The following is a 57671-nucleotide window of genomic DNA, read 5'->3' on the forward strand; positions in this document are numbered from 1 at the left end:
GTACTGGCTGGATGCCATCTCGTTCGTCGAGGGGGCGGCCGCCGGTGACGGCTTGAGCACGGACGCGGTGGACGCGCGCTTCTGGGAGGCGGTGGAGCGCGAGGACCTGGAAGCGCTGGCGCGGACGTTGGAGGTGGCGGACGAGGAGCAGCAGTCGTCGTTGACGGCGCTGCTTCCGGCGCTGTCGTCCTGGCGCCGTCAGCGGCGTGAGCAGAACACGGTGGACGGTTGGCGTTACCAGGCGGTCTGGAAGCCCCTGGCATCCGCGTCCGAGACCACGCTCTCGGGCACCTGGCTCGTGGCCGTTCCGGAAGGCCGTGGTGACGATGTTTTGGTCGCCACCGTGCTGGATGGGCTGGCCGGGCGCGGAGCGCGTCTGGTCCGCGTGGCCGTCGGGGCGGCGGATGACCGTGAGGTGATTACGGAGCGGCTGCGCGTGGCCCTCGATGGCGCGGCGGTGGAGCCGTCGGGCGTGGCGGGTGTGTTCTCGCTGCTGGGGCTGGACGAGTCGGCCCATGAGTCCTTCGGGGTGGTCCCGGCCGGGCTGGCGGCGACGGTGGGCCTGGTTCAGGCGCTGGGCGATGCGGACGTGGTGGCTCCGCTGTGGTGCGGCACCCGGGGCGCGGTGTCGGTGGGGCGGTCCGACCGGCTGGTCAGCCCGGTGCAGTCCATGGTGTGGGGCCTGGGCCGGATCCTGGAGGCGGAGTACCCGCAGCGCTGGGGCGGCGTCGTGGACCTGCCCGAGTCCATGGACGGCCGTGCGGTGGCCCGTCTGGCCGGAGTGCTGGCGGGTGCGGGGACCGAGACCGAGGACCAGGTCGCGGTGCGCGGGTCCGGCGTCTTCGCCAAGCGGCTGGTGCGGGCCTCCGCGCCCGAGGCCACGACCGCGGATGGCTGGCATCCGAGCGGTTCGGTGCTGGTGACCGGTGGTACGGGTGCGCTGGGTGGCCATGTGGCGCGGTGGCTGGCGCGTACGGGTGCCGAACACCTGGTGCTGACGAGCCGCAGTGGTATGGAGGCCGAGGGCGCCGTCGAGTTGAAGGCGGAGTTGGAGGGGCTCGGCGCCCGGGTGACGGTGGCGGCGTGTGACGCGGCGGACCGTGCGGCGCTGGCGGCGGTGCTGGACGCGATTCCGCGGGAGTTCCCGCTGACGGCCGTGGTGCACACGGCCGGGGTGCTGGACGACGGTGTGGTGGACGCCCTCACGGTGCGGCGGGCGGCCGGAGTGCTGCGTCCGAAGGTGGACGCGGCGCGGAATCTGCATGAGCTGACCGCCGGGATGGAGCTGTCGGCGTTCGTGCTGTTCTCCTCGGCGGCGGGCACGTTGGGCGGTCCGGGCCAGGGGAGTTACGCGGCGGGTAACGCCTATCTCGACGCCCTGGCGCTGCAGCGGCGCGCGGACGGCCTTCCGGCCACGTCCATCGCCTGGGGCGCCTGGGCCGGAGGCGGCCTCGTCACGGATGAGGTCGGCGAGCAGATGAGCCGGTCGGGGATCCTGGCCATGCCCCCCGAGCTGGCGATTTCAGCCCTGCAGCAGGCATTGGACCACGACGAGACGTTCCTCGCGGTGGCGGACATCGACTGGGCACGCTTCGAAGCGGACTCCGCCGACACTCCCCTCTTCCGCCAGTTGCGGAGCGCGCAGAGCGCGACCACGGCGAAGCAGCCCACGGCGGGTGGTTCCGCCCCCGGGCGGGCGGAACTTCACAACCAGCTGGAAGCCATGTCCCGGGAGAAGCGCGAAGTGGCGCTGCGGGATCTGGTGCGCGCCCAAGCCGCCGATGTCCTCGCTCACGACAGCGCGGACGCCGTCGCGTCGGACCGTGCCTTCCGTGACCTCGGCTTCGACTCGCTGACCGCTGTTGAACTGCGCAACCGGATCGGCGCGGCGACCGGGCTGCGGCTGCCGGTCAGCCTGGTCTTCGACTACCCCACGCCCGCGGTGCTGGCACGGTTCCTGAACGGCGAGATGTTCGGCACCGAGGAGGGCGGCACCACCGAGACGGCGCCGGCCCGCTCGGACGCGTTCGACGAGCCCATCGCGATCGTGGCGATGAGCTGCCGGTTCCCGGGCGGTGTGCGGACCCCGGAGCAGCTGTGGGACGTGGTGAACGCCGGAGTCGACACGATCTCCGGGTTCCCCGACGACCGTGGCTGGGACCTCGAGGGACTGTACGACCCCGACCCCGACAAACCGGGCAAGACCTACGCCCGCACCGGCGGATTCCTCGACAACGTCTCCGACTTCGACCCGGACTTCTTCGGTATCTCGCGGCGTGAGGCCCTGGCCATGGACCCCCAGCAGCGGCTGCTGCTGGAGACGTCCTGGGAGGCCTTCGAACGGGCCGGCATCGATCCGGCGACGTTGCGCGGCAGCCAGGCGGGCGTCTTCATCGGCTCGAACTACCAGGACTACAGCGGCCGGGCCATCAGCGCGCCGGACGGCGTGCAGGGCTATCTCGGACTCGGCAGCGCGTCGAGCGTCGCCTCCGGCCGCCTCTCCTACACCTTCGGCTTCGAGGGCCCGGCCATGACGGTGGACACCGCGTGCTCGTCGTCGCTGGTCGCCCTGCACCTGGCCTGCCAGTCGCTGCGCCAGGGCGAGTGCGACATGGCGCTGGCCGGCGGTGTGACGGTCATGGCCACGCCGGGCACGTTCGTCGAGTTCAGCACCCAGCGGGTGCTGTCGCCGGACGGACGGTGCAAGGCGTTCTCCGCCGAGGCCGATGGCACGGGCTGGTCCGAGGGCGTGGGCCTGCTGCTGGTGGAGAAGCTGTCGGACGCCCGGCGCAACGGCCACCAGGTGCTGGCCGTCGTCCGGGGCTCGGCGATCAACCAGGACGGCGCGTCCAACGGTCTGACGGCGCCGAACGGACCGTCGCAGCAGCGGGTGATCGGCAAGGCGCTGGAGAGCGCGGGCCTGTCGGCCGCCGATGTGGACGCGGTGGAGGCCCATGGCACGGGCACCTCGCTCGGTGACCCGATCGAGGCGCAGGCGCTGCTGGCCACCTACGGCCAGGGGCGGCCCGAGGACGAGCCGCTGTGGCTGGGGTCCATCAAGTCGAACATCGGGCACACCCAGGCCGCCGCCGGTGTGGCCGGGGTCATCAAGATGGTAATGGCCATGCGGGAGGGCGTGCTGCCGAAGACGCTCCACGCGGCCGAGCCCTCGCCGCACATCGACTGGACCAGCGGCGCGGTGTCCCTCCTGACCGAGGCGACCCCGTGGCCGGACATGGACCGCCCGCGCCGGGCGGCCGTGTCGTCCTTCGGGATCAGCGGCACCAACGCGCACACGATCATCGAGGCGGCTGACGCGGTCCAGGCACCGTCGCCCGGGACGGGCGGCGAGGCCACCGGTTCGCCGGTCGGCATCGCGGTGGTTCCGTGGCTGCTCTCCGGCGGCAGCCCTGACGCGCTGAGCGCTCAGGCCGGGCGGCTGCGCGAGTTCGACGGTGTGGGTACCGCGCACGCCGATGACCTCGCCGACATCGGCTATTCGCTGGCGACGACCCGTTCCGCCCTGCCCTACCGCGCGGTTGTGGTCGCCGAGGAGCCGGCGCAGTTCCGGTCCGGACTCGACGCGCTGGCGGAGGGCAGGAACGCGGCCACGCTGATCCAGGGCGTGGCGCGGACCGAGCACAAGACGGCGTTCCTGTTCTCGGGCCAGGGCGCGCAGCGTCTGGGCATGGGCCGGGAGCTGTACGACGCCTTCCCGGTGTTCGCCCAGGCGCTGGACGAGGTGTGCGCGCATCTCGACGTGCTGCTCGACCGTCCGCTCACCGAGGTGATGTTCGCGGCCGAGGGCAGCGCGGACGCCGAGCTGCTGGATCAGACGGCGTTCACCCAGCCGGCGCTGTTCGCCATCGAGGTGGCGCTGTTCCGGCTGCTGGAGCACTGGGGTGTCACCCCGGATGTGCTGATCGGCCACTCCATCGGCGAGGTCGCCGCCGCCCATGTGGCGGGGGTGTTCTCGCTGGAGGACGCGTGCTCGCTGGTGGCGGCCCGTGGCCGGCTGATGCAGGCGCTGCCGGAGGGCGGCGCGATGGTGGCCGTCCAGGCGCCCGAGGAGGAGATCGTCGCCTCGCTTACCGGCCGCGAGGCCGAGGTGAGCATCGCCGCGATCAACGGCCCGACCTCCGTGGTCATCGCGGGCGACGAGGCCGCGGTGCTGGAGATCGCCGGACAGTGGGAGCGAGAGGGGCGCAAGACGCGCCGCCTGCGGGTCAGCCACGCCTTCCACTCCCCGCGCATGGACGGGGTGCTCGGTGACTTCCGTAAGGTCGTCGAGGGGCTGTCGTTCGCCCCGCCGACCCTCTCCCTGGTCTCCAACGTCACCGGCACCTCGGCCGACGCGGACGAGGTGTGCTCGCCGGAGTACTGGGTGCGCCATGTGCGGGAGGCGGTGCGGTTCGCGGACGGCGTTCGGGCCCTGGAGCAGCTGGGCGTGACGTCGTTCGTGGAGGTGGGCCCGGACGGTGTGCTCACCGCGATGGCCCAGGACTGCCTGACGGCCGAGGAATCCGTCGGCGGGCCCGCTCCTTCCCTGGTGCCCGTGTTGCGCAAGGACCGGCCCGAGATCCAGTCGCTGACCATGGCGCTGGCCGAACTCCATGTCCAAGGCCTCACGGTGAAGTGGGACGCGGTGTTCGCCGGGCGTGGCGCCCGGCGGGTGGAGCTGCCCACCTACGCGTTCCAGCGGCAGCGCTACTGGCTCGAAACGGCGCCGGCCGCCGACGGGGATGTGACCTCGGCGGGGCTGGACTCGCCCGACCACCCGCTCCTCGGCGCCGCCGTCGCCCTGGCCGACACCGACTCCTACCTGTTCACCGGCCGCCTGTCCGTCGCCACTCAGCCGTGGCTGGCCGACCACGTATTCGCGGAGACCGTTCTCTTCCCGGGCACGGCCTTCGTGGAAGTGGCCCTGCGCGCGGCGGAGCAGGTGGGCTATGAGCGGCTGGACGAGCTGACCATCGAGACGCCGCTGGTCCTGCCCGAACGGGGCGCGGCCCAGATCCAGCTCACCGTGGGCGAGCCGGACGAGTCCGGAGCCCGTTCGCTCAACCTGTACTCCAGGCCCGAGGAGGCCCAGCCGGACGACGCCTGGACACGCCACACGACCGGCCTGCTCACCAGGGACCCGGCCACCACGGCACCGGAGTCCGTGGCCGCCGACTTCGCCGTGTGGCCACCCGCGGAGGCGAAGCCGATCGACGTCGCCGGTGTCTACGACCGCTTCATCGACGTCGGCTTCGCCTATGGTCCGGCCTTCCAGGGGCTGCGAGCCGCCTGGCGCCGTGGTGACGAGATCTTCGCCGAGATCGACCTGCCCGAGACCCAGGAAGCCGAGGCCGCTCGGTACGGTCTGCACCCGGCGCTGCTCGACGCCTCGCTGCACACCGTCGCGTTCAACCCCTCCGGCACCGACGGCAGCACCCTTCCGTTCTCGTGGAACGGGGTGGCCCTCCACACCGCTGGCGCGTCCACGCTGCGCGTGCGGCTTGCGAGCGCCGGCGGGGACACGGTCTCGCTGCACGCCACCGACACCTCCGGTGCGCTGGTCGTCTCGGTGGACTCCCTCGTCCTGCGGCCCGTGGCCCCGGAGCAGGTGAACTCCGCTCAGCCGTACGAGTCGCTGTACCAGGTCGAGTGGGTGCCCGTGGAGACCTCCCGCACCCCGGAGACGAGCGGCGTCGCGGCCGGGCGCTGGGCGCTCGTCGGACCCGACGAGGCCGAGGTGACCGGCGTTCTCGGATCGGCCGGTGTCACCGCGGACACCTACCCGGACCTCACGGCCCTGGCCGAGGCCATCGACGCGGGCGCGACCGCGCCCGACGTCGTCCTGGCCGCCACCGTGTCCCGCAGCCGCCGGACGCAGCACCTGGCGGAGGCGGTACGGGAAGCCGGCCACCACGCCCTCGATCTGCTCAAGGGCTGGCTGGCCGACGACCGATTCGGCGCCTCCCGACTGGTGTTCCTCACCCGGGGAGCCATCGCCGCGGGCGATGACACCGATGTGGCCGACCCCGCCGGCGCGGCCGTCTGGGGCCTGGTGCGCTCGGCCCAGTCCGAGAACCCCGACCGGTTCGTCCTGGCCGACCTGGACGGTCAGGACGAGTCACGCCGGATCCTCCCGGCGGCGCTCACCGCCGGGGAACCGCAGATCGTGGTCCGCGACGGCACGGTCCTGGCCGGCCGGCTGGCCCGGGTCCCGGCTCGCGGCGCCGCGCCCGAGCGGGATGACGCGTCCGAGCAGGGCGCGGCCACGACCGGCAGCATCTGGGACCCGCGGGGCACCGTCCTGGTCACCGGAGCGGCGTCCGGCCTCGGGGGCCTGGTCGCCCGGCACCTCGTCGGCGAGCACGGCGTGCGCCACCTCGTGCTGGCCAGCCGCCGCGGCCTCGCCGCGGACGGCGCGGCCGAACTGCGGGACGAGCTGGCGGACCTCGGCGCCCACGCCACGGTCGCCGCCTGCGACACCGCCGACCGCGACTCCCTCGCCGGGCTGCTGGCCTCCCTGCCGGAGGAGCACCCGCTCACCGCCGTGATTCACACCGCCGGTGTGCTGGACGACGGCGTCGTCGAGGCACTCACGCCCGAGCGTGTCGACCGCGTGCTGCGGCCCAAGGTCGACGCGGTGCTCAACCTGCACGAGCTGACCGCCGGGCTCGACCTGTCCGCGTTCGTGCTCTTCTCCTCGCTCTCCGGGACGCTCGGCGGGCCGGGCCAGGCCAACTACGCCGCCGCCAACGCGTTCCTGGACGCGTTCGCGCACCGGCGCCGGGCCGAGGGCCTTCCCGCCCAGTCACTCGCCTGGGGGCTGTGGGAGGAGCGCAGCGGTATGACAGGCAAGCTGGACGAGGCCAATATGCGGCGCATCGCACGGGACGGCGTCACCCCGATGGCCTCCGAGGAGGCCCTGGCCCTGTTCGACACCGCTTGCGGCATCGACGCGGCCACCCTGGTCCCGGCACGGCTCGACGCCTCGGCGTGGCGAGCCCAGGACGGGCCGATCCCGGCCCTGCTGCGGGGCATCATCCGGACCACGGCCCGGCGCGGCCCCGCGAGGGCGTCCACGGGCGGTTCCGCCGCCGGCTCCGTCGAACTGCGTCGCCGTATCGGCTCGATGAAGCCCGCCGCCCGGCAGCAGGCGCTCCTGGAACTGGTGACCGAGCACGCGGCCATGGCGCTGGGCCATGACGACGCTCGCATGATCGCTCCGGACCGCGGATTCCTCGACCTCGGCTTCGACTCGCTGACCGCGGTCGGACTGCGCAACCAACTGGGCACCGTGACCGGCCTTCGACTGCCCGCCACCCTGCTGTTCGACTACACGACGTCCAGGGCGCTGGCCGGGTATCTGGCGGAAGAACTCGTCGCGGAGGAGCCGGACGCATCGGTGGTGCTGCCGGTCCTGTCCGAGCTGGAGAAGCTGGAGAGCTCCTTCGCCGAGGTGGTGGCGGACGAAGCCGCGAGGACACGCCTCACAGCGCGCTTGCAGCAGGTGCTGGCGAAGCTGACCGCGGGGCAGCAGACACAGACGACGAACGGTGCGGTCGCCGCCGCCGACAAGTTCGAGTCGGCGACCGACGACGAGATCTTCGACTTCCTCGACGAGGAGCTCGGAACGTCGTGACCGACACGCAGGCCGGCCCTGGAAGTTACCGGTCGAAGGCTTTCAACCCCCTGTCTTGGGGTTCTCAGAGGAGTGACAAGAGGCAGTGAGCGACACCAAACTGCGCGATTACCTCAAGCGCGCGACGGCCAGTCTGCACGAGACTCGTCAAGAGCTGCGGGAACTCAAGGACAGGGACACGGAACCCATCGCGATCGTCGGCATGGGGTGCCGTTATCCCGGTGGCGTGGAGTCGCCGGAAGACCTGTGGGAACTGGTCGCCTCGGGCACTGACGCCATCTCCACCTTCCCCGTGGACCGGGGATGGGACGAGGACCTGTACGACCCGGACCCGGAGAAGCCGGGCAAGAGCTACACACGTGAGGGCGGGTTCCTGCACGACGCGAACGGCTTCGACGCGTCGTTCTTCGGCATGAGCCCGCGGGAGGCGCTGGCGACCGATCCGCAGCAGCGGCTGTTGCTGGAGATCTCGTGGGAGGCGCTGGAGCGGGCGGGCATCGACCCGGTGTCCGCGCGCTCCAGCCGCACCGGTGTGTTCGTCGGTGTGATGTACAACGACTACGGATCCCGCATCCGGTCGATACCGGAGGGCCTCGAAGGCCACCTGGGCAACGGCAGCGCCGGAAGCATCGCGTCCGGCCGCATCTCCTACACCTTCGGCTTCGAGGGCCCCGCGGTGACCGTGGACACGGCCTGCTCCTCGTCGCTGGTGGCGCTGCACATGGCCGTGCAGGCGCTCCGCAAGGGCGAGTGCTCGCTGGCGCTCGCCGGCGGTGTGGCCATGATGGCGACTCCGGAGGTGTTCATCGAGTTCAGCCGGTTGCGTGGACTCGCCGCGGACGGACGCTGCAAGTCGTTCTCGAACGCGGCCGACGGCACCGCATGGTCCGAGGGCGCCGGTGTGCTGCTGCTGGAGCGGCTGTCCGACGCCCGCCGCAACGGGCACCAGGTGCTGGCCGTGGTACGGGGCGCCGCCGTGAACCAGGACGGGGCGAGCAGCCGGTTGACCGCGCCGAACGGACCCTCGCAGCAGCGGGTGATCCGCGACGCCCTGCGGAGCGCCGGCTTGTCGGCCGCCGATGTGGACGCGGTGGAGGCGCACGGCACGGGTACGTCGCTGGGTGACCCGATCGAGGCGCAGGCGCTGCTGGCCACCTACGGCAAGGAGCGCCCCGGGGCGGACCGGCCGTTGTGGCTGGGGTCGTTGAAGTCGAACGTGGGGCACACGCAGGCGGCCGCCGGCGTGGGTGGCGTCATCAAGATGGTGATGGCCATGCGGCACGGTGTGCTGCCGAAGACCCTGCACGTGGAGGAGCCGTCGGAGCATGTGGACTGGTCGGCGGGGGCGGTTTCGCTGCTGACCGAGCCGACCCCGTGGCCCGAGACCGGGGCGCCGCGCAGGGTCGGTGTGTCGTCGTTCGGTGTGAGCGGGACGAACGCGCACACCATCCTGGAGCAGGCTCCGGAGGACGAGGCGGCAGAGGTCGCCGAGGCCGAGGTGGTCGAGGGCCCGGTGGCGTGGGTGGTGTCGGGCCGCGGCACGGCCGGCCTGCAGGCGCAGGCCGGGCGGTTGCGGGAGTTTGTGGCGGCCCGTCCGGAGCTGGGTGTTTCGGATGTGGCGCTGTCGCTGGCGACGACCAGGTCCTCGTTCTCGCATCGTGGGGTGGTGACGGGCGCTGACCGTGCGGAGCTCCTGGCGCGGCTGGGCGCGTTGGCCGGGGACGAGATCGCCTCGGGTGTGACGCGTGGTGTGGCGGATGTCCGGGGTCGTTCGGTGTTCGTGTTCCCCGGTCAGGGGGCGCAGTGGGTGGGTATGGCGGTGGGCTTGCTGGAGTCCTCGCCGGTGTTCGCGGAGGCGATAGCAGAGTGTGAGTCGGCCCTGTCGGCGTATGTGGACTGGTCGTTGACGGATGTGTTGCGCGGGGTTGAGGGTGCTCCCGGTTTTGACCGGGTGGATGTGGTGCAGCCGGTGTTGTTCGCGGTGATGGTGTCGCTGGCGAAGTTGTGGCGTTCGGTGGGTGTGGAGCCGGATGCGGTGATGGGTCATAGCCAGGGTGAGATCGCGGCGGCGTGTGTGGCGGGTGCGTTGTCGCTGGAGGATGCCGCGAAGGTGGTGACCTTGCGGTCGCAGGCGATCGCGGCGGGGCTCGCGGGTCGTGGTGGCATGGTGTCGGTCGGGTTGTCGGCGGAGGCGGCCAGGGAGCGTATCGCCGCCTGGGATGGTGCGATATCCGTCGCCGCGGTGAACGGTCCGGGTTCTGTTGTGGTGTCGGGTGACCCGGGTGCGCTGGATGAGATGGTCGCGCGGTTGGAGGGTGAGGAGGTGCGGGTTCGCCGGGTTCCGGTGGACTACGCTTCGCACTCGGCGCATGTGGAGGCGATTCACGAGGAGCTGCTGAAGGTTCTGGCGGATTTGGAGCCGCGTTCGTCGGAGGTGCCGTTCTACTCGACGGTGACCGGTGAGCTGGTGGACACCGCCGGTTTGGACGCGGAGTACTGGTACCGCAACCTGCGGCAGACCGTCGAGCTGGAGGCCACCACCCGCGCACTCCTCGACAGCGGGCATGGTGTCTTCATCGAGGCGAGCCCGCATCCCGTGCTGATGCTGCCGTTGCAGCAGACCGTGGAGTCCGCCGGGGCGCGGGCGGTCGTCGTCGGCACGCTGCGGCGTGACGAGGGCGGGCTGGAGCGGTTCCTGACCTCCGCCGCCGAACTCCACGTCAGCGGGGCCGATGTCGACTGGCGGAAGGCGTTCGAGGGCCGTGGCGCCCGCCGGGTCGACTTGCCGACCTACGCCTTCCAGCGCCAGCGGTACTGGCTGGACGCGCCGGTTGACGAGCTGTCCGCCGGCGGCGAGGAGCCGACCGCGGACAGCGTGGACGCGCGGTTCTGGGAGGCCGTCGAGCGCGAGGACCTTGAGACGCTGGTCCGCACGCTGGAGGTGGTGGACGAGGAGCAGCAGTCGTCCTTGACCGCGTTGCTTCCGGCGCTGTCGTCGTGGCGCCGTCAGCAGCGTGAGCGGAGCACGGTGGACGGCTGGCGCTACAGCGCCGCCTGGAAACCCGTGGCATCCGCCGCTCGGACCGCGCTCACCGGCACCTGGCTGGTCGTCGTCCCCAAGGTCTGTGGTGACGACGCCCTGCTCGCCTCCGTGGTGGATGGTGTGGCCGGGCGTGGCGCCCAGGTGGTTCGTGTCGTTGTCGATGCGGCCGATGACCGTGAGGCGATGACGGAACGGCTGCGCGAGGCGCTCGACGAGGCGGGAGGGGACCCGGCGGGGGTGTCGGGTGTGTTCTCGTTGCTGGGGCTGGACGAGTCGGCGCACGGATCGTTCGGGGTGGTCCCGGCCGGGCTGGCGGCGACGGTGGGTCTGGTCCAGGGGCTGGGCGACGCCGGTGTGGTGGCCCCGCTGTGGTGCGGGACGCGGGGCGCGGTGTCGGTGGGACCCTCGGAACGGCTGGTGAGCCCGACCCAGGCGATGGTCTGGGGGCTGGGGCGGATCGTGGAAGTGGAGTATCCCCAGCGGTGGGGCGGTCTGGTCGACCTGCCCGAGACCATGGACGGCCGTGCGGTGGACCGTCTGGCCGGTGTACTGGCCGGTGCGGAGGCCGAGAACCAGGTCGCGATACGTGGTTCGGGGGTCTTCGCCATGCGGCTGGTGCGGGCCGCGGCGCCGGAGAGCACGACCGGGGACGGCTGGCGTCCGACTGGCTCGGTGCTGGTGACCGGTGGTACGGGTGCGCTGGGTGGCCATGTGGCGCGGTGGCTGGCGCGTACGGGTGCCGAACACCTGGTGCTGACCAGCCGTCGGGGTATGGAGGCCGAGGGTGCCGTCGAGTTGAAGGCGGAGCTGGAGGCCCTGGGCGCCCGGGTGACGGTGGCGGCGTGTGACGCGGCGGACCGTGCTGCGCTGGCGGCGGTGCTGGAGGGGATTCCCGCGCAGTCGCCGTTGAGCGCGGTGGTGCATACGGCTGCGGTGCTGGATGACGGTGTGATCGACGCGCTGACGGTGGAGCGGGCGGCCGGGGTGCTGCGTCCCAAGGTGGACGCGGCACTCAATCTGCATGAGCTGACCGCCGGGATGGAGCTGTCGGCGTTCGTCCTGTTCTCCTCGGCGGCGGGCACGATAGGCGGCCCGGGGCAGGGGAGTTACGCGGCGGGTAACGCGTTCCTGGACGCGCTGGCAGCGCGGCGGCGCGCGGACGGCCTCCCGGCGACCTCCATCGCCTGGGGCGCCTGGGCCGGAAGTGGCCTGGTGATCGACGGGGATCTCGACGAGTACATGGACCGCAGCGGTGTCGCCCTGATGGACCCGGACTTGGCGATCTCCGCGCTTCAGCGCGTTCTTGACCTGGACGAGACCTACGCCCTGGTGATCGATGCCGCATGGGAGCGCTTCGGGGACGAGCTGGGTGGAGCCCAGCCGACGCCACTGCTGACCGAGCTGGTGAAGAGGCGGCAGCCGAACGCGTCGTCCGAGCCCTTGGACGCGGCACCGGCCGAGGCCGCGGCTGAGCTGCGTGCGAATCTGCAAGAGCTCTCCTCGGCGAAGCGGCAGCGTTCCCTCCGCAAGCTGGCCCGGCAGCACGTCGCCGCGGTCCTGGGCCATGCCACTCCCGACGCCATCGAGAACGATCAGTCGTTCAGGGAACTCGGCTTCGACTCACTGATGGCCGTTCAGCTGCGGAACCAATTGAGTTCGATCACCGGCCTGGAACTGCCGACCACATTGGCATTCGACTACCCGAACCTCACCGTACTGGCCGAGCATCTGGAGACGAATATGTTTCCGGAAGCCGATGAGACTGAGCTGAAGGACCCGGCGGAGGACCGGATTCGCGAGGCGTTGGCCTCTGTTCCGCTCGCGCGGTTCCGCGAAGCCGGACTGATGGAGGCCCTGCTGGAAATAGCCCAGATCTCGGAAAGCGGTTCCGAGCCGGAGCCCCAAGAAGAATTGAACAGCGCGGTCGACGCGATGGATGTCGACGACCTCGTCCAGAGGGCACTGGGCAGCGCAGACCTCTGATTTTTTTGGAAATTTGGAGCAACTGATGGCTACGTCCTCCGAGAGAGTCGTCGAAGCGCTGCGCGCTTCCCTGCGGGAAAACGACCGCCTCAAGCTACAGAATCAGCGCCTGGTCGAGGCATCGCGAGAGCCCATCGCCATTGTCGGGATGAGCTGTCGTTTTCCTGGGGGCGTGCGGACTCCGGAGCAACTGTGGCAGCTCCTCGTCGATGGCGCCGACGTCATCTCCGGATTTCCGACGAATCGCGGCTGGGATGTCGAGGGGCTGTACCACCCGGACCCGGACAACCCGGGGACGAGTTACGCCCGCGAGGGCGGTTTCCTTTACGACGCCGACGAGTTCGACCCGCAGTTCTTTGGAATATCTCCCCGTGAGGCCGTGGCGACCGACCCGCAGCAGCGGTTGGTGCTGGAAGCGTCCTGGGAGGCGTTCGAGCGGACCGGCATTGATCCGTCGTCGCTGCGCGGGAAGCCGGTCGGAGTTTTCGTCGGCACGAACGGTCAGGACTACTCGAGCCATCTCTATGAGACAGGTGCGCTCGAGGGCTATCTGACGGGCAGCGCGGTCAGCGTGATGTCGGGGCGTATTTCCTACACCTTCGGTCTCGAGGGCCCCGCGGTGTCGGTGGACACGGCGTGTTCGGCGTCGCTGGTGGCGCTGCACATGGCCATGCAGGCGCTGCGTCAGGGCGAGTGTGAACTGGCGCTGGCCGGTGGTGTGTCGGTGATGACGACACCGAGTCTGTTCGTGGATTTCAGCCGTCAGCGTGGACTGGCCCCCGACGGTCGGTGCAAGGCGTTCTCCGACGGGGCCGATGGCACCGGGTGGGGCGAGGGTGTCGGCATGCTGCTCGTGGAGCGGCTGTCGGACGCGCGGAAGAACGGCCACCCGGTGCTGGCGGTGGTGCGTGGCAGCGCCATCAACCAGGACGGTGCGTCGAACGGTCTGACGGCGCCGAACGGTCCGTCGCAGCGGCGGGTCATCCGGCAGGCGCTGGCCAACGCGGGGCTGTCGACGGCTGATGTGGACGCGGTGGAGGCGCACGGTACGGGTACGACGCTGGGTGACCCGATCGAGGCGCAGGCGCTGCTGGCGACGTACGGCCAGGGCCGGCCGGAGGGCCGCCCGCTGTGGCTGGGCGCGCTGAAGTCGAACATCGGTCATACGCAGGCCGCCGCGGGTGTGGCGGGTGTGATCAAGATGGTGATGGCGATGCGGCACGGCGTGCTGCCGAAGACCCTGCATGTGGACGAGCCGTCGCGGCAGGTGGACTGGTCGGCGGGTGAGGTGCGGCTGCTGACCGAGGCCACCGCGTGGCCGGAGACGGACCGACCGCGCCGGGCGGGCATCTCCTCGTTCGGGGTGAGTGGCACCAACGCGCACACCATCATCGAGCAGGCTCCGGAAGCCGACCGTGATGGACAAGATGGACAACCCGGGACGATGGCCCCCGGGGCGGAGCGGGCCAAGCGGTCCGTTGCCCTGCCGTGGCTGCTGTCCGGCAAGAGCGCGGAGGCGCTCGCCGCCCAGGCCGGCCGGCTCCACACCCAGCTGAGCGCCCAACCGGATTCGGCGCTGACGGACGTCGGCTTCTCCCTGGCCACGACCCGATCGGCTTTCGAGCACCGCGCCGCCCTGGTCGCCGGGGACCGGGACGAGTTCCTCCGCGGCCTGAAGGCTCTGGCCACCGGCGAGAACGTGGCTCAGGCCATTCAGGGCACGGCACGGGTGGAGGACACCCTCGCGTTCCTGTTCTCGGGTCAGGGCGCGCAGCGCCTGGGCATGGGGCGGGAGCTGTACGAGGCGTTTCCGGTGTTCGCCCAGGCGCTGGACGAGGTGTGTGCGCACCTGGACGTGGTGCTGGAGCGTCCGCTGAAGGACGTGATGTTCGCGGCGGAGGGCAGTGCCGATGCCGGGCTGCTGGACCAGACGGCGTTCACCCAGCCCGCGCTGTTCGCCATCGAGGTGGCGCTGTTCCGGCTGCTGGAGCACTTCGGCGTCACCCCGGATGTCCTCATCGGCCACTCGGTGGGTGAGATCGCGGCGGCGCATGTGGCGGGGGTGTTCTCGCTGGCGGACGCGTGCGCGCTGATCGCGGCCCGTGGCCGGCTGATGCAGGCGCTGCCCGAGGGCGGCGCCATGGTGGCGGTGCAGGCGTCGGAGGAGGAGATCGCGGCGTCGCTGGCCGGGCGTGCGGCCGAGGTGAGCATCGCGGCCGTCAACGGCCCGACCTCCGTGGTCATCGCCGGTGACGAGGCCGCTGTGCTGGAGATCGCCGCCCAGTGGGCGGAGCAGGGTCGTAAGACCCGTCGGCTGAAGGTCAGCCACGCGTTCCACTCGCCCCGCATGGACGCGATGCTGGACGACTTCCGCAAGGTCGTCGAGGGGCTTTCGTTCGCCGCGCCCTCCATCGATCTGGTCTCCAATGTGACCGGCGGGGTGGCCTCGGACGCCGAGGTGTGTTCGCCGGAGTACTGGGTGCGGCATGTGCGGGCGGCCGTGCGCTTCCTGGACGGAGTGCGGGCGCTCGAGGGCCAGGGCGTGACTACCCTCCTGGAGGTGGGTCCCGACGGTGTGCTCTCCGCGATGGCGCAGGACTGCCTGTCGGAACGGTCCGAGGCCGCCTCGGCGCCCGTGATCGTGCCGGGGCTGCGCAAGGACCGCTCGGAGGTCGTGGCCCTCACCACGGCGCTGGCCAGGTTGCACGTTCACGGGTCCGTCGTCGAGTGGACCTCGGCCTTCGACGGTCTCGGGGCCCGCAGGGTCGACCTGCCGACCTACGCCTTCCAGCGTCGGCGCTACTGGGCCGAGAAGTCCGACGAGGCCGGTGCCGATCTCGGCATCCGCCACGAGGTGGATGCTCGGTTCTGGCAGGCCGTGGAGCGGGAGGACCTCGAATCGCTCGCGAGGACGCTGGACTTCGAGGACGAGGCGTCGCTGGGCGCGGTGCTGCCCGCCCTGTCGGCGTACTGGCGCAGCAGCCGCGATCAGTCGACGATCGACGGCTGGCGCTACCGGGTGTCGTGGAAGCCGCTTCCGGACGTGGCCGAAGGGTCGTTGTCGGGGACGTGGCTGGTGGTGGTTCCGGCGTCCCGTGCCGAGGACGAGCTGGTCCCGGGGGTCGTCGCCGGGCTCGAGCGGCATGGTGCGGGTGTGGTGTCGCTCGTGCTGGACGAGCGGGACCTGGACGGAGGCGTGCTGGCGGGGCGGCTGCGTGAGGTCGTCGGGCAGACGCCCGAGCTGGGTGGTGTGCTGTCGCTGCTCGCCCTGGACGAGGAGCCGAACTCGGAGTACCCGGCGCTGTCGGGTGGTTATGCGCAGAGCCTGGTGCTGGCGCAGGCGATGGTCGAGGCGGATGTTCCGGCCCGGTTGTGGTGCGGTACGCGTGGCGCGGTGTCGGTGGGGCGCTGGGATCGGCTGACCGGCGCGGCGCAGTCGCAGATCTGGGGTCTGGGACGGGTCGTGGCGCTGGAGCACTCCGCGGTGTGGGGCGGTCTGGTGGATCTGCCCGAGTCGCTGGATGAGCGCGGTGCGGCCCGGTTGGCCGGTGTGCTGTCCGCCGGGGACGGTGAGGACCAGCTCGCGGTCCGTGGCTCGGGGGTGTTCGCCAGGCGTCTGGTGAGGGCTGACGCGGGTGTGGGCGCGGAGCGGCCGTGGCGGGCGCGTGGCACGGTGCTGGTGACCGGCGGCACCGGTGCGCTGGGCGGCCAGGTGGCCGGTTGGCTGGCGCGCGGCGGTGCCGGGCATCTGGTGCTGACCAGCCGACGCGGCCTCGACGCGCCGGGCGCTGCCGAACTCCGCGATGAGCTGGAGGCGCTGGGCGCGCGGGTGACCGTGGTGGCGTGTGATGCGGCGGACCGTGACGCGCTGGCCGCTGTCCTCGCCGACATCCCGGAGGAGTTTCCGCTCAGCGCGGTGTTCCACGCGGCGGGTGTCGAGCAGGCGGCCGAGCTTCTGGGGATGAGCCTGGCGGACGCGGCGGCGGTGGTGTCCGGGAAGGCCGCCGGTGCCGCGCACCTGGATGAGCTGCTGGGCGACCGGGAGCTGGACGCGTTCGTGGTCTTCTCGTCGATCGCCGGTGTGTGGGGCAGCGGTGCCCAGGCCGCGTACAGCGCCGCCAACGCCTATCTGGACGCGCTGGTGGAGGACCGCCGTGCGCGGGGCCTCGCCGGTACCGCCGTGGCCTGGGGCCCCTGGGCCGAGGGCGGTATGGCGGCCGCGGAGGGGGCGGGGAGGGAACTCGCCCGTCGTGGCCTGCGCGTCATGGCTCCGGAGCTGGCCATCGCCGCCCTGCAGGGCGCGATCGCGGGTGACGACGGTGCGGTGACGGTCGCCGATATGGACTGGGAGCGGTTCGCCCCCTCCTTCACCCTGGGGCGGCCGAGCCCATTGCTCGGAGACCTCCCCGAGGTCGCGAAGGTACTCGAGGCCGCGGGCGCGTCCGGCGGGGCGGATGCCTCGTCGGGCCTGCGGGAGCGGTTGGCCGGGCTGACCGAGGCGGAGACCGACCGGGCCCTGCTCGACTTGGTGCGTGGCCATGTGGCCGCGGTCCTCGGGTTCGCCGGTGGGGAGACGGTTGACGCCGAGCGCGCGTTCAAGGAGCTGGGCTTCGACTCGCTGACCGCGGTGGAGCTCCGTAACCGGCTGAACGCGGAGACCGGGCTGGCGCTGTCGGCGACGCTGGTCTTCGACTACCCGAACGCGTCGATCCTGGCGGACCACCTGCGTGCCGAGGTGCTGGGCACGCGGGGTGCGGTGGCCGCGCCGGTGCCGGTGGCGGCTCGGGTCGATGACGATCCGATCGCGATCGTCGGCATGAGCTGCCGCTTCCCGGGCGGGGTGCACAGCCCGGAGGATCTGTGGGACCTCGTGGTCGGCGGCAGCGACGCGATCTCCGAATTCCCGTCCAACCGCGGATGGGACGTGGACGGGATGTACGACCCGGACCCCGAGCGCTCGGGCACGTTCTACTCGCGCGAGGGCGGTTTCCTGCACGAGGCGGGCGAGTTCGACGCGGCGTTCTTCGGGATCTCGCCGCGTGAGGCGCTCGCCATCGATCCGCAGCAACGGCTGCTGCTGGAGACCTCCTGGGAGGTGTTCGAGCGCGCCGGTATCGCTCCCACGTCCGTGCGCGGCAACCAGATCGGCGTGTTCGTGGGGGCCGCCACCTCGGGCTACGGGTCCGGTGGCGGCGAGCTGGCCGAGGAGCTGGAAGGACAGCTGCTGACCGGTAACTCGACCTCGGTCGTGTCCGGTCGCATCTCCTACACCCTGGGCCTCGAGGGGCCCGCGATGACGATGGACTCGGCGTGCTCGTCGTCGCTGGTCGCCCTGCACCAGGCCGCGCAGGCGCTGCGTCAGGGCGAGTGCGACATGGCGCTCGCCGGCGGTGTGACCGTACTGGCCACACCGGCGGCCTTCGTGGAGTTCAGCCGTCAGCGTGGACTGGCGCCCGATGGCCGGTGCAAGCCGTTCGCGGACGCCGCGGATGGCACGGGCTGGTCCGAGGGCGTGGGCATGCTGCTGGTGGAGCGGCTGTCCGACGCCGAGCGCAACGGCCACCAGGTGCTGGCGATCGTGCGTGGCAGCGCCATCAACCAGGACGGCGCGTCCAACGGTCTGACGGCGCCGAACGGCCCCTCGCAGCAGCGGGTCATCCGGCAGGCGCTGGCGAACGCCCGCCTGTCGGCCGCCGAGGTGGACACGGTGGAGGCGCACGGCACCGGCACCATGCTCGGTGACCCGATCGAGGCGCAGGCGCTGCTCGCGACGTACGGTCAGGAGCGGCCGGAGGGCCGCCCGCTGTGGCTGGGCGCGCTGAAGTCGAACATCGGTCATACGCAGGCCGCCGCCGGTGTCGCCGGGATCATCAAGATGGTGATGGCGATGCGGCACGGTGTACTGCCGAAGACGCTGCACGTGGACGAGCCGTCGCGGCAGGTGGACTGGTCGGCGGGTGAGGTGCGGCTGCTGACCGAGGCCATCGAGTGGCCGGAGACGGGTCAGCCGCGCCGGGCCGGTGTGTCGGCGTTCGGGGTGAGCGGCACCAACGCGCACACCATCATCGAGCAGGCCCCGGTGTACGACGAGGCGGTGCGGGACGAGGCTCCCGCCGAGGACCACGGCGTCCTTCCCTGGGTGCTCTCCGGCCGGAGCCCGGAGGCCCTGCGCGCCCAGGCCGAACGGCTGAGGTCGCGTCTGCTGGAGCGCACCGAACTGGGCGCGCTGGATGTGGGCTACTCGCTGGTGGCGACGCGCTCGGTCCTCGAACACCGTGCGGTGGTCACGGGCGCGGATCGCGCCGAACTGCTCCGGGGGCTCGAGGCCGTCGCGGCCGGTGAGACCGCCCCGGGAGTGGTTCAGTCCGCCGCGCGTACCTCGGGTTCGACGGCGTTCCTGTTCTCGGGTCAGGGTGCGCAGCGCCTTGGTATGGGGCGGGAGTTGTATGAGGCGTTCCCGGTGTTCGCCCGTGCGCTGGACGAGGTGTGCGCGCATCTGGATGTGCTGCTGGACCGTCCGCTGAAGGACGTGATGTTCGCGGCGGAGGGCAGTGCGGACGCCGAACTGCTGGATCAGACGGCGTTCACCCAGCCGGCGCTGTTCGCGGTCGAGGTGGCGCTGTTCCGGCTGCTGTCGGCGTGGGGCGTGTCCCCGGATGTGGTGATCGGGCATTCGATCGGTGAGATCGCGGCGGCGCATGTGGCGGGGGTGTTCTCGCTGGAGGACGCGTGCGCGCTGGTGGCCGCTCGTGGCCGGCTGATGCAGGCGCTGCCCGAGGGCGGCGCCATGGTGGCCGTCCAGGCGACCGAGGAGGAGATCGCCACCTCACTCGCCGGGCGTGCGGCCGAGGTGAGCATCGCGGCGGTCAACGGCCCGACCTCCGTGGTCATCGCCGGTGACGAGGGAGCGGCGCTGGAGATCGCCGGGCAGTGGGCGGAGCAGGGGCGTAAGACCCGTCGCCTGCGGGTCAGCCACGCGTTCCACTCGCCGCGTATGGACGCGATGCTGGACGACTTCCGCAAGGTCGTCGAGGGCCTGTCGTTCGCACCGCCCTCGATCGCGCTGGTGTCCAATGTGACGGGCAAGTCGGCGGGCGCGGACGAGGTCTGCTCGCCGGAGTACTGGGTGCGCCATGTGCGGGAGGCCGTGCGGTTCGCGGACGGAGCACGGACACTCGAGGCGCAGGGTGTGACCACCTTCCTGGAGGTGGGCCCCGACGGTGTGCTCTCGGCGATGACCCGGGAGTGCCTGACGGCGGACGCGTCGGCCTCGGTCGTCGTACCGGCGCTGCGCAAGGACCGCCCCGAACCGCAGGCGCTGACGACGGCGCTGGCCGAACTCCACGCCCACGGCGTCACCGTCGACTGGGAACGGCTCTTCGCCGGACGCGGCGCGCGGAAGGTCGAACTGCCCACCTATGCCTTCCAGCGACAGCGCTACTGGCTGGAGGACGCGGGGGGCGCGTCGGGTGGCTCCGCCGCCGCCGACAGCGTGGACGCCCGGTTCTGGGAGGCGGTTGAGCGCGAGGACCTGGAGGCTCTCGCCGAGACGCTGGAGATTGACGGGGAGGGCTCGCTGAGCGAGTTGCTGCCCGTGCTGTCGTCGTACCGCCGTCAGCAGCGTGACCGGGCCACGGTGGACGGCTGGCGCTATCGCGTCTCCTGGAAGCCGGTCCCGGACATGGCCACCGGGTCCCTGTCGGGGACCTGGCTGCTGGTGGTGCCGGCCGGACTGGCGGACAGCGACGTCACCACATCGATCCGCCATGGATTCGAGAAGTACGGCGCCCGAGCGGTACCGGTGCCGGTTGCCGCCGACACGGACCCCGACGGGCTGGTCCGGGCACTGCTCGGCGCACTCGAGGGTGAGTCCGAGGTCGGCGTGCTGTCGTTGCTCGGCCTGGCCGAGGAGCCCCTCGCCGAGGAGCCGGTGGTCGCGGCGGGACTCGCGCTGACGCTGCGGCTGGTGCAGGCCCTGGCCGGGCTGGACCTGGGCGTTCGGCTGTGGTGCGCCTCCCGGGGCGCGGTCTCGGTGGGGCGTTCGGACCGGGTCACCAGCCCGGTGCAGGCGGAGGTGTGGGGCCTCGGCCGGGTCGCGGCCCTGGAGCACCCCCGGATCTGGGGTGGCCTGGTCGATCTGCCCGAGGTACTCGACGAGCGTGCCGTGGCGCGGCTGGCCGGTGTGCTGTCCGCCGAGGGCGCCGAGGACCAGGCGGCGGTGCGGGGCTCCGGAGTGTTCGTCCGGCGGCTGGCGCGTGTCGCGTCGTCGGGCGGCGAAGCCTGGCGGCCGACCGGCTCGGTGCTGGTGACCGGTGGTACGGGGGCGTTGGGCGCGCATGTGGCCCGTTGGGCGGTGCGCGAGGGCGCGGAGCACGTCGTCCTCACAAGCCGCCGCGGCCTGGCGGCCGACGGTGCGCCCCAGCTCAAGGCGGAGCTCGAGGCCATGGGCGCGCTGGTCTCGGTGGTCGCGTGTGATGTGGCCGACCGCGAAGCGCTCACCGAGACGCTGGCGGGGATCCCCGAGGAGTTCCCCCTGCGCGGAGTGGTGCACGCGGCTGGTGTGCTGGACGACGGTGTGCTGGACGGTCTGTCCGTCGACCGGGTCGCCGGGGTGCTCGGCGCGAAGGTGACGGGCGCGCGGCGGCTGCACGAATTGACGGCACATCTGGATCTCGACGCCTTCGTGCTGTTCTCGTCGTTCGCCGGTGTCATGGGCGGCCCCGGACAGGGCGCCTACGCGGCGGCCAACGCCCACCTGGACGCGCTCGCGGTGCTGCGCCGTGGTGCCGGACTCGCCGGTACGGCGGTCGCCTGGGGGCCGTGGGCCGAGGCCGGTATGGCCGTGGAGGGGCGCGCCGGGGAACGGGTCCACCGCGGCATGGTGGCCGCGATGGACCCGGCGCTGGCCGTGGCGGCGCTCGGTTGGGCCGTCGGCCATGACGAGGCGTCCCTCGTCGTCGCGGACATCGACTGGGAGCGCCTGGCCTCGGCACATGCCGCCTCCGGCGGCGCTGCTTTCATCAGCGACATCCCCGAGGCGCACAGGCATCTGACCGCGGTCGAGTCCGGTGCCGAGGCGGAGGCCGCCACCTTCGCCCAGAAGCTCGCCGGGCTGTCGGCGACCGAGCGGAACCAGGCCGTACTGGAACTGGTGCGGGGGCACGCGGCCGCCGTGCTCGGCCATGCCTCGGCGGAGTCGGTCGAGCCCGGCCGGGCCTTCCGCGACCTCGGGTTCGACTCCCTCACCGCGGTCGAGCTGCGCAACCGGCTGGACGTCGCGACGGGGCTGCGTCTCCCCGCCACGCTGGTCTTCGACTATCCGAGCGCCGTCGAACTGGCCGACTACCTGGACGCCGAGGCGTTCGGCACCGCTCAGCCGGCCGTGGCCGCGGCCGAGCCGAGGGCCGTCGCCGTGGACGATGACCCGATCGCGATCGTGGCGATGAGCTGCCACTTCCCCGGGGATGTCCATACCCCGGAGGAGCTGTGGCGGCTGGTCGCCGAGGGCGGCGACGCCATCGCCGAATTCCCCGCCAACCGCGGTTGGGACCTCGACGGGCTGTACGACCCAGACCCCGAGCGGCCCGGCACCTCCTACGCACGCGAGGGCGGCTTCCTCTACGGCGCCCCGGACTTCGACGCGGGGTTCTTCGGGATCTCGCCGCGTGAGGCGCTGTCCATGGATCCGCAGCAGCGGCTGCTGCTGGAGACCTCGTGGGAGGCGTTCGAGGGGGCCGGTATCGCTCCGGAGTCGCTGAGGGGCACCCGGGCGGGTGTGTTCGTCGGAACGAACGGCCAGGACTACGCCGGGTTGTGGCTGGACGAGCAGGGTGACCTCGAAGGTCACCTGGGCACGGGCAGTGCGGCCAGCGTGGCGTCGGGGCGCATCTCCTACACCTTCGGTCTCGAGGGCCCCGCGGTCACGGTGGACACGGCCTGCTCCTCGTCGCTGGTGGCGCTGCACATGGCCATGCAGGCGCTGCGTCAGGGCGAGTGCGACCTGGCGCTGGCCGGTGGTGTGTCGGTGATGTCGACGCCGGGCTCGTTCGTGGAGTTCAGCCGTCAGCGTGGACTCGCCCCCGACGGTCGGTGCAAGCCGTTCTCCGACGGGGCGGACGGCACCGGGTGGGGCGAGGGTGTCGGCATGCTGCTCGTGGAGCGGCTGTCGGACGCCCGCCGCAACGGCCACCCGGTGCTGGCGGTGGTGCGTGGCAGTGCCATCAACCAGGACGGTGCCTCGAACGGTCTGACGGCGCCGAACGGTCCCTCGCAGCAGCGGGTGATCCGTCAGGCGCTGGCCAGTGCGGGGTTGTCGGCGTCCGAGGTGGACGCGGTGGAGGCGCACGGTACGGGTACGACGCTGGGTGACCCGATCGAGGCGCAGGCGCTGCTGGCGACGTACGGCCAGGGCCGGCCGCAGGGAAGTCCGCTGTGGCTGGGGGCCATCAAGTCGAACATCGGTCATACGCAGGCCGCCGCGGGTGTGGCGGGTGTGATCAAGATGGTGATGGCGATGCGGCACGGCGTGCTGCCGAAGACGCTGCATGTGGACGAGCCGTCGCGGCAGGTGGACTGGTCGGCGGGTGAGGTGCGGCTGCTGACCGAGACCACCGCGTGGCCGGAGACCGACCGACCCCGCCGGGCGGGCATCTCCTCGTTCGGGCTGAGCGGCACCAACGCGCACACCATCATCGAACAGGCCCCCGCCGTCGAGGAGTCCGAGGTCTCGGACACCGCGACCCCCGGAACGGCCGAGCCGATGGACGTGGTGCCGTGGCTGGTCTCCGGGAAGACCCCGGAGGCGCTGCGGGCGCAGGCCGAACGGCTGCACGCGCATGTGGCGGGCCGGGCCGACCTCGGGGCGCTGGACGTGGGGTACGCGCTGGCGAGCCGCTCGGTGTTCGAGCACCGGGCCGTGCTGGTCGGCGAGGACCGGGAAGCCCTGCTGCGCGGTCTCGAGGCCGTGGCCGGGCGCGGGATCGCTTCCGGAGTCGTCCAGGGGCAGGCCGTACCGGGTGGTAAGACGGCGTTCCTGTTCTCGGGTCAGGGCGCCCAGCGCCTGGGCATGGGGCGGGAGTTGTACGACGCCTTCCCGGTGTTCGCCCGTGCCCTGGACGAGGTGTGCGCGCACCTGGACGTGCTGCTTGACCGGCCGCTGCGCGAGGTGTTGTTCGCGGCCGAGGGCAGTGCGGACGCCGAGCTGCTGGACCAGACGGCGTTCACCCAGCCCGCGCTGTTCGCGGTCGAGGTGGCGCTGTTCCGGCTGCTGGAGCACTTCGGCGTCACCCCGGATGTGGTGATCGGCCACTCCATCGGTGAGATCGCGGCCGCGCATGTGGCCGGGGTGTTCTCGCTGGAGGACGCGTGCAAGCTGATCGCGGCGCGCGGCCGGCTGATGCAGGCGCTGCCCGAGGGCGGCGCGATGGTCGCCATCCAGGCATCAGAGGAGGAGGTCGCCGCCTCACTCGCCGGCCGCGAGCACGAGATCAGCATCGCGGCGGTCAACGGCCCGTCGGCAGTGGTGATCGCCGGCCAAGCGGCCGGGGTCCAGGAGGTGGCGGACACATGGACGGCGAAGGGCGCAAAGACTAGGCGTTTGCGGGTCTCTCATGCGTTTCACTCTTGCCTCATGGACAGTATGTTGGACGCGTTCGGCCACGTGGTCCGTGAGGTCTCTTTTGAACCACCGACCATGGCGCTGGTGTCCAATGTCACCGGTGGGCCGGTATCGGAAGCAGAGACGTGTTCTCCGGATTATTGGGTTCGGCATGTGCGTGAGGCGGTTCGGTTCGCGGATGGGGTACGTTCGCTCAAGGCGTTGGGTGTGACCAGGTTCTTGGAAGTGGGTCCCGATGGTGTGCTCACCGCGATGGCACAGGACTGCCTCGCGGAAAGTGCCGAAGACACTTCAGCGGCAATGCTGGTACCTGTGCTGCGCAAGCAGCGTCCCGAAGCGGGGGCGTTGGTGACGGCGCTGGCCGAATTGCATGCGCACGGTGGCACGGTGAACTGGGAATCGGTATTCGCGGACCGCGGTGCCGGCCATGTGCAGTTGCCCACATACGCGTTCCAGCGCGAGCGGTTCTGGCCGGAGACGTCCGCGGCCGGTGGCGGCCGGGATGCCGGTTCGACCGCCGCGGATTCGGTGGACGCGCGATTCTGGGAAGCGGTCGAGCGCGAGGATCTCGAAGCGCTTGCCGAGGCGCTCGACGTCGATGGCAATGCCCCGCTGAGTACGGTCCTGCCCGCGCTGTCCGCGTATCACCGGAGCAACCGCGAGCAGTCGACGATCGACGGCTGGCGCTACCGGGTGTCCTGGAAGCCGGTCGCGGACGTGACCGGTGGGTCGTTGTCGGGGACGTGGCTGGCGGTGGTTCCGGCGTCGCGCGCCGAGGACGAGCTGGTGGCCGGTGTTGTCTCCGGGCTCGAACGGCATGGCGCGGATGTGGTGTCGCTGGTGGTGGATGAGCACCACCTGGACGCCGAGGTCCTGGGGAAGCGGCTGCGTGAGGTGATCGCGGACGTGCCCGAGCTGGGTGGTGTGCTGTCGCTGCTCGCCCTGGACGAGGAGCCTTGCCCGGAACACCCCGCGCTGTCCGGCGGCTTCGCCTCCACGCTGACGCTGGTGCAGGCGTTGGTGGAGGTGGGCGCCGGGGCCCCGCTGTGGTGTGCCTCGCGGGGCGCGGTGTCGGTGGGGCGTTCGGACCGGCTCGCCGGTGTGACGCAGTCGCAGGTGTGGGGTCTGGGCCGGGTCGTGGGGCTGGAGCACGCCGAGGTCTGGGGTGGTCTGGTCGATCTGCCCGAGGTGCTGGACGAGCGGGCCGCGGGCCGGTTGGTGGGTGTGCTGTCCGCCGGGAGCGATGAGGACCAGATCGCCGTGCGCGGTTCCGGGGTGTTCGTCCGGCGCCTGGTGCGGGCCGGGGCCGGGGCCGGTGAGGGTGCGGAGCGGTCGTGGCGAGCCGGTGGTTCGGTGCTGGTGACCGGTGGTACGGGCGCGCTGGGTTCCCGGATCGCGCGGTGGGCGGCGGGCCAGGGGGCCGAGCATCTGGTGCTGACCAGCCGCCGGGGCCTCGAGGCGCCGGGCGCGCCCGAGCTGCGTGCGGAGCTCGAGACGCTGGGCGCCCGGGTGACCGTGGCGGCCTGTGACGTGGCCGACCGTGAGCAACTGGCCGCGGTGCTGGACGCCGTTCCGGAGGAGTTCCCGCTGCGGGCCGTCTTCCACGCGGCGGGTGTGGAGCAGGCTGCCGAGCTGGCCGGGATGGGTCTGGCGGACGCGGCGTCGGTGGTGTCGGGGAAGGCGGCGGGAGCCGGCCATCTGGACGCGCTGCTGGGCGACCGTGAACTCGACGCCTTCGTGGTCTTCTCCTCGATCGCCGGTGTGTGGGGCAGTGGTGGCCAGGCCGCGTACGGTGCGGCCAACGCCTACCTGGACGCGCTGGTGGAGGACCGCCGCGCCCGTGGTCTCGCCGGTACCGCCGTGGCCTGGGGTCCCTGGGCCGAGGGCGGTATGGCGGCCGGCGACGGCGGCGACCAGCTGGCGCGTCGTGGCCTGCCCGCGATGGCGCCCGGTCTGGCGATCGCCGCGCTGCAGGGGGCGGTCGCGGGTGACGACGGTGTGGTGACGGTCGCCGACGTGGACTGGGAGCGGTTCGCCCCCGCGTTCACGATCGGACGGCCCAGCCCGCTCCTCGGCGAACTGCCCGAGGTCGTATCGGCCCTGGAGCAGGCCCGTGCCGCGGAGGAGGCCCATGCCGAGGGCGGATCGCGGCTGCGGGAACGGCTTCTCGGGCTGGCTCCGGGCGAGCGGGAGCGCGCCGTCCTCGACCTGGTACGCGGTCACGCGGCCGCGGTTCTCGGATTCTCCGGTATGGAGGGCGTGGAATCCGACCGCGCCTTCAAGGAATTGGGATTCGACTCGCTCACGGCGGTAGAATTCCGAAACCGGCTGAACGCGGACACCGGACTCCGGCTGCCGACCACGCTGGTCTTCGACTATCCCAACGCAAGGACTCTCGCAGAACACGTACGAGCGGGCGTACTGCCCGACGAAGGGACTTCCGCCACTCCGCTGATCGCGGATCTGGAAAAACTCGAGGCATCACTCTCCACGGCTGAGCCGGACAATGCCGAGCGAATGGCCATCGCATCCCGACTCCAGATGCTCCTCGCCAAGCTGAACGGTGGCGAGGGCGGAGCGACGGGCGCTGAGAACATTACGCAGCGGCTTGACGACGCGTCGGACGACGACCTCTTCGATTTCATCGAAAATGAGCTCAGCTAAATGTGACCGCCGAGGTGCAGTTCTCTGGCCTCCTTTCACTCTTCAGTCTTCTTTGACTCGTAATAGGCAAGGTTTTCATGGTGAACGAAGATAGGCTTCGGGACTACCTCAAGCGGGTAACAGCAGATCTGCACCAAGCGCGCCAACGCCTGCGCGAGCTGGAGGCAGGAGAGCAGGAGCCCATCGCGATCGTGGCGATGAGCTGCCGTTTCCCGGGTGGTGTGGGGAGCCCCGAGGACCTGTGGCGGCTGGTGGCCGGTGGTGGCGATGCCATCTCCGACTTCCCGACCGACCGCGGGTGGGACGTGGACGGGATGTATGACCCCGACCCCGAGAGCTCGGGCACGTTCTACTCCCGCGAGGGTGGCTTCCTGCACGACGTGGCCGACTTCGACGCGGGCTTCTTCGGGATCTCGCCGCGTGAGGCCCTTGCCATGGATCCGCAGCAGCGGTTGCTGCTGGAGACCTCATGGGAGGCGTTCGAGCGCGCGGGCATCGCTCCGGGGTCGGTGAAGGGCCGCCGTGGCGGTGTGTTCGTGGGAGCCTCCACCTCGGGCTACGGGGTGGATGTCGACGACCTCCCGGAGGAAGTCGAAGGCCATTTGCTGACGGGCACCTCGACGTCCGTCGTATCGGGCCGTATCGCGTACACCTTCGGTCTCGAGGGACCCGCGGTGACGGTGGACACGGCATGTTCCTCGTCGCTGGTGGCGCTCCATCTCGCGGCACAGGCGCTGCGCCAGGGCGAGTGTGACCTGGCGCTGGCCGGCGGTGTGACGGTGATGTCGTCCCCGAGCGCCTTCGTGGAGTTCAGCCGGCAGCGCGGGCTGGCCCCCGATGGCCGGTGCAAGCCGTACGCGGACGCCGCGGACGGCACGGGCTGGTCCGAGGGTGTCGGCATGCTGCTCGTGGAGCGGCTGTCGGACGCGCGCCGGCACGGCCACCCGGTGCTGGCGGTCGTGCGTGGCAGCGCCATCAACCAGGACGGCGCGTCCAACGGTCTGACGGCGCCGAACGGCCCCTCGCAGCAGCGGGTCATCCGGGACGCCCTGTCGAGTGCCCGGCTGGCCGCGTCCGATGTGGACGTGGTGGAAGGGCACGGGACCGGTACGTCCCTGGGCGACCCGATCGAGGCGCAGGCCCTGCTGGCCACCTACGGTCAGGAGCGGCCGGAGGGCCGCCCGCTGTGGCTGGGCGCGCTGAAGTCGAACATCGGTCATACCCAGGCCGCCGCCGGTGTCGCGGGTGTTATCAAGATGGTGATGGCGATGCGGCATGGCACGTTGCCGCGGACGCTGCATGTGGACGAGCCGTCGCGGCAGGTGGACTGGTCGGCGGGTGAGGTGCGGCTGCTGACCGAGGCCGTCGAGTGGCCGGAGACGGGTCAGCCGCGCCGGGCCGGTGTGTCGGCGTTCGGGGTGAGCGGCACCAACGCGCACGCCATCATCGAGCAGGCCCCGCCGGTCGAGGACGAGGCCGAGGCGAGCCCGGTTTCCGACGGCGACACCGGTGTGGCCACGTGGCTGCTGTCGGGCCGTGACTCGGACGCTCTGCGGGCCCAGGCCGCCCGGCTCAAGGCGTTCCTGCTGGAGCGGGCCGAGTTGGGCGCGTCGGACGTCGGCCATTCGCTGGTGGCCACACGGTCGATGTTCGAGCACCGTGCCGTGGTGTCGGGCGCGAACCGTACGGAACTCCTCGCCGGACTTGAGGCCGTCGCCGCGGGCGAGGTCGCTCCCGGTGTGCTCCGGGGCGTGGCGGGGACGGCCGTCAAGACGGCGTTCCTCTTCTCCGGCCAGGGCGCGCAGCGCCTTGGGATGGGCCGGGAGCTGTATGACGGCTTCCCCGTGTTCGCCCAGGCGCTGGACGAGGTGTGCGCGCACCTGGACGTGGTGCTGGACCGTCCGCTGCGGGAGGTGGTGTTCGCGGCGGAGGGGAGCGCGGACGCCGGGCTCCTGGATCAGACGGCGTTCACCCAGCCCGCGCTGTTCGCCATCGAGGTGGCCCTGTTCCGGCTGCTGGAGCACTTCGGCGTCACCCCGGATGTCCTCATCGGCCACTCCATCGGCGAGATCGCCGCGGCCCACGTGGCCGGGGTGCTCTCGCTGGAGGACGCGTGCACGCTGGTGGCCGCTCGTGGCCGGCTGATGCAGGCGCTGCCCGAGGGCGGCGCGATGGTCGCGGTGCAGGCGTCGGAGGAGGAGATCTCCGGATCGCTCGCCGGACGCGAGGCCGAGGTGAGCATCGCCGCCGTCAACGGCCCGACCTCCGTGGTCATCGCCGGTGACGAGGCCGCTGTGCTGGAGATCGCCGCCCAGTGGTCGGAACAGGGGCGCAAGACGAGTCGGCTGAAGGTCAGCCACGCCTTCCACTCCCCGCGCATGGACGCGATGCTGGATGACTTCCGCCGCGTCGTGCGGGGGCTGTCCTTCCAGGCCCCCACCCTGGCGCTGGTCTCCAACGTCACGGGAGAGCCGGCCGGGGCCGAGGAGATCAGCTCGCCGGACTACTGGGTGCGGCATGTGCGGGAGGCCGTGCGCTTCGCCGATGGCATTCGCTCCCTCGATGCCCAGGGCGTCACCGCCTACCTGGAGGTGGGCCCCGATGGCGTGCTCTCGGCGATGGCGCGGGACTGCCTGACGACCGAGTCGGCGTCGGCCCCGGTGGTGGTGCCCGTGCTGCGCAAGGGGCGCCCTGACGCACAGGCTCTGATGGCCGCGCTGACCGAGGCCCATGTCCACGGTGTGACGGTGAACTGGGAGCAGGTCTTCGACGGGCGGGGCGCCCGCAAGGTCGAGCTGCCGACGTACCCCTTCCAGCGGCAGCGCTACTGGCTGGCGGGCACGAGCGCGGTGTCCGGCGGATCCGCCGCGGACAGTGTGGACGCGCGGTTCTGGGACGCGGTGGAGCGCGAGGACCTGGAGGCGCTGGCCGAGGCGCTGGATGTCGACGGCGGTGGCTCGCTCGGCGAGCTGCTGCCCGCGCTGTCCTCGTACCGCCGTCAGCAGCGTGACCGGGCCACGGTCGACGGCTGGCGCTACCGCATCTCGTGGAAGCCGGTCTCGGAGACCCCCGCGGCCACCCTCTCGGGAACCTGGCTCGTCATCGTCCCCGCCTCCGGTGCCGATGACACGTTCGCGGAGTCGGCGTGCGCCGCTCTCCAGCGGCACGGCGCCGATGTCGTTCGTGTGGCCGTGGACGAGGACGACCTCGCCCCCGGCGTGCTGACCGGGCGGCTGCGTGACATCGCCGCCGACCTGCCCGGGATCGGCGGGGTGCTGTCCCTGGTGGGCGTGGACGAGCGGCCCTGCGCCGAGCACCCGGTGGTCTCCCGCGGCCTGGCGCTGACGCTCACGCTGGTGCGGGCCCTGGCCGGGGCGGACATCGAGACCCGGCTGTGGTCCGCCACCCGGGGTGCCGTCTCGGTGGGCCGCTCCGACCAGCTCACCAGCCCCGCACAGGCGGAGGTCTGGGGCCTGGGCCGGGTCGCGGCCATGGAACACCCGCGGATCTGGGGCGGTCTCGTCGACCTGCCCGGGACGCTGGACGAGCGCGCCGCCGCGCGACTGGCCTGGGCGCTGTCCGCCGAGGGCGGCGAGGACCAGGTGGCGCTGCGCGGATCCGGAGCGTACGCCCGGCGCCTCTCCCGCGTCACGGTCGGCAACGAGTCGGCGGAGCGCGGGTGGCGGCCCCGTGGTTCGGTGCTGATCACCGGTGGCACCGGCGCCCTGGGCGCCCATGTGGCGCGCTGGGTCGTGCGCGAGGGCGCCGAACACGTGGTGCTGACCAGCCGTCGCGGCCCCGCGGCCGAGGGCGCTGCCGAGCTCAGGGCGGAGCTCGAGGAACTGGGCGCCCAGGTGACCGTGGCGGCCTGCGACGCCGCCGACCGGGACGCCCTCGCCGCGGTGCTGGCCGCCATCCCGGAGCGTTACCCGCTCAGCGCCGTCGTGCACGCGGCGGGCATTCTGGACGACGGTGTGCTGGACGGCCTGACCGTCGACCAGCTCGCCGCGACGCTGACCGCGAAGGTGGCGGGCGCGCGGCACCTGCACGAGCTGACCGAGGGACTGCCGCTCGACGCGTTCGTGCTGTTCTCCTCGTTCGCCGGTGTCGTCGGCAGCGCGGGCCAGGCCGCCTACGCGGCGGCCAACGCCTATCTGGACGCGCTGGCACAGCAGCGCCGGGCCCAGGGCCTGGCCGCCACCGCGGTCGCCTGGGGCCCGTGGGCCGACGGCGGCATGGCCGCGAGCGGCCGCGCCGGAGAGCGGTTCCGCGGAGGGCCGCTGCCGCCCATGGCCCCCTCGCTCGCCGTGGACGTACTGCGCTGGGCCGTGGGCCATGACGAGGCCGCGCTGGCCGTGGCCGACATCGACTGGACCGGAATGGCGTCGATGCTGAGCGCGGGCCCCAGCGCCCTCGTCAGCGACATCCCCGAGGCGCGTGAACTCCTGGCCGCCACGGGCGGAGCCGCCGCCCAGTCGGGGGCGGGCCACGACCTGCGGGCACAACTGGCCGGACAGACGGACGCGGAACAGCGCGCCCTCCTGCTGGACCTCGTACGCACCCACGCGGCCGCGGTCCTCGGCCACTTCTCCGCCGATTCCGTCGAGCCCGGCCGGGCCTTCCGAGACCACGGGTTCGACTCACTCACCGCCATCGAGCTGCGCAACCGGCTCGACATGGCCACCGGGCTGCGCCTGCCCGCGACCCTCGTCTTCGACTACCCCACCGCCGAGGTGCTCGCCGATCACCTGCGGGCGGAACTGGCCGGGTCCCACGCCGAAGCGGCCCTCTCGACCATGTCGCACGGGGTGCGGCCCGAGGATGACGACCCCATCGCGATCGTGGCGATGAGCTGCCGCTTCCCCGGCGGCGTCGAGACCCCGCAGGACCTGTGGCGACTGCTGGCCGAGGGCGGCGACGGCATCGCCGGGTTCCCCGGCGACCGTGGCTGGGACGTCGAGGGGATGTACCACCCGGACCCCGAGCACCCGGGCACGTTCTACGCCCGCGAGGGCGGCTTCCTCTACGGGGCGCCCCAGTTCGACCCCGGGTTCTTCGGGATCTCGCCGCGCGAGGCGGTCGCGATGGACCCGCAGCAGCGGCTGCTGCTGGAGACGTCGTGGGAGGCGTTCGAGAACGCGGGCGTCAAACCGGCCTCGCTGCGGGGCACCCGGACCGGTGTGTTCGTCGGCACCAACGGCCAGGACTACTCGACGATCATGCTCGACGCCCCCGAGGACTTCGCCGGTCATGTGGGCACGGGCAGCGCGGCCAGTGTGGTGTCCGGGCGCATCTCGTACACGTTCGGCCTCGAGGGGCCGGCCATGACGGTGGACACCGCGTGCTCCTCGTCGCTGGTGGCGCTGCATCTCGCGGCACAGGCACTGCGCCAGGGCGAGTGCGATCTGGCGCTGGCCGGTGGTGTGTCGGTGATGTCGACACCGGGCGCGTTCGTGGAGTTCAGCCGCCAGCGCGGCCTGGCTCCCGACGGCCGCTGCAAGCCGTTCGCCGAGGATGCGGACGGCACGGGCTGGTCCGAGGGTGTGGGCATGCTGCTCGTGGAGCGGCTGTCGGACGCCCGGCGCAACGGCCACCAGGTGCTGGCGATCGTGCGGGGCTCCGCCGTGAACCAGGACGGTGCCTCCAATGGTCTGACGGCGCCCAACGGCCCCTCGCAGCAGCGGGTCATCCGGCAGGCGCTGGAGAGCGCCGGGCTGTCGGCCGCCGAGGTGGACGCGGTGGAGGCGCACGGCACCGGTACGACGCTGGGTGACCCGATCGAGGCGCAGGCGCTGCTCGCGACCTACGGCCAGGGCCGCCCGGAGGGCCGCCCGCTGTGGCTGGGCGCCATCAAGTCCAACATCGGTCATACGCAGGCCGCCGCCGGCGTGGCCGGGGTCATCAAGATGGTGATGGCCATGCGTGCGGGCGTGCTGCCGCGGACGCTGCATGTGGACGAGCCGTCGCGGCAGGTGGACTGGTCGGCGGGTGAGGTGCGGCTGCTGACCGAGGCCACCGAGTGGCCGGAGACGGGACAGCCCCGACGGGCGGGTATCTCCTCGTTCGGACTGAGCGGCACCAACGCGCACACCATCCTCGAGCAGGCTCCCGACCTGGAAGAGGCCATGGCCCCGGAGGCGGCCGGGCCCGAGGCGTCGGTGTCGACGGCCGTGGTGCCGTGGCTGGTTTCCGGGCAGAGCCGGGAGGCGCTGCGGGCACAGGCCGAGCGGCTCCACGGGCATGTGGCGGCGCGGGACGACATCGGCGTGCCGGACGTCGGACACACGCTGGCGTCCAGGTCGGAGTTCGAGCACCGGGCCGTGCTGGTGGGTGAGGACCGGGAGACCCTGCTGCGTGGCCTGCGGGCCGTCGCGGAGGGCGGAATCGCCTCGGGAGTCGTCCAGGGGCAGGCCGTACCGGGTGGAAAGTCGGCGTTCCTGTTCTCGGGTCAGGGCGCTCAGCGCCTGGGCATGGGCCGGGAGCTGTACGAGGCGTTCCCGGTGTTCGCCCGCGCGCTGGACGAGGTGTGCGCGCACCTCGACCTCCTGCTGGAGCGTCCGCTGCGGGAGGTGGTGTTCGCGGCGGAGGGGAGCGCGGACGCCGGGCTGCTGGATCAGACGGCGTTCACCCAGCCGGCGCTGTTCGCGATTGAGGTGGCGCTGTTCCGGTTGGTGGAGCACTGGGGTGTCACTCCGGATGTGCTGATCGGGCATTCGATCGGTGAGATCGCGGCGGCGCATGTGGCGGGGGTGTTCTCGCTGGAGGACGCGTGCGCGCTGGTGGCCGCTCGTGGCCGGCTGATGCAGGCGCTGCCCGAGGGCGGCGCGATGGTGGCCGTCGAGGCGTCTGAGGAGGAGATCTCCGGATCGCTCGCCGGTCGTGCGGCCGAGGTGAGCATCGCGGCGGTCAACGGCCCGGCCTCCGTGGTCATCGCGGGTGACGAGGGAGCGGCGCTGGAGATCGCCGCCCAGTGGGCGGAGCAGGGTCGTAAGACGCGTCGGCTGAAGGTCAGCCATGCGTTCCACTCGCCCCGCATGGACGCCATGCTGGACGACTTCCGTGACGTCGTCACGGGCCTGTCCTTCCAGGCACCGTCCATCGCCCTGGTCTCGAATGTGACGGGCGAGGCGGCGAACGCGGATGACGTGTGCTCGCCGGAGTACTGGGTGCGGCATGTGCGCGAGGCCGTGCGGTTCGCGGACGGCATGCGGGCACTCAACGCCCAGGGCGTCACCAGGTTCCTGGAGATCGGCCCCGACGGTGTGCTGTCCGCGATGGCGCGGGACTGCCTGACCGCGGAGGAGGCTTCGGCCTCGGTCGTGGTGCCGGTGCTGCGCAAGGACCGCCCGGAGGCCCAGGCGCTGATGAGCGCGCTGGCCGAACTTCACGTCCACGGTGGCTCGGTGGAGTGGGAGTCCGTCCTCGCCGGGCGCGGCGCGCGGATGGTGGAGCTGCCGACGTACGCCTTCCAGCGTGAGCGGTACTGGCCCGAGGTGTCCCTCTCCCTGAACGGATGGGGCACACCGGGCGCCGTGGACTCGGTGGACGCGCGGTTCTGGGAGGTGGTGGAGCGCCAGGACCTGGAGTCGCTCGCGGGTGCCCTGGCGATCGACAGCGAGGCGCCGCTGAGCGCGGTGCTGCCCGCCCTGTCCGCGTATCACCGCAGCACTCGTGACCAGTCGACCATCGATGGCTGGCGTTACCGGGTGTCCTGGAAGCCGGTCGCGGACGTGACCGGTGGGTCGTTGTCGGGGACGTGGCTGGTGGTGGTTCCGGCGTCCCGTGCCGAGGACGAGCTGGTCCCGGGGGTCGTCGCCGGGCTCGAGCGGCATGGTGCGGGTGTGGTGTCGCTCGTACTGGACGAGCGCGACCTCGACACGGACGTGTTGGCCGAGCGGCTGCGCGAGGCGGCCGCGGAGGCACCGGAGCTGGGTGGTGTGCTGTCGCTGCTCGCCCTGGACGAGGAGCCCTGCCCGGAGCACCCGGCGCTGTCGGGCGGTCTCGCCCTGACCCTGTCCCTGGTACGGGCCATGGTCGAGGCGGGTGTCGAGACTTCGCTGTGGAGCGGAACGCGTGGCGCCGTGTCGGTGGGCCGTTCCGAGCGGCTCACCAGCCCGACCCAGGCGATGGTCTGGGCACTGGGCCGGACGGCCGCGCTGGAGCTGTCGCCGCTGTGGGGCGGTCTGGTCGATCTGCCCGAGTCGCTGGATGAGCGAGCGGTGGCGCGGCTGGTCGGTGTGGTGTCCGCCGGGAACGGCGAGGACCAGGTCGCGGTGCGCGGCTCCGGTGTCTTCGTACGCCGTCTGGCGCGGTCGGCCGCGGCCGTCGGCGAGGAGACGTCGTGGCGGGCGCGTGGCACGGTGCTGGTGACCGGTGGCACGGGCGCGCTGGGGAGTCAGGTGGCGCGCTGGCTGGCGCGCAGCGGTGCCGAGCACCTGGTGCTGACGAGCCGTCGCGGTTCCGACGCGCCGGGGGCGGCCGAGCTGAGTGCGGAGCTCGAGGCGCTGGGCGCCCGGGTGACCGTGGCGGCCTGTGACGTGGCCGACCGCGAGCAGCTCGCCGCGGTGCTGGACGCCGTTCCGGAGGAGTACCCGCTGACGGCGGTCGTCCACGCGGCGGGCGCCAACGGGGCGGGGCCGCTGGCCGAGACCGGGTTGGCCGATGTCGCCGCCGTGGTCTCCGGCAAGGTGGCTGGCGCCGTCAACCTGGACGCGCTGCTGGGCGACCGGGAGCTGGACGCGTTCGTGGTCTTCTCCTCGATCGCCGGTGTGTGGGGCAGTGGTGGCCAGGCCGCGTACGGCGCGGCGAACGCGTATCTGGACGCGCTGGTGGAGGAGCGCCGTGCCCGTGGTCTCGCCGGTACGGCGGTGGCCTGGGGTCCCTGGGCCGAGGGCGGTATGGCGGCCGGCGACGACGGCTTGGCCCGCCGCGGTCTGTCCGCGATGGCGCCCGGTCTGGCGATCGCCGCGCTGCGGGGGGCGGTCGCGGGTGACGACGGTGTGGTGACGGTCGCCGATGTGGACTGGGAGCGGTTCGCCCCCGCGTTCACGATCGGACGGCCCAGCCCGCTCCTCGGCGATCTGCCCGAGGTCCAGCAGGCGCTGGCGAACGCCGGAAACACCGAAGGCACCGGCACCGGCTCGGCACTGCGGGAGCGCCTGACGGGGCTCACCGAGGCCGAGATCGACCGGACCCTGCTCGACCTGGTGCGCGCCCACGCCGCCGCGGTCCTCGGCTTCTCCGGTGCGGAGGCGGTCGAGCCCGCGCGTGCGTTCAAGGAGCTGGGCTTCGACTCGCTGACGGCGGTGGAGTTCCGTAACCGGCTGAACGCGGAGACCGGGCTGGTGCTGCCGGCCACGCTGGTCTTCGACTACCCGAGCGCCACGGTGCTGGCCGACCATCTGCGCGCCGAGGTGCTGGGCACGCGGGGGGCGGTGGCCACGCCGTCGGCGGTGCTGGCCCCGGTCGATGACGACCCGATCGCGATCGTCGGGATGAGCTGCCGCTTCCCCGGTGGTGTGCGCAGCCCGGAGGAGCTGTGGAACCTCGTCGCGGCCGGTACGGACGCCATCACGGACTTCCCCTCCGACCGTGGGTGGGACGTCGACGGGATGTACGACCCCGACCCGGAGAGCTTGGGCACCTTCTACGCCCGTGAGGGCGGGTTCCTCGACGGGGTGGGCGAGTTCGACGCGGCGTTCTTCGGGATCTCGCCGCGTGAGGCGCTGGCGATGGACCCGCAGCAGCGGCTGCTGCTGGAGACCTCGTGGGAGGCGTTCGAGCGGGCCGGTATCGACCCGGCGTCCCTGCGCGGCAGCCAGATCGGCGTCTACGTGGGAGCCGCGACCTCCGGCTACGGCATGGGGCTGAACGAGATCCCCGAGGGGCTCGAAGGGCAGCTGCTGACCGGCAGCGCCACCTCCGTCGTATCGGGCCGCATCTCCTACACCCTGGGTCTGGAGGGGCCCGCGCTGACGGTGGACACGGCGTGCTCGTCGTCGCTGGTCGCGCTGCACCAGGCCGCGCAGGCGGTGCGTCAGGGCGAGTGCTCCATGGCGCTCGCCGGTGGCGTCACCGTGATGACCAGCCCGGCCGCCTTCGTGGAGTTCAGCCGGCAGCGTGGGCTCGCCCCCGACGGACGGTGCAAGCCGTTCGCGGACGCGGCCGACGGCACGGGCTGGTCCGAGGGTGTGGGCATGCTCCTCGTGGAGCGGCTGTCCGACGCCCGGCGCAACGGCCACCAGGTGCTGGCGGTCGTGCGCGGCTCCGCCGTGAACCAGGACGGTGCGAGCAACGGCCTGACGGCGCCCAACGGCCCGTCCCAGCAGCGGGTGATCCGGCAGGCTCTCGCCAACGCCCAGCTGTCGCCCGCAGACGTCCAGGTGATCGAGGCGCACGGCACCGGTACGACGCTGGGCGACCCGATCGAGGCGCAGGCGCTGCTCGCGACGTACGGCCAGGAGCGCCCGGAGGACCTGCCGCTCTGGCTGGGCTCGATCAAGTCGAACATCGGCCACACCCAGGCCGCCGCCGGTGTCGCCGGTGTCATCAAGATGGTGATGGCGATGCGGCACGGAGTGCTGCCGCGGACGCTGCACGTGGATCAGCCGTCGAGCGAGGTGGACTGGTCCGCGGGCGAGGTGCGCCTGCTGACCGAGGCCGCCGCATGGCCCGAGACCGAGCAGCCGCGCCGGGCCGGAATCTCCGCCTTCGGCGTGAGCGGCACCAACGCGCACACCATCATCGAACAGGCCCCGGTGCACGACGAGGCGGAGCCCGCCCCGGCGGCTCCCGCCGACGACCACGGCATGGCCCCCTGGGTGCTCTCCGCCCGGAGCCCGGAAGCCCTGCGCGCCCAGGCCGAGCGGCTGCGCGCCCACCTCTCCGAAGGGGCCGGGTCCGGCGTTCTGGACATCGCCGAATCGCTGGTCGCCACGCGATCGGTGTTCGAGCACCGCGCGGTGCTGCTGGGCACCGACCACGACACGCTGCTGCGCGGCCTGGAGACCGTCGCCGCGGGCGACGACGCCCCCGGCGTCGTCCAGGGGCAGGCGGCCACGGCCGGAAAGACCGCGTTCCTGTTCACCGGCCAGGGCGCACAGCGCCTCGGCATGGGCCGGGAGTTGTACGACGCCTTCCCGGTGTTCGCCCGCGCCCTGGACGAGGTGTGCGCGCGGCTGGACATGGTGCTCGACCGGCCGCTGCGCGAGGTGATGTTCGCGGCCGAGGGCAGCGCGGACGCCGAGCTGCTGGATCAGACGGCGTTCACCCAGCCCGCGCTGTTCGCGGTCGAGGTGGCGCTGTTCCGGCTGCTGGAGCACTGGGGCATCGCCCCGGATGTGCTGATCGGCCACTCCATCGGTGAGATCGCCGCCGCCCACGTGGCCGGGGTGTTCTCGCTGGAGGACGCCTGCACGCTGGTGGCCGCTCGCGGCCGGCTGATGCAGGCCCTGCCGGCCGGTGGCGCCATGGTCGCCATCGAGGCGTCGGAGGAGGAGATCGCGGCCTCGCTGGCCGGTCGTGCGGCCGAGCTGAGCATCGCCGCCGTCAACGGCCCCACCGCGGTGGTCATCGCCGGTGACGAGGGAGCGGCGCTGGAGATCGCCGCCCAGTGGGCGGAGCGGGGTCGCAAGACCCGCCGCCTGCGCGTCAGCCACGCCTTCCACTCCCCGCACATGGACGCGATGCTGGACGAGTTCCGCACCGTCGTCTCCGGTCTGACCTTCCAGGCGCCGTCCATCGCCCTCATCTCGAATGTCACGGGTGAGCAGGCCGGTGCCGAGGAGGTGTGCTCGCCGGAGTACTGGGCGCGGCACGTACGGGAGACCGTCCGCTTCCGCAACGGGGTGCGGGCGCTCGAAGCGCAGGGTGTCACCGCGTACATCGAGGTGGGCCCCGACGGCGTACTGTCCGCGATGGCCCAGGACTGCCTGACCGAACCGGCCGACGACATCGCGGCCGAGGACACACCGGCCCCCCTGCTGGTTCCGGTGCTGCGCAAGGACCGCCCCGAGACCCAAGCGCTCGTCGCGGCCCTCGCCGAGATGCACGTCCACGGCGAAACCGTCGACTGGCGGCCGTTCTTCGCCGGACGCGGCGCCCGCCGCGTCGACCTTCCGACCTACGCGTTCCAGCACCAGCGCTACTGGCTGGAGTCCGGCACCGCGGCGGGAGACGCCGCTGCCTTCGGCCTCGACCCCGCCGATCACCCGCTGCTGGGCGGAGCCGTCCCCCTCGCGGGCGCCGACGGCCTGGTGTTCACCGGAACGCTCTCGCTGCGCACCCAGCCCTGGCTGGCCGACCACGTCCTGCGCGGCGAGGCGGTCCTGGCCACCGCGGCCCTCGTCGAACTGGCCATTCGCGCCGGTGACGAGGTCGGCCTCGGCCAGGTGGAAGAGCTGGTCATCCAGGCGCCGCTGGTCCTCCCCCGAGGGGGCGGCGTCCAGATCCAGCTCGTCCTCGGCGAGGAGGACGAGTCCGGCACCCGTTCGCTGGAGATGTACTCGCGGATGGCCGAGCCGGACGGCGAGGACGAGTGGATCTGCCACGCCAGCGGTGTGCTCGCCCCGGAGCCGGACGATGCCGCGACCGCCGAAGGGGCGGCGCGCTTCGACTCCACGACATGGCCCCCGCCCGGCGCCGAGCGCGTCGATGTGGACGGCCTGTATGACCGCCTCGCCGACGACGGCCTCGGCTACGGTCCCTCGTTCCGTGGGCTGCGAGCCGTGTGGCAGCGCGAGGACGAGGTGTTCGCGGAGGTCAGCCTGGCCGAGGAGTCCGTCGCGGACGCCCAGCGGTTCGGGTTGCACCCCGCGCTTCTGGACGCGGCGCTGCAGCCGCTCGGCCTCGGAGTGCTGGACGGTGTGGGGCGCGGCCGCATGCTGTTCAGCCTGGCCGGGGTGTCGCTGTACGCGGCCGGTGCCGCCGCGCTGCGTGTCCGGCTCGCCCGGACGGGCCCGGAGACCCTCTCCCTGGCGGCCGTCGACGGAGCCGGTGAGGCCGTGCTCTCCGCCGACGCGCTGACGCTGCGGCAGATCGCCACGGAGCAGCCGGAGACCACGGCGCCGGATACGGCCGGGACCGGCACCTCTCCCGAGGTGACCGCGCCCGTCGAGGAGACCCTCCCCGTCGAGGAGTCCGCCCCCGTCGAGGAGACCGTCCCCGTCGAGCAGACCTCCGCCAAGCCTTCCCGTCGGCGCAAGACCACACGACGCACCGCCAAGCGGGGCGCCGGATCGGAATCCGGACCGCTCGCCGCGCTGCGGGAGCGGCTGACCGGGCTCTCCGAGCCCGAGCAGGACCGTGTGCTGCTCGATGTGATCCGCACCCACGTCGCGGCGGTGCTCGGACACGCCTCCGCCGACGCGGTCCAGGGGTCGCAGGCGTTCAAGGACCTCGGCTTCAGCTCGCTGACCGCCGTCGAGTTCCGTAACCGGGTGAGCAAGGCCACGGGCCTGCGCCTCCCGGCGACGGCCGTGTTCGACTACCCGACCCCCGCCGAACTGGCGAAGTTCACCCGTGCCGAGGTCCTCGGCACCCTGACCGGGGCCCGCCGGCCGGTACCGGTCGCGGTGGCGGCCAACGACGATCCGATCGTGATCGTGGGGATGAGCTGCCGCTATCCCGGAGGGGTGACCACCCCCGAGGGTCTGTGGGATCTCGTCGCCCAGGGCCGGGACGGCATCTCGCCCTTCCCGACGGACCGCGGCTGGGACGTGGAGAACCTCTACGACCCGGACCCGGACGAGCCGGGCAAGTGCTACACGCAGGAAGGTGGCTTCCTGCACAACGCCAGCCAGTTCGACCCGGCGTTCTTCGGGATCTCGCCGCGTGAGGCGCTCGCGATGGACCCGCAGCAGCGGCTGCTGCTGGAAACCTCATGGGAGGCGCTGGAGCGGGCCGGTATCGACCCGGTCTCCGCGAAGGGCAGCCAGACCGGCGTCTTCGCCGGCGTGACCTACCAGGACTACGGCGGTCTCCTCGTCGGTTCTCAGGAGAGCGTCGAGGGCCTCGTCGGTACCGGTGTCTCGCCGAGCGTGCTCTCGGGCCGTATCTCCTACGCCCTCGGCCTCGAAGGGCCCGCGCTGACGGTGGACACCGCGTGCTCCTCGTCGCTGGTCGCCCTGCACCTCGCGTGGCAGGCACTGCGCCAGGGCGAGTGCTCGCTGGCGCTGGCCGGTGGTGTGACGGTGATGTCCACCCCGATGTCGCTGATCGAGTTCAGCCGGCAGCGCGCCCTCGCCTCCGACGGTCGGAGCAAGCCGTTCTCGGCTGCCGCGGACGGTGCGAGCTGGGCCGAGGGCGTCGGCATGCTCGTCCTCGAACGGCTGTCGGACGCTCGCCGCAACGGGCACGAGGTGCTCGCCGTGGTGCGGGGCAGCGCGGTGAACCAGGACGGTGCGAGCAACGGCCTGACGGCCCCCAACGGTCCCTCGCAGCAGCGGGTCATCCGGCAGGCGCTGGCGAACGCCCGCCTGTCGGCCGCCGAGGTCGACGCGGTGGAGGCGCACGGTACGGGTACCACGCTGGGTGACCCGATCGAGGCCCAGGCACTGCTGGCCACCTACGGCCAGGAACGCCCCGAGGGCGAGCCGCTGCTGCTGGGCGCCATCAAGTCGAACATCGGCCACTCGCAGGCGGCCGCGGGCGTGGGCGGCGTCATCAAGATGGTGATGGCGATGCGGCACGGTGTGCTGCCGAAGACGCTGCACCTCGATGAGCCCTCGCCGCACGTGGACTGGACGGAGGGCGACGTCGAACTGCTGGCCGAGGCCAGGCCGTGGCCCGAGACCGGGCGTCCGCGCCGTGCGGGCGTGTCGGCGTTCGGCATGAGCGGCACCAATGTGCACACCATCCTGGAGCAGGCTCCCGAGGTCGAGGCGGCCGAGGTCGCCGAGGTCGAGATCGCCGATGGCCCGGTGACATGGGTCGTGGCGGGCAAGAGCAACGACGCGGTGCTGGCCCAGGCCGAGCGCCTGCGGGAGTTCGTGGCCGAGCGCCCGGAGCTGCGTGCCGCCGATGTGGCGCACTCCCTCGCGACGACCAGGTCCGCGTTCCAGTACCGGGCCGCGGTGACCGGGACCGGCCGGGAGGAACTCCTCGAGCGTCTGGCGGCGGTGGCCCAGGGTGCCAAGGCACCGGGTGTGGTCCGGGCGAGCGCCGTCGAGGCACCGGGCCGTTCGGTGTTCGTCTTCCCCGGCCAGGGGGCGCAGTGGATGGGCATGGCGGTGGGCTTGCTGGAGTCCTCGCCGGTGTTCGCGGCGGCGATCGGCGAGTGTGAGACGGCCCTGTCCGCTTACGTGGACTGGTCGTTGACCGAGGTACTGCGCGGTGTCGAGGGTGCTCCCGGCTTCGACCGGGTGGATGTCGTTCAGCCGGTGCTGTTCGCGGTGATGGTGTCGCTGGCGAAGCTGTGGCGTTCGGTCGGTGTCGAGCCGGATGCCGTGATGGGCCACAGCCAGGGCGAGATCGCGGCGGCCTGCGTGGCGGGTGCGCTGTCGCTGGAGGACGCCGCGAAGGTGGTGACCTTGCGGTCGCAGGCGATCGCGGCGGGTCTTGCCGGCCGTGGTGGCATGGTGTCGGTCGGCCTGTCGGCGGACGCGGCCAGGGAGCGTATCGCCGCCTGGGACGGTGCGATATCCGTCGCCGCGGTGAACGGTCCCGGTTCGGTCGTGGTGTCGGGTGACCCGGGCGCGCTGGATGAGATGGTCGCCCAGTTGGAGGGTGAGGAGGTCCGTGTCCGCCGGGTTCCGGTGGACTACGCCTCGCACTCCGCCCACGTGGAGGCGATTCACGAGGAACTGCTGAAGGTTCTGGCGGACTTGGAGCCGCGTTCGTCGGAGGTGCCGTTCTACTCGACGGTGACCGGCGAACTGGTGGACACCGCCGGCCTGGACGCGGAGTACTGGTACCGCAACCTGCGGCAGACCGTCGAGCTGGAAGCCACCACGCGTACCCTGCTCGGCACTGGCCACGGCGTGTTCATCGAGGTGAGCCCGCATCCGGTCCTCACTCTTCCCGTTCAGCAGACGGTCGAGTCCGCCGCGGCGCAGGCCGTGGTCGTCGGCACGCTGCGGCGCGACGAGGGCGGCCCGGAGCGGTTCCTGACCTCGATCGCCGAGCTCCATGTCAACGGGGCCGACGTCGACTGGCGGAAGGTGTTCGCCGGACACGGCGCCCGCCAGATCGACCTGCCGACCTACGCCTTCCAGCGGCAGCGGTACTGGCCGCGGCCGGCCGAGGACGCCACGTTCGGCAACGCACCCGTGTCCGAGGCCGACTCGGTGGATGCCCGGTTCTGGGAGGCCGTCGAGCGCGAGGACCTCGAGGGACTGGCGCAGACGCTGGAGCTTGACGGGGAGGCGCCGCTGAGCGCGGTGCTGCCCGCCCTGTCGTCCTACCGACGGGGCAGGCGTGACCGCTCGACGGTCGACAACTGGCGCTACCGGATCAACTGGAAGCCCCTCATCGACCAGCCGTCGTCCGGCTCCGACGAGGAGCGGGGCGCCCCGATCACCGGTACCTGGGTGGTCGTGGTCCCGCCGGTCGACACCGCCCGTGAACTGGCCGAACGCATCGCCCGGGACGTGGAGCGCCACGGGGCCCGCATGGTCCGGATCGACCTGGACGAGGCGGAGCCGGAGCGGTCGTCGCTGGTCGAGCTCATCCGGGCCGCGGCCCCCGGCACACCCGCCGCGGACGGATCCGGGCAGCAGGGGAAGCCCGCGATCGACGGAGTGCTCTCCCTGCTCGCGCTGGACGAGGCGGCGCTCGCCGAACACTCAGGTGTGCCGCGTGGCTTCGCCGCCACCGTGGCCCTGGTCCAGGCGCTGAGCGACATCGACATCGATGTGCCGCTGTGGCTCGCCACCACCGGAGCCGTGTCCGTGGGCCGCTCCGACCGGGTCGGCAGCGTCAAGCAGTCCCTGGTATGGGGGCTGGGCCGGGTGGTCGGCCTGGAGTACGCACAGCGCTGGGGCGGTCTCGTCGACCTCCCCGAGTCGCCGGACGCGATCGACGAGCGGGCGCTGAACCGTCTGGTCGGCCTGATCGGGCGCTCCGGTGACGAGGACCAGGTCGCGGTGCGCGCCACCGGGGTCTTCGGCCGACGGCTGGTCCGGGCGCCCCTGGGCGACACCCGGCCGGCCCGTACCTGGCAGCCTCGCGGCAGCGTCCTGATCACCGGTGGTACCGGTGCCATCGGTGGCCGCCTCGCCCGCTGGCTGGTCCGTGGCGGTGCCGAGCACCTGGTGCTGACCAGCCGCCGTGGCCTGGACGCCCCCGGCGCGGCCGAGCTGAGGGACGAACTGACCGCTCTCGGCGCACGGGTCACCATCGCGGCCTGTGACGCCGCCGACCGCGGCGCACTGCGTGAGCTGCTCGACGGGCTGCCCGCCGAGTACCCGCTGACCGCGGTGGTGCACGCGGCCGGTGTGCTGGACGACGGCCTGATCGACACCCTCACCGTCCCCAGGACGCAGGGGGTCTTCCGGCCCAAGGTGGACGCCGTGGTGAACCTCCACGAGCTGACCCAGGACCTGGACCTGTCCGCGTTCATCCTCTTCTCCTCCTACGCCGGAACCGTCGGTGGTACCGGTCAGGGCAGCTACGCCGCCGCGAACGCCTTCCTCGACGCCCTGGCGCAGCAGCGCCGGGCCCAGGGGCTGGCGGCCACCTCGGTGGCGTGGGGTGCCTGGGGCGGCGGTGGTCTGGTCAACGACGCCACCGCGGCCCAGCTGAAGCGGCAAGGTATGCCGGCGCTGGCGCCCGAACTCGCCGTCGACGCCCTTCAGCAGGCGCTCGACCACGAAGAGGCCGACATCACCGTCGCCGACGTGGACTGGGAGCGCTACGCCCCCGGGTTCGCCGCGGCCCGGCCGCGTCCCCTCCTGAACGAACTGCCCGAGGTGCGACAGGCGCTGGAGGAGGCCGAGGCCGAGCTCGGCGCGGCCTCCGCCGGGCTGGCCGCGCGCCTGCAAGGGCTGTCGGCCGCCGAACGCACGGCGGAGGTGCTCGACCTCGTCAGGTCGCACGCCGCCGAGGCGATCGGATATCCGAGTGCCGACTCGGTTGAGCCGGACCGGGCCTTCAGGGACATCGGGTTCGACTCGCTGACCGCCGTGGAGCTGCGCAACGGCCTCGGCATGGCGTCCGGTGTGAACCTGCCGATCACCGTGGCCTTCGACTACCCGACGCCCACGGCGCTCGCCGAGTTCCTCCTCGGTGAGGTGCTGGGCACCGCCCCCGCGCCGGTCGATGACCTGCCGGTGGTGACGGGCACGGTCGTGGACGACGATCCGATCGTGATCGTGTCGATGAGCTGCCGCTTCCCCGGTGGGGTACGCACTCCGGAGGATCTGTGGCGACTGGTCTCCGAGGGCAGCGACGTGATCAGCGCCTACCCGACCAACCGTGGCTGGGACCTCGACGAGCTCTACGACCCGGACCCGGAGAACTCGGGCACCAGCTATTCGAGCGGCGGCGGCTTCGTCTACGACGCCGACGAGTTCGATCCGCAGTTCTTCGGGATCGCTCCGCGCGAGGCGCTGACCATCGACCCGCAGCAGCGGCTGCTGCTGGAGACCTCCTGGGAGGTGTTCGAGCGGGCGGGTATCGACCCCACGTCGCTCAAGGGAAGCCGGACGGGTGTCTTCGCGGGAAGCAACGGCCAGGACTACATCGGCCTGCTGCTGACCGCCCCGGGCGGCCCCGAGGGCTACCTCGGAACGGGTAACGCGGCCAGCGTCGTATCGGGCCGTATCTCCTACACCTTCGGTCTCGAAGGACCGGCCGTCACGGTGGACACGGCGTGCTCGTCGTCGCTGGTGGCGCTGCACATGGCCGTGCAGTCGCTGCGCCAGGGCGAGTGCTCCCTCGCGCTGGCCGGCGGTGTCACGATCATGTCCAGCCCGGGGTCGTTCGTGGACTTCAGCCGCCAGAAGGGGCTGTCGTCGGACGGGCGGTGCAAGGCGTTCGCCGCGTCGGCGGACGGTACCGGCTGGTCCGAGGGTGTCGGCGTGCTGCTGCTGGAGCGGCTGTCGGACGCGCGGCGCAACGGTCACCCGGTGATGGCGATCGTGCGCGGCTCCGCGATCAACCAGGACGGTGCGTCCAACGGCATCACGGCGCCCAACGGCCCGTCGCAGCAGCGAGTCATCCGCCAGGCGCTGGCCAGCGCCGACCTCGCCGCCCACCAGATACAGGCGGTCGAGGCGCACGGCACCGGCACCAGGCTCGGTGACCCGATCGAGGCGCAGGCGCTGCTGGCCACCTACGGCCAGGGGCGGCCGGAGGACCAGCCGCTGTGGCTGGGCTCCATCAAGTCGAACCTCGGACACACGCAGGCGGCCGCGGGCGTGGCCGGGATCATCAAGATGGTGATGGCCATGCGTGCGGGCGTGCTGCCGAAGACGCTCCACGTCGATGAGCCGACGCCGCATGTGGACTGGACGGCGGGCGAGGTCCGGCTGCTGACCGCGCCGACCGCGTGGCCGGAGAACGGCGAGCCGCGCCGGGCGGGCATCTCCTCGTTCGGCATCAGCGGCACCAACGCCCACACCATCATCGAGCAGGCCCCGGAGCCGGAGGCGGTGGAGCGGGTCCGTACGGACGACGCCCCCTCGACCGACGCGGAAGCACTTCCGTGGCCGGTCACCGGCAAGGGCGCCGAGGCGCTGCGCGCCCAGGCGAGGAACCTGCACGACCATGTGACGGCCCACCCCGAGCTCGACCTGAACGACGTGGGCTACGCGCTGGCGACCACCCGGTCCGTCTTCGACCACCGCGCCGTGCTCCTGAGCGGCGACCGGGACGGCCTGCTGAGCGGTCTCGAGGCCATCGCCTCGGGTGCCACGGCCCCCGGAGTGATCCAGGGATCCGTGGGCACGGCCGGCAAGACGGCGTTCCTGTTCTCGGGCCAGGGCGCGCAGCGTCCGGGCATGGGACGGGAGCTGTACGACGCCTTCCCGGTGTTCGCCCGCGCCCTGGACGAGGTGTGCGCGCATCTCGATGTGCTGCTCGACCGGCCGCTGCAGGAGGTGATGTTCGCGGTCGAGGGCAGCGCGGATGCCGAGCTGCTCAACCAGACGGCGTTCACCCAGCCGGCGCTCTTCGCCATCGAGGTGGCGCTGTTCCGGCTGCTGGAGCGCTGGGGCGTCACCGCGGACGTACTGATCGGCCACTCGGTGGGCGAGGTCGCCGCGGCCCATGTGGCCGGGGTGCTCTCCCTGGAGGACGCGTGCGCGCTCATCGCGGCGCGTGGCCGCCTGATGCAGGCGCTGCCGGAGGGCGGCGCGATGGTGGCCATCCAGGCATCCGAGGAGGAGATCGCGGTATCGCTGGCCGGTCGTGAGACCGAGGTGAGCATCGCCGCGGTCAACGGCCCGACGGCCGTGGTGATCGCGGGAGATGAGGCCGCGGCACTGGAGATCGCCGGACAGTGGGAGCAGGAGGGCCGCAAGACCCGCCGGCTGAAGGTCAGCCACGCCTTCCACTCGCCGCGCATGGACGCGATGCTGGACGACTTCCGTGATGTCGTCTCCGGCCTGTCCTTCCAGGCACCGTCGATCTCCCTGGTCTCCAACCTCACCGGTGCGTCCGCCGGAGCGGCCGAGGTGTGCGCGCCGGAGTACTGGGTGCGGCACGTGCGGGAAGCGGTGCGGTTCGCGGACGGGGTACGGGCCCTGGAGAAGCTCGGGGTGACCTCGTTCCTGGAGGTGGGCCCCGATGGTGTGCTCACCGCGATGGCCCAGGACTGCCTCGTGACCGACGAGGCCGGAGGCGATCTCACCCTCGTCCCCGCCCTGCGCAAGAACCGCCCCGAGGCCCAGGCGCTGACGACGGCGCTGGCCGAACTCCATGTCCACGGCACCACCGTGAACTGGTCGACGGCGTTCGCCGGACGCGATGTGCGGCAGGTGGAACTGCCCACCTACGCCTTCCAGCGTCAGCGCTACTGGCCGAAGGCACCCGGCCCGATGACCGGGGACGTCGCCTCCGCCGGGCTCAGCTCTCCCAACCACCCGCTGCTGGGTGCCGGAGTCGAGCTGGCGGGCAGCGATGGATTCCTGTTCACCAGCAGGCTGTCGGTGCAGAGCCAGCCGTGGCTCGCCGACCACGCGATCGGCGGCATGGCACTGTTCCCGGGGACCGGATTCCTCGAACTGGCCATCCGCGCCGCCGACCAGGTCGGCAGCGGCCGGGTCGAGGAGGTCACCCTGGCCACCCCGATGGTCCTGCCCGAGAACGAACCGGTCCAGGTACAGCTCTGGGTGGGTGACACGGACGAGACGGGCTACCGCTCGCTCAGCCTGTACTCCCGCTCGGCCAACGCGTCCTCGGACGAGCCGTGGACACAGCACGCGGCCGGTGCGCTCGCCCCGGCCGGCCCCGAGCCGTCGTTCGACCTGAGCGCATGGCCCCCGGCGAACGCGGAAGCCCTGGACATCAGCGACTTCTACGAGCGCTTCGCCGCCACCGGCTTCGCCTACGGCCCGGTGTTCCAGGGCCTGCAGGCCGCCTGGCGCTCCGGCGACGACGTCTACGTCGAGGTCAGCCTCGGTGAGAAGCACGCGTCGGACGCGGCCGACTTCGGCCTCCACCCCGCCCTGCTGGACGCCGCCGTGCAGGCGGTGACCTTCGTCGCCCTGGAGGACGTCGGGCTCTCCCGGCTCCCGTTCTCCTGGAGCGGGGTGTCGCTCCACGCCGGTGGCGCGTCCACCCTGCGGGTGCGGCTCAGCCAGCTCGGACCGGATTCCATCTCCCTCGCGGTGGCCGACGGAACCGGCCGCCCGGTGGCGTCGATCGAATCCCTCGTGCTGCGCCCGGTGTCGGTGGAACAGATCGAGTCGGCCAGGACGTCGGCGTTCCGCGACTCGCTGTTCACGCTGGACTGGACCCCCGTCCCGGCCACCGCTCCCGCCGAGGCGGCAGCGGCCAAGTGGGCCGTGGTGGGCACCGACCACTACGGACTGGCCGCCGGCGCGATCGCCGGAGCCGAGGTGACCGCCTACGCCGATCTCGACGCGTTGGGCGCCGCGATCGACGGTGGCGCCGCTGCCCCGGAGGCCGTACTGGTCTCCTACGCACCGGGCCTCGACGACGAGGCGGCTCAGGGCAAGCCCAAGAGCAAGGCGAAGGGCAAGGGCAAGAGCAAGGGCAGGGCCAAGCGGGGCCTGGAGCCCGCGGGCGCCATCCACGCGGTGACGCACCACACGCTCGGCATGATCCAGGGCTGGCTCGGCGACCGCCGGTTCGACTCCTCCCGACTGGTCTTCGTGACGTCGGGCGCGATGGCGCCCGAAGACCGCGAGGAGACTCCGGACATGATCCACGCCCCCCTCTGGGGCATGGTGCGGTCCGCGCAGTCGGAGAACCCGAACTGCTTCGTCCTGGTGGACCTGGACCCGCGGGAGCCCGCCGAGGCGTCCAAGGCGGCACTGCCCGCCGTGCTCGCCACCGACGAGCCGCAGGCCGTGGTCCGCGAGGGGACGGTGCTCGGCCAGCGCATGGCCCGGGTCTCCTCGGGTACCGCGCTGCTGCCGCCCGCCGGGATACGGGAGTGGCGCCTGGACATGCACGCCAAGGGAACCCTGGAGAACCTGGCGCTGCTGCCCTGCCCCGATGCCGCCGAAGCCCTGCGCGAGAACGAGATCAGGGTCGAGATGCGCGCGGCGGGTGTGAACTTCCGCGATGTGCTCAACGCCCTGGGGATGTACCCCGGAGAGGCCGGGCCGCTCGGTGGCGAGGGCGCCGGTACCGTGACCGAGGTCGGCCCCGGAGTGACGGACCTGGCGCCCGGCGACCGGGTGATGGGCATCTTCGGCGGGTCGTTCGGCCCGGTCGCCATCACCGACCGGCGCGTCGTCGCCCGGATTCCGGACGACTGGACGTTCGAGCAGGCGGCCTCCACGCCCATCGTGTTCCTGACGGCCTACTACGCCATGGTGGACCTGGGAGATCTCCAGGCCGGCCAGTCGGTGCTGGTGCACTCGGCGGCCGGTGGTGTGGGCATGGCCACGCTCCAGCTGGCACGACACCTCGGCGCCGAGGTGTTCGGTACCGCGAGCGAGGGCAAGTGGGACACGCTGCGGTCGCTGGGTCTGGATGACGAGCACATCGCGTCGTCCCGGACGCTGGACTTCGAGAAGCGCTTCTTCGATGTGACCGGCGGGCGCGGTATGGACGTGGTGCTCGACTCGCTGGCGCGGGAGTTCGTGGACGCGGGTCTGCGTCTGCTGCCGCGCGGCGGCCGGTTCCTGGAGATGGGCAAGACCGACATCAGGGTGCCGGAGGAGGTGGCCGCCGAATACAGCGGTGTCTCCTACCAGGCGTTCGATCTCATGGAGGCGGGACCCGATCGCATCCATGAGATGTGGGGCGAGCTGATCTCCCTGTTCGAGAGCGGAGTGCTGCGGCCGCTGCCGGTGCGCACCTGGGACGTCCGCAGGGCGCCCGATGCCTTCCGCTTCATCGGCCAGGCCCGGCACACCGGCAAGGTGGCGCTGACCATCCCGAGGACGCTCGATGGCCCGGGGACGGTGCTGATCACGGGTGGTACGGGTGGTCTGGGCGCGTTGCTGGCCCGTCATCTGGTGGTGGAGCACAAGGTCGAGCGTCTGGTGCTGACGAGTCGTCGTGGCCTGGAGGCGCCGGGTGCCGCGGAGTTGGCGGCGGAGCTGGCCGGGCTGGGCGCCGAGGCACAGGTCGTGGCGTGTGATGTCACCGACCGGGCGTCGGTGGAGAGCCTGCTGACCGGAATCGGGTCGGAGCATCCGCTGTCGGCCGTGGTGCATGCGGCGGGTGTGCTGGATGACGGTGTGGTGGAGTCGCTGACGCCGGAGCGGGTGGACAAGGTGCTGCGTCCGAAGGTGGACGCCGCGCTGCACCTGCACGAGCTGACCCGCGACCTCGACCTCGCGGCCTTCATCCTGTACTCCTCCGTCTCCGGTACCTTCGGCGGCTCGGGCCAGGCCAACTACGCGGCGGGCAACGCGTTCATGGACGCCCTGGCCCAGCACCGCAGGGCCGAGGGTCTCCCCGCGGCCTCGCTCGTCTGGGGGCCGTGGACGCAGGACGGCGGCATGACCACCGAGCTGGCCGACGCCGACGTCAGCCGCATGACCAGGACCGGTATGGTCGCCCTCACCCCCGAGGCCGGGCTCGCGCTGTTCGACGCGACCCGCGATCTCGACGGTGCCGTCCTGGTGCCCATGACGATGGACATGGCGTCGGTGGGCGAGCACGTACCCGCGCTGCTGCGCGGGCTGGTGCGGGCACCCGCGCGCCGGGCCGCGGAGGCGGGCGCCGCGAGCACCACGGCCGACCCGGCCGCCGAGCTCAAGCAGCACCTGGCCGGGAAGTCCGAGACGGAGCGCGAGCGCATCCTGGTGGACCTGGTGTGCGACCAGGTGGCCGTCGTCCTGGGCTACGCGTCGGGACAGGCGATCGAACCCGGACACGCCTTCAAGGACCTGGGCTTCGACTCCCTGTCGGCCGTCGAGCTGCGCAACCGGCTCAACGCGATCACCGGAACGCGCCTGCCGGCGACCCTGGTGTTCGACTACCCGACCCCGGCGTCGCTCGGGCGATTCCTGCGGGACGAGGTCACCCCGGCGGACGGGCCCGCGACCGAGCCCGTCTTCGGAGAACTCGACCGGCTGGAATCCACCTTGTCGGCGCTCGAATCCGACAGCGAGACGCACGCCCAGATCATGGCGCGGCTCCAGGGGCTGGTGGCCAAGTGGTCCGCCGGCGGTACCGGGCAGGTGTCCGGCACCGCGACGGCCCTGGACGACGACATGGACGACGACAGCGAGATCGAATCGGCAACCGCCGACGAGATCTTCAAACTCATCGACGACGAATTCGGAAATTCCTGACGTGGTGAGCTGGAACTCACAGAGTGTTTCAAGGGGCTGGGGATAGTGGCGGAAGACGAAAAACTCCTTGACTACCTCAAGAAGGTGACGGCTGACCTGCGTCAGGCTCGTCGGCGACTTCGACAGGTGGAGGAGCGGGACCGGGAGCCCATCGCCATCGTGGCGATGAGCTGCCGGTACCCGGGGGGTGTGAAGACTCCGGAGGAGCTGTGGCGGCTCGTCGCCGAAGGCGGCGATGCCATCACCGAGTTCCCTCCGGACCGGGGCTGGGACGTCGATGGCTTCTTCGACCCGGACTCGGAGCGTTCCGGCACCTTCTCCGTCCGTGAGGGCGGGTTCCTGGAGACCCCCGGCGACTTCGACCCCGGCTTCTTCTCCATGAGCCCGCGGGAGGCGCTCGCCACCGACCCCCAGCAGCGGCTGCTGCTGGAAACCGCCTGGGAGGCGTTCGAGCGCGCCGGAATCGACCCGGCGTCGGTGCGGGGCAGCCAGGCCGGTGTGTTCGTCGGCGCCTCGCCCTCCGGCTACGGCGCCGGAGTGAGCGAGATGCCCGCGGACGTGGAGGGGTTGATGCTCGCGGGCAACGCCACCTCCGTGGTGTCCGGGCGGGTGGCCTACACCCTGGGCCTCGAGGGGCCCGCCGTCACGGTGGACACCGCGTGCTCGTCGTCGCTGGTGGCCCTGCACTGGGCCTGCCAGGCGCTCCGTCAGGAGGAGTGCTCACTCGCCCTGGCGGGCGGCGTCGCCGTCATGTTCACCCCCAGCATGTTCGTCGAGTTCAGCCGGCAGGGCGGGCTCGCTCCCGACGGGCGGTGCAAGGCGTTCGGCGCGGGCGCCGACGGCACCGGCTGGGCCGAGGGCGTGGGCCTGCTCCTCCTGGAGCGGCTCTCGGACGCCCGGCGCAACGGGCACCCGGTGCTGGCCGTCATCCGTGGCTCGGCCATCAACCAGGACGGTGCGAGCAACGGACTCACGGCGCCCAACGGCCCCTCGCAGCGGCGGGTGATCCGCCAGGCGCTCAAGAACGCGGGCCTGACGCCCGCCGATGTGGACGCGGTGGAGGCACACGGCACGGGTACGTCGCTGGGTGACCCGATCGAGGCCCAGGCGCTGATGGCCACCTACGGCAAGGAGCGGCCGGAGGGGCGGCCGCTGTGGCTGGGCTCGCTGAAGTCCAACCTCGGCCACTCCCAGGCCGCCGCCGGTGTCGGCGGGGTCATCAAGATGGTGATGGCCATACGGAACGGCGTTCTGCCCAAGACGCTCCACGCCGACGAGCCGTCCGCCCAGGTGGACTGGTCGGAGGGCGATATCCGGCTGCTGAACGAGTCCACCCCCTGGCCCGAGTCGGAGCAGCCTCGGCGGGCGGGCGTGTCCTCGTTCGGCATCAGCGGGACGAACGCCCACGCGATCCTGGAGCAGGCCCCGGAGGCCGAGGCGGCAGAGGACGTCGAGGCCGAGGCCGCCGATGGCCCGGTGGCCTGGGTGGTGTCCGGCCGGAGCGCGGCGGGTCTGCGGGCCCAGGCGGGCAGGCTGCGGGAGTTCGTGGCCGAGCGTCCCGAGCTGGGCGCCGCCGATGTGGCGTTCTCCCTGGTGGGGACGCGGTCGGTGTTCGAGCACCGTGGGGTGGTGACGGGAGCCGACCGCGAGGAACTCCTGGCGCGGCTGGGCGCGTTGGCCGGGGACGAGATCGCCTCGGGTGTGACGCGTGGTGTGGCGGACGTACGCGGCCGCTCGGTGTTCGTGTTCCCGGGTCAGGGGGCGCAGTGGGTGGGTATGGCGGTGGGCTTGCTGGAGTCCTCGCCGGTGTTCGCGGAGGCGGTCGGCGAGTGTGAGTCGGCCCTGTCCGCTTACGTGGACTGGTCGTTGACGGATGTGCTGCGCGGGGTTGAGGGTGCTCCCGGTTTTGACCGGGTGGATGTGGTGCAGCCGGTGTTGTTCGCGGTGATGGTGTCGCTGGCGAAGTTGTGGCGTTCGGTGGGTGTGGAGCCGGATGCGGTGATGGGTCATAGCCAGGGTGAGATCGCGGCGGCCTGCGTGGCGGGTGCGTTGTCGCTGGAGGATGCCGCGAAGGTGGTGACCTTGCGGTCGCAGGCGATCGCGGCGGGTCTTGCCGGCCGTGGTGGCATGGTGTCGGTCGGCCTGTCGGCGGAGGCGGCCAGGGAGCGTATCGCCGCCTGGGACGGTGCGATATCCGTCGCCGCGGTGAACGGTCCGGGTTCTGTTGTGGTGTCGGGTGACCCGGGTGCGCTGGATGAGATGGTCGCCCAGTTGGAGGGCGAGGAGGTGCGGGTTCGCCGGGTTCCGGTGGACTACGCCTCGCACTCGGCGCATGTGGAGGCGATTCACGAGGAGCTGCTGAAGGTTCTGGCGGATTTGGAGCCGCGTTCGTCGGAGGTGCCGTTCTACTCGACGGTGACCGGTGAGCTGGTGGACACCGCCGGCCTGGACGCGGAGTACTGGTACCGCAACCTGCGGCAGACCGTCGAGCTGGAGGCCACCACCCGCGCACTCCTCGGCAAGGGACACGCGACCTTCATCGAGGTGAGCCCGCATCCGGTCCTCACCCTTCCGGTTCAGCAGACCGTGGAGTCCGCCGCGGCCCAGGCCGTGGTCGTCGGCACGCTGCGGCGTGACGAGGGCGGCCTGGAGCGGTTCCTGACCTCAGCCGCCGAGGTCTTCTCGCGTGGCAAGAAGGTCGATTGGCTCACCACACTGGAGGGCCGTGGCGCCCGCCGTGTCGAGCTGCCGACCTACGCCTTCCAGCGCGAGCGCTACTGGCTGGACGGCTTCGGCCTGCCGCCCGGTGGGAGCGCGGCCGATGTCACCGGCTCCGTCGACGCGCGGTTCTGGGACGTGGTGGAGCGCCAGGACCTGGAGTCGCTGGCGGGGACGCTGGCGGTCGACAGCGAGGCGCCGCTGAGCGCGGTGCTGCCCGCCCTGTCCGCGTATCACCGCAACAACCGCGACCAGTCCACGATCGACGGCTGGCGCTATCGGGTGTCGTGGAAGCCGTTCTCCGACGTCGCCGACGGCTCGCTGTCGGGGACGTGGCTGGTGGTGGTTCCGGCGTCCCGTGCCGAGGACGAGCTGGTCTCGGGCGTTGTCGCCGGGCTCGAGCGACACGGCGCGGGCGTGGTCCCGGTCACGTTGGACGAGCGGGACCTCGACGCGGACACGCTGGCGGAGCGGCTGCGCGAGGTGGCCGCGGAGACGCCCGAGCTGGGCGGTGTGCTGTCGCTGCTCGCCCTGGACGAGGAGCCCTGCCCGGGGTATCCGGCGCTGTCGGGCGGCTATGCGCTGACCCTGGTGCTGGTGCGGGCCATGGTCGAGGCCGAGATCCCGGCCCGGCTGTGGTGCGGTACGCGCGGCGCCGTGTCCGTGGGGCGTTCGGACCGGCTCACCAGCCCGGCGCAGGCGATGATCTGGGCGCTGGGCCGGGTGGCCGGTCTTGAGCTGGCGCCGCTGTGGGGCGGTCTGGTCGATCTGCCCGAGTCGCTGGACGGGCGCGGTGCGGAGCGGCTGACCGGTGTGCTGTCCGTCGAGGGCGGCGAGGACCAGGTCGCGGTGCGCGGCTCCGGTGTCTTCGTACGCCGTCTGGTGCGCTCCGCCCCGGCCGTCGGCGAGGAGACGACGTGGCGGGCGCGTGGCACGGTGCTGGTGACCGGTGGCACGGGCGGGCTCGGCGGCCAGGTGGCCCGCTGGCTGGTCCGTAGCGGTGCCGAGCACCTGGTGCTGACCAGCCGCCGCGGTCTCGAGGCCGAAGGCGCCGCCGAGTTGAAGGCGGAGCTGGAGGCCATGGGCGCCGAGGTGACGGTGGCCGCGTGCGACGCGGCGGACCGCGACGCGCTCGCCGCCGTCCTGGACGCCGTGCCGGAGCACCGGCCGCTCACCGGAGTGGTGCACGCGGCGGGTGTCACGATCGCGGCCTCCCTGCTGGAGACGGAGCTCGCGGACGCGGCCCGGGTGGTGTCGGGCAAGGTCGCGGGCGCCGTCAACCTGGACGAGCTGCTGGGCGACCGTGAGCTCGACGCGTTCGTGGTCTTCTCGTCCATCTCCGGTATCTGGGGCGGCGGCAGCCAGGGCGTCTACGGCTCAGGCAACGCCTTCCTGGACGCGCTGGTGGAGCAGCGCCGGGCGCGGGGCCTCGCGGGCACCGCCGTCTCCTGGGGCCCGTGGGCCGAGGGCGGCATGGCGACCCGGGATGACGCGGGGGAGCAGCTTGCGCGGCGCGGACTGCCCGCGATGGCACCCGAGTTGGCGATCGCAGCCCTGGAGCGTGCGGTGGCCGGTGACGAGGGTGTGGTGACGGTCGTGGACGTGGACTGGGAGCGGTTCGCGCCCTCGTTCACCGCGGTCCGCCCCAGCCCGCTCCTGAGCGACCTCGACGAGGTCCGGGCGCTGGAGACGAAGGGCGACGGTGGCGAGAGCGCCGACGCCGCCGGGGCGCAGCTCCGCGAGCGGCTGAAGCCCCTCACCGAGGGCGAGCGCGACCGGGCGCTGCTCGATCTGGTGCGCAAGCACGCGGCCTCCGTGCTCGGCTACGCCTCCCCGGAGATGGTCGAGCCGAACCGGGCCTTCCGCGATCTGGGCTTCGACTCGCTGACCGCGGTCGACCTGCGCAACCGGCTGGCCGCCGAGACCGGTCTCAGCCTGCCGGCCACGCTGGTCTTCGACTACCCCAGCGCCACCACGCTCGCGGCGCTGCTGCGCACCGAGGTGCTGGGCACCTCGTCCCCGGCGGTGGCCACCGGGTCCGGTGCCCCCGCCGGGGTCGGCGCGGACGACGATCCCATCGCGATCGTGTCCATGAGCTGCCGCTTCCCCGGTGGGGTGCGGAGCCCGGAGGACCTGTGGCAGTTGGTCGACGGCGGCGGCGACGCCATCTCGTCCTTCCCGTCGGACCGCGGCTGGGACCTGTCCGGCATGTACGACCCGGACCCGGACCGGCCGGGCACGTTCTACGCCCGCGAAGGCGGATTCCTCTACGACGCGGGCGAGTTCGACCCCGGCTTCTTCGGGATCTCGCCGCGTGAGGCGCTGGCCACCGACCCCCAGCAGCGGCTGCTGCTGGAGACCTCGTGGGAGGCGTTCGAGCGGGCGGGCATCAACCCCGCGTCGGTGCGGGGCAGCCAAGTCGGTGTGTTCGTCGGCTTCTCGGGCTCCGGATACGGCAGCAACCTGGAGTCGGTGCCCGAGGACGTCGAGGGCCATCTGCTGACCGGAAACGCCGGCAGTGTCGTCTCCGGCCGCCTCGCCTACACCTACGGCCTGGAGGGCCCCGCCGTCACGGTGGACACGGCCTGCTCGTCGTCACTGGTGGCCCTGCATCTGGCCTGCCAGTCGCTGCGTCAGGGCGAATGCACCATGGCGCTGGTGGGCGGTGTGGCGGTGATGGCCACTCCGATGGCGTTCGTCGAGTTCAGCAGGCAGGGCGGGCTCGCGCCTGACGGCCGGTGCAAGCCGTTCGCGGCCGCGGCGGACGGTACGGGCTGGAGCGAGGGCGCCGATGTGCTCCTGGTGGAGCGGCTGTCGGACGCCCGGCGCAACGGCCACCAGGTGCTGGGCATCGTGCGGGGTTCGGCCGTGAACCAGGACGGCGCTTCGAACGGTCTGACGGCGCCGAACGGCCCCTCGCAGCAGCGGGTGATCCGCCAGGCCCTCGCCAACGCCGGGGTGTCGGCCGCCGAGGTGGACGCGGTGGAGGCGCACGGCACGGGCACCTCGCTGGGCGACCCCATCGAGGCACAGGCGCTGCTGGCCACCTACGGCAAGGAGCGTGCGGAGGGCCGCCCGCTGTGGCTGGGCGCGCTGAAGTCCAACATCGGACACACCCAGGCCGCGTCCGGA

At 72.1% G+C, this 57671-nt stretch carries 5 protein-coding genes (1 of these 5 running past the window's edge); all 5 read left to right on the forward strand.

The annotated features are described in order from the left end of the window. Positions 1–7636 (forward strand): type I polyketide synthase (locus NP777_RS23455; RefSeq protein ID WP_256652154.1); only part of this gene is annotated, 7636 nt, incomplete at its 5' end. Positions 7637–7721: 85 nt separating this feature from the next. After that, positions 7722–12662, forward strand: a complete 4941-nt coding sequence (locus NP777_RS23465) for a type I polyketide synthase (protein WP_308405199.1) — start codon at positions 7722–7724, stop codon at positions 12660–12662. A 25-nt stretch (positions 12663–12687) separates the two neighbouring features. Further along, positions 12688–26943 (forward strand): type I polyketide synthase, encoded by a 14256-nt coding sequence (locus tag NP777_RS23470; RefSeq protein WP_256652155.1) that lies wholly within the window; start codon positions 12688–12690, stop codon positions 26941–26943. Between the two features lie 77 nt (positions 26944–27020). Continuing rightward, a complete protein-coding gene (locus NP777_RS23475; protein ID WP_256652156.1) occupies positions 27021–51821 on the forward strand; it encodes a type I polyketide synthase in 24801 nt (8266 codons plus the stop codon). A 45-nt stretch (positions 51822–51866) separates the two neighbouring features. Beyond that, positions 51867–57671, forward strand: the 5' portion of a protein-coding gene (locus tag NP777_RS23480) for a type I polyketide synthase (protein ID WP_256652157.1). The gene runs 3813 nt beyond the window's last position; the window shows 5805 of its 9618 coding nt (coding positions 1–5805); its start codon is at positions 51867–51869; the stop codon falls past the right edge of the window.

It is taken from the genome of Streptomyces rugosispiralis, from assembly GCF_024505145.1.
GTDB classification, from domain to species: Bacteria; Actinomycetota; Actinomycetes; order Streptomycetales; family Streptomycetaceae; genus Streptomyces; species Streptomyces rugosispiralis.

Excerpts from the sequence above, each read along its gene's own strand:
- NP777_RS23470 (WP_256652155.1), top strand. The coding sequence starts at position 12,688 with ATGGCTACGTCCTCCGAGAGAGTCGTCGAAGCGCTGCGCGCTTCCCTG.
- NP777_RS23475 (WP_256652156.1), top strand. The coding sequence starts at position 27,021 with ATGGTGAACGAAGATAGGCTTCGGGACTACCTCAAGCGGGTAACAGCA.